The organism is Polaromonas sp., assembly GCF_016185115.1.
Classification (GTDB): Bacteria; Pseudomonadota; Gammaproteobacteria; order Burkholderiales; family Burkholderiaceae_C; genus Polaromonas.
This window is the reverse complement of record NZ_JACPOF010000024.1, coordinates 111,730-168,412: the sequence shown is the minus strand read 5'-3', so window position 1 is coordinate 168,412 and position 56,683 is coordinate 111,730. Positions and strand designations below refer to the sequence as shown.

Genomic DNA, 56,683 nt, shown 5'->3' with positions numbered 1-56,683 from the left:
GCAGACCAGCACGGGCGTGACAGGAACGGGCACGACAGGGGCGCTGAACGACACCAACGCCGCCAACAACACGGGCACGTTCAGCGTGCTGGGCACGGCCGCCGACATGAGCGCCAGCTTTGCCGGGTTCCCGGCAAGTGCGGCACCTGGTACAACCGTCAGCGGTACGGTCAGTTTTGTAAATACCAGCACTACGGGTACGGCCACGACTGCGGTGTTTACCCTCGCACTCAAACCGGGCCTGGGAGTGGGCAACGTCACTGTTACCAGTGCTCTGCTTGGCAACGGCGTGTACAACAACGCGACCGGTGTGGTGACATTCCCAACTTCGCCGACGGTGGTCAACGTCACGCCGAGCGGCACGGTCAGCGCCTCGATCAGCTTCCTGCAGACCAGTACGGGCGTCACAGGTACGGGTACCTCGAACGCCGTGAATGACACCAACCCTGCCAACAACACAGGTACCTTCAATGTGCCCGCAGTCAACGCTGACGTGGGCACGACCCTGACGATGCCTGCCAGTGCGACACCGGGTGGTACCGTGACAGCTACCGTGACTTTCTTCAATCTGGGGCCGTCAACCGCCAATGATGTGACACGCACGGTTGTGCTGAGCGGCGGCACGCTGACGGCGGTGACTGGCGGTACTATCGTTGCGGGTAGCGTGACGGCGACCTTCGCGGTGGCCACGCTGGCATCGGGCAGCAGCGCCAGCTTCACATTTACCTATGTTGTCCCGGCTTCAGGCACCGTCAGGGGCACAAGCACCATCACCACCACGACGGCAGACATCAATCTGGCGAACAACGTCAAAACGGCCACCACGGTGGTGTCGGGTACAGGGGTCGATCTCTCCGTAACCCTTACTTTGTCACCAGCCTTGCTGGTGCCGCCGACCAGTACGACTGTGGGGGGCATCACAAGCACTGTTGCAGGGACCAACCGGGTGATCGTGACGGTGACGAATGTGGGCTCACTGGCCAGTGGAGGCTCCCTGACGGTCAATTTGCCGTCAGGATTTGGGAGCTCTACTGCAACTACCGTTACTTTCACCGTGGGGCAGCTATCTCCAGGTGAGTCCCGCGTATTCACTACAACCTACTCTTTACCGGGTTCCGTAACAACTACCCAGACGTTTACAGCCACTGTGGCAGCGTCTGGCGGTGCCGACATCAACCCGGCCAATGACAAGAGCGTCCTGGCTGCTGGCGTTGGCGCCAACCTCAAGGGCCTTGCGTGGATAGACAGTATTCGGGATGGTTCCAACTTCCGTACCTACCAGGTTGGCGAGACCCTGCTGCCCAATGTGTTGGTCAAACTGACGAATTCGTCTTCCGTGGTTGTGGGCACCGCATTCACGAATTCGCAAGGGCAGTATCAGATTACGGGCATACAGCCGGGATCGGGTTACAGCCTCCAGTTCTTCAACTGTTCGGTGACGACCGATACCAGTACCTGTAATGCCATCGGTACCACGCCTGTCAACCAGGGTGCCGTGACTTCCAATGGCAATCAGAATAACGCCAGCACTGTGGTGGAGACCGGTGTCAGCGGCGGCACCTACGGTCTGAGCATCTCGGGTGTCAGCCTTTATGCCGGCGACAACACCGTTAACCAGAATTTGCCGATTGACCCGAGCGGTGTGGTGTACCGCACAGATACGCGTGAGCCGCTGAACGGTGCAATCCTGACGCTCTATGGGCCGTACGGCACCAATGGCCAGATGGTTGCTGTCCCAGGTAAAAACCTGGTCAGCGGCATCAACACTTGCGCCACGGGTGGTGCCGTGGGGGACATTCCTGCCTGCCCGAGCGGACAGCCGGGTGGTTATGAATACCTGCTCAAGAACGCAGCAGATGGATCTTCTCCGTTCATTGCCGGCAACTATGTGATTCAGGTAACGCCGCCTGCCGGCTTCTCGGCAAGCTCGATAACGCCGGGTATTTTCCCGCAGTCGCCAGTGCCGGCAGGCGCCGACATCTTTGTTCAGAGCCAGTCAGGCCCCCCCAAGGTTGGGCAGGCCACCACGTACTACCTGTCGTTCAACCTTTCGGCGACCTCGGCCAACATTTACTTCAACCATATTCCACTGGACCCCGGTGCGAAACCCGCCCTTGGTGCCTTGCTTATCAGCAAGACAGGTAACAAGACTTCGGCAGAGTTGGGTGATTCTGTCCAGTACACCATCCGGGTGCGCAATACCACGCTGGTGCCCATCACCGGTGTGAAAGTCGCAGATTCCCTGCCGGCTGGATTCCGCTACATTCTCGGCACCTCCCGACTGGGTACGACGACGCTGACTGACCCTGCCGGTGGTGTTGGGCGCGACCTGAGTTTCGCTATTGGCACCATCAACGGCCAGGAGACCGCCGAGTTGACATACTTCGTCCGCCTCGGCGTGGGTTCCCAGCAGGGTGATGGCATTAACAGCGCGAAAGCTACCGGAAATGGTGTGGGCCCGAATGGGGCATTTGTGGCCGAATCAAATATCGCCAGATTCAAGGTCAATGTTCTGGGTGGCGTGTTCACCAATGATGGATGTATCGCTGGCAAGGTCTATGTCGATTGCGACGGCAATGGCATACAGAACAACACCGGTGGCAGCCGTGAGGTCGGTATACCCGGGGTGCGGCTGGTCATGCTCGATGGCAGCTTCTTCATCACGGATTCGGAAGGTAAATACAGCGTTTGCGGCGTCAAGCCACAAACCCATGTTGTGAAAGTTGACCGGACCACGCTGCCCAAGGGTTCGCGCATGGTTCCATCCAGCAACCGCAATGCCGGTGTGGGTGACAGCCTCTTTGTTGACCTCAAAGGCGGTGAGCTTGCACGCGCTGACTTCATCGAGGGTTCCTGCAGCCCTGAAGTCCTTGACCAGGTGAAGGCGCGTCGTGCCCAGGGAGGCGTTACTGCCCCTGAAACAGAAAAAGGGCTGCCACTGCAAACCCGGAATCGCCCGGGTGAAGTACAGCGAGAAGTCCCTCCCTCGAATCCGGGGGTTGTGCAATGAAGAAGATGAAGCAGCCCTGCTTTTCCGATGGAGTGATGCTGCGCCGTACGCCGGTCGCCATCGCGGTCATGCTCGCGCAGGGTCTGGCATTGGCCCAGCCTGCAGCCAATACGACAAGTGCAGATGTTCCCGAGTCAAAAAGTCTGTTTGAAACAGGAGGTCAGGAGGGCATAGGTCCACGCCCCTTTACATCGTTCCTTGAGCGCCTCAGTTCGCCCGTCACCAGAATCAGCCTGAAGGTGGACGGGGATAACCTGACTGCCGACGGCGTAACGGGTACAGATGTCCAGTTGCGTCTTTTTGGCAAGGATGACCAGCGCATCACGGCAGATGTCGAAGTCACGATTGAGGTCGACGGTGGCGCGCGCGTTTTGATGCCTGGCCGCAGAACTTCGGAGTCGGGTGCGGACCGCGGCGATATCGACAGAATTACCCCCGGCGTCCAGTATGTGGTCAAGAACGGCACCTTGCAGTTCAAGCTGATCGCGCCTTTCAAGCCCGATCCTGTGACCTTGAAGGTGTCCATCAAGGGTGTCGCGGAAAAGATCGTCGTCCGTTATGTACCCGACCTGAGGGACTTCGTGGCTGTTGGCCTCCTCGAAGGTCGTCTGCGGTCGGACAAGTTTGATCCGAAGCAGATCACTCCGGTTCGGGAAAATGACGGTTTCGACAATGAGCTCAAGGGCTTCACCAAGGATTTCAATGGTGGCAAAACCAAGCTGGGTGCACGCGCGGCTGTCTACCTCAAGGGGAAGGTCAAGGGCGAATACCTTTTAACACTTGCATACGATTCCGACAAAGACACCCGGATCAAGCTGTTCCAGGACATTGATCCGAACGCCTTCTATCCGGTCTATGGCGACTCAAGCATTCGCGGTGTTGACGCCCAGAGCTCGGGCAAGCTTTACGTCCGGATTGACAACAAGCTCAACTACCTTTTGCTGGGCGATTACACGACTGGCGATACCAATCCTGCGCGTACGCTGAGCCAGTACAACCGCTCGCTGCCTGGCATACGGGGCCATTACGAAGAAGGTCGTGTTACGGCCAATGGCTTTGTGGCTCAGCAGGCACTGACGCAGGTGGTGGATGAATTCCCTGCGCGCGGCGTATCGGGACCCTACTCGGTATCCAACCCTAACGGCGTCAGCGGGTCTGAGAAGATCGAAATACTGACCCGTGACCGTTACCGTACCACCAACATCATCAAGGTCACGCCTGTAGCCCGCAACACTGATTACGAATTCGAGCCCTTCTCTGGCCAGATCGTTTTTCGTGCCCCGGTACCGAGTTTTGACGACCAGCTCAATCCTGTGTCCATCCGCATCACATATGAGGTGAATACCGGGGGGCCGAAGTTTCTCGTTTATGGCGGGGATGTCCGCCTGAAATTGACCGACAACCTGAGTGTGGGCGTTGCCGGTGCGCGGGATGAAAATCCCGGTGCGCCTTTTGAAGTGACAGGTGCCAACCTCACCCTCAAGTTGAGCAAGAACACCGAGATACTCGCCGAAGTAGCACGCACAAACAGCACAGTCAATACCAACGCGAGCGGGTACAACACAAATGTCAGTTCCAACTTTGCCGGCAAGGTTGGCGAGGTGCAGGGCAGTGCCGCCCGTGTGGAAATTCGTCATGCAGACGACGACCTGCGTTACAAGGCCTACGGTGTGCGCTCCAGCACGGATTTCAACAACGCATCTTCGGGCCTCACAGGCGGCAGGACCGAATATGGCGCGTCGGGTGCATATCGCGTTACGCCGGCCTTGAGTATCACGGGCGAGTACCTGACGTCAAAAGACAGCCTATCCGGGAGTCTGAACGAGCAGGGCTCCGCAGCCATTGACCTCAAGATATCCAGCCGCCTGACCATTGGTGGCGGTGTACGTCGGGTCGAGCAGAACTCCATCAGCCTGGCTCAGACGACAGCCACCAACTGCAGCAACATCACAACCGGAACTACAACAGCTGCAGGTGCGATTTCGGGCTACAACACCGGCTACGGCATCAGCCAGGTGGGCAACCAGTCCATCGACCCGGCCACCGGGTTGCCCATACTTTGCAATGTGGGCATCAACAATGTCCCGGGCGCACCGACCAGTCTTGAGCGCACTTCCCTGTTTGCCCGCGCCGCCTACAAGGTGACTGATTCCCTGACACTGGATGGCGAGCTGCAAAATGTCACCGGCAGTGATCCCACCAATCTATACCGCCTGGGCGCACGTTGGGCCGTCACTGATCGGTTGAATGTATCTGCTGAAACCCAGCGTGAATTCAGTGGCAATGGCTCGGGCCTGTATCGCCTGGGCGCCGACTGGCGTGTTGCGGACAAGACCCGTCTCTACAGCCGTTATGAGCGCGCCACGCAGTACAGCGGTGCCTACGGCCTGGGCGTTGGACCTGTCTCTGACGCTTTCTCCGTGGGTATCGACACCCAGTACATGCAGGATGGAGCGCTTTACAGCGAATATCGCCTGCGTGATGGCGGTTCTGGCAAGGAAGTTCAGCGTGCGCTGGGTCTGCGTAACGGCTGGCGCCTGGCGGAGGGTGTTCGCATGACCACCAATCTGGAGCGTCTCGCCGCTACCAGCGGCAATGCATCTTCAGCGGCGGTGGGTCTTGAATATACGGCCAGCCCGATATGGAAATCTTCCGGCCGGGTTGAGTGGCGCGAAGATGCCAACAACACCAATTTTTTGGTGACGGCGGGCACTGCACGCAAGCTCGACAGCGACTGGACCTTGCTGGCGCGTGAATACGCAAGCATCGTCAACCCGCGTACTGCGCTGGGTGCCAAAACCTTGCAAAGTCGCTTCCAGGTCGGGTTTGCCTATCGCCCCGTGGATAACAACAAGTTTGATGCACTGGGCCTTTACGAGCGCAAGGATGAGCGCAACAGCAGCCCGGGCGCGACGCAGATCAACAGCACGACCGATGTCATAAGCTTCCGGGGCAACTACCACCCCAGCCGCGCCTGGTGGATCTCCGGCCGCTATGCCTATAAAAACGTCAACGAGTTGCTGCTCGGTACCATCAATGACAGCTACCGGGCCCAGTTGCTCGGCGGCCGCGTGACCTACGACGTCACCAACAAGTGGTCGCTTGGTGCGATTTTCTCCAGGCTGCAAGGCACCGGCGGTGACGTGCAGTACGCCTACGGTCTTGAAGTGGGCTATGTCGTGATGGATAACCTTTACGCGACCCTGGGCTACAACTGGCGTGGTTTTGCATCTTCTGGCACCGCAGCGGGCCTGACCGGCAACGACTACACCAACCGCGGTTGGGTACTCGGCCTGCGCTACAAGTTTGACGAAGACCTGTTCAAAAAGAACGACGCATCGTCCAACAAGACGATTGACCCTAACGTGATGAAACCCTAACCGTGTTGAGGATGGCCATGAACTATTCAATCGCCCCTCGCAGTCCTGCAACGCTGTTGCTCGTTGCTGCTGCGGTATTGGCTGGCTGCTCATCGGGCGGCAGCAAAAACGAAGCGCCTGCAGCGTATGCGCAAGCCACCGGGCTGACGCCCCAGCAGCTTCGCATCACCGATGAGCGCATCATCCAGGACAGGCAAACACTTGAAGGTGTTCAGCAACGCCTGCGCAAGCTCAATGAAGCTGGCATACCGCAGAACAGTTACTCACTGGCAAAAGCCCAGTGCTGGCTGGATACGGCCAGAAGCCAGTACCACGAAAATGATCGGTCGGGATATATTGAAGAGTCGATGACCGAAGCGGTGAAGATTGCCCAGGCTCTCGAGGCCGACAAAACAGCCCGCGCCGGTCTCGATACACCCCTGGTCGCACGCAGCTCCAAGCTGCGCGACGATCTGTGGGCCCAGCTCAGTAACTACAAGAACCAGCCGGCATCCATGGCCTGCAATGCCCGAACGGTTGCATGTGCCGAGGTCCGTCTGGTGCGTGCTGGCCATGCAGATGAACAGACCGGCTGGCGTCAAGCAACTCCGCACATCCAGATGGTCGAAGACGCATTGCGCCGGGCGAAAATCGAAGCGGACAGTTGCGTCCAGCCACGGGCTGGTGTTTTGACGGCGAGGGATGCAACGCCTGCCGCCGGGGTGGCTGCAGTTGCACCAATCAGCCGCGAAACCTATGTGTTGCTCACAGACACCCTGTTCAAGTTCGACAAATCAGGCGCCGAAGACATGATTCCCGGCGGCATGCAGCGCCTCAATGATGTTGCCCAGCGCCTCAAGGCCTACAAGTCCATACAGACGCTCACGGTGTTGGGTTATACCGACCGTCTGGGTTCGGACGACTACAACGACAAGCTTTCGGAAGCCCGAGCCAAAACCGTGCAGGCCTACCTTGAGTCGCTCGGCGTCAAGTCAGCTGCGGCAGTCGCACAGGGCAAAGGCAAGCGCGATGCTGTCAGCAAGGACTGCAGCGCCAGCCTTGGCCGCGAACAGCTGATCCAGTGCCTGCAGCCTGATCGCCGCGTGACGATTGAAGCGACGGGCACCGCCAAATAGCCATACCTTGGCAACGCAGCAAAAAAAGGCAGCCATAGCTGCCTTTTTTGGTTTCTGCTGCAACTGCGCGCAGCCGGAAGAAAGCCTAGTCAGGCAAGACTGCTGTCACTTCGATCTCGATCTTTGCGCGCTCTTCAACCAGTGCGGCTACTTCGACACATGTCATGGCGGGGAAGTTTTTACCCATGACCTCGCGATATACGACGCCCAGTTCTTTAAGCCTCTCCACATATTCAACACGGTCGACGACATACCAGGTCATGCGGGCCATGTGCTCGGGTCCCGCGCCACCGGCTTTCAGAACGGCAACGATGTTCAGCAAGGCCTGCCGCGTCTGTGCAATAAAGTCATCGGTTTCAAATTTCTGGTCTGCGTTCCAGCCGATTTGGCCGCCCACAAAAATAAGCGTACCACGCGCCATCACGCCATTGGCATAGCCCCTGGGTTCGGCCCAGCCTGGAGGTTGCAGTTTTTTCATGTTGTTGTGTCTCTTCTGGATGTCATGGAGTTGTTTGCAGATAGGGCAGCATGGCAGCCCTGAGCTCATCAGGAATGCGCACCGGCTTCCCATCGGGCAGCACTGAATACACGAGCACCGAGTTCGACTTGAGTTTCAGTGCGCCCGCTGCGTCACGTGGCTGGCCGCCCGAATGGATTTCGTAGTCCATGCCCAGGCTTGAATTTCCGAGTTTTGAAATCGACACGCTGATGGTGATTTCATCGCCATAGCGGCACATGCCAAGAAAGCTGGTTTTGATATCCACGATGGGTGTACCAAAGCCACCTTTGATCATCTCGTGCTGCGGAAATCCAATATGCGCGAGAAAGTCTTCCTTTGCCTCATGGAGCAGGTAGAAAAATTGCGGAAAAAAAACAATGCCCGCGGGGTCGCAATGATGAAAGCGGATCTGCCGCGCTATGGTGAATATCATGGCGTACGCAGCTTGAATCGCTGCAGCTTTCCGGTTTCGGTACGCGGCAGTTTATCGACAAATTCGATCTGGCGCGGATACTTGAATGGGGCCAATGATGACTTCACGTGGTCCTGCAATGCCTTGACTGTTTCTGCGCCGTCCTTCTGTCCGGGTTTCAGCACGATGAAGGCCTTGACGATCATGCCGCGCTCATCGTCAGGCAAGCCGACCACACCGCACTCAGCCACTGCAGGGTGCTTGAGCAGGGCATCTTCCACCTCGGGGCCACCAACGTTGTAGCCGGCGGTGATGATCATGTCATCAGCCCTCGCCTGATAGAAGAAGTAGCCGTCGTCATCCTGCATGAAAGCATCGCCCGGGTAATTCCATCCGTCCTTCACATAGTTGCCCTGGCGCTCATCGTCCAGGTAGCGGCAACCGGTAGGGCCCTTGACAGCCAGTTTGCCCACCGTGCCGCGCGGAACTTCATGGCCTTGGTCGTCAACCACCTTGGCCATATAGCCTGGCACCACCTTGCCGATAGCGCCACGCCGAACGCCATCCGGGCTGGCCGGGTCGGTGGAGATGAAGATATGAAACATCTCTGTGGCGCCAATGCCATCGGTCATTTCCATGCCGGTCGCGTCCTTCCAGAGTTGGCGCGTGGCATCGGGCAGCGCTTCACCGGCGCTGACGCAGGTACGCAATGTGGGTGTGCCAAGCTGCTTGGCAAATGCAGCCATCTGCCGGTAGAACGTGGGTGCGGTGTAGCAGATGGTGGCGCCCACCTGGTTGATGAGCTTGACCATGGCTTCCGGCGTGTAAGCTATGGAGGGGTAATACACCGAGGCGCCGGCCCACATCGGGAACAGCAACAGGCCGCCCAGGCCAAAGGTGAAAGCCAGCGGCGGTGAGCCCATCACGATGTCGTTGGGCGCGGCGCGCAGGATGTGGTGCGGCCACGACTCACAGGCTGCCAGCACATCGCGGTGTGTGTGCACCACTGCCTTGGGTTTGCCGGTGGTACCCGATGTGAAAGCCATCATGGCCACATCGTCAGCTGAGGTAAGGCAGGGCGTGAAATTACCGGTTTTCGCGGTCGCAAGGCCTTCGAGTGACTCCGCTTGTTGCGGCGCATTGAATGCCACAACGGTTTTGAGTGTTTCACCCTGCGTCTGCGCTGCCTGCAGTTCATCAAGCAGCGAGGCATCGCAAAGCGCAAACGACACCTGCGATTTCTCAATCACTTCGCCAAGTTCCTTGGCACGCAGCAGTGGCATGGTGGCCACAGCCACCAGACCCGCCTTGACGACCCCCAGCCAGGCCAGCGCCATCGCAATCGAGTTGCCGCCCCTGAGCAGTACACGGTTGCCGGGCACCAATGCATGGTTTTCCGTCAGCACCTGCGCGATACGCGCCACCTGCTGCGCCGCTTCACCATAACTCAGCGTCAATTTGTCGGAGCGCAGAAAAGCCTTGCTGGACAGCTTGCGCGAAGCAGCCTTGTCAAACAGAACATCAACCAGGTTGGCCTGTGCGGGTATCTGCAGCTCCGGCAGGCTGTAAAGCATCTCGGCGCATTGCGCGGCGGGGGGCAGCCTGTCATGCACGAAGTGGTCTGGCTGCGCCGATGGGCAGGCGGCGGAAGTTCGGGTCATGATTGCAACACGGCCTTTCCAATAATCAGTTGCTGGACTTCGGTCGCGCCCTCGTAAATACGCAGCGACCGGATGTCGCGGTACAGGCTCTCAACCTTGGTGCCGACCTTGACGCCCAGGCCGCCATGCATCTGCAGCGCCATGTCAATCACGCGTTGTGCGTTTTCGGTGGCGGTCATTTTGGCCATTGCCGCTTCGGCCGTCACACGTGTGTTGGCGCCCGTGCGTTCGCCCTCGTCACGAAACCAGGCAGCGCGGTAGGTGAGTAACGCGGCTGAATCGACCAGCGCGGCCATCTCACCGATCTTTGCCTGCGTGAGCTGAAAGTCAGCCAGCGTCTGGCCAAACATCTTTCGCTGTTTTGAATGGCTGACAGCTTCGGCCAGTGCGCGGCGGGCCATGCCCAGAGCCGCACCTGCCACAGAGGCACGAAAAATATCCAGGGTCTGCATCGCCAGCTTGAACCCGCCATGCAATGCGCCCAATTGCGTGGCTGCATCCAGTTTGCAGTTGGCAAATTTGAGCGTGGCGAGCGGGTGCGGTGCCATGACAGCAATGTGCTCGCTGGTGTCCAGGCCTTGCGCGTTCGCATCCACTATAAAAGCTGTGATGCCGCGCGTTCCAGCTGCGTGGTCGGTTTTTACGAAGGTCACATAAAAGTCTGCGATGCCGCCGTTGCTGATCCAGGTCTTGCTGCCGTTGATGGTCCATTCATCGCCGACCTTGACGGCGCTGGTAGACATGGCGCCCGCGTCCGAGCCTGCGTCGGGCTCACTCAGTGCAAAGGCTGCAATTTTCTTTCCGCTCGCCACCAGAGGCAGGTAGGCAGCCTGCTGCGCGGGCGTACCGGCCAGCGTGATGGCCCCACTGCCCAGACCCTGCATCGCAAATGCAAAGTCGGCCAATGGCGAATGGAAGGCGAGTGTTTCCCGCAGTATGACTAGCGCTCTTGAGTCGAGCTTTGGCAATGCGCCCCCAAGTTTGCCGTCTGAACCGGCTGGCACACAGTAACGCAACCAGTTGCTGGCGCCCAGCAATTGCACCCACTCCTTGCAGGCCAGGCGGTCATCGCTTTCGTCAATATGCTGCTGCGGTATCCACGCGGCCAACCGCTGGCCGATGCCGCGATGCACATCGTCAAAGAAGGGCAGCGATAGATGTGAGGTAGAGGGCACCATGTCGTCAATCGCCCATGAAAACAGGTTTTTGTTTCGCGGCAAAAGCTTCGTAGGCGCGGGTGAAGTCTTTGGTCTGCATGCAGATGGCCTGTGCCTGGGCTTCGGCTTCAATAGCCTGGTCCAGCGTCATGGCCCATTCCTGGTGAAGCATGGTCTTGGTCATGCCATGCGCAAAGGTCGGGCCACTGGCCAGGTCGGCGGCCAGCTTCTGTGCTGCACCCAGGACGTCATCAGGCTCGTGCAGCGAATTGAAGAACCCCCATTGCAGGCCTTCCTGCGCATTCATGGCGCGGCCGGTGAACAGCAGCTCGGACGCGCGACCCTGGCCGATCAGGCGCGGCAGCAGTGCGCAGGCGCCCATGTCGGCACCGGCCAGCCCGACGCGTGTGAATAAGAACGCGGTCTTGGCCTGCGCAGTACCCAGGCGCATGTCTGCAGCCAGCGCCATCATGGCGCCCGCACCGGCGCAGATGCCGTCTATGGCGGCAATGATGGGTTGCGGGCACAGGCGCATGGTCTTGACCAGATCGCCTGTCATGCGCGTGAACTCCAGCATCTCGGGCATGCTCATTTTGGTGAGCGGGCCAATGATTTCGTGCACATCGCCGCCAGAGCAGAAGTTGCCGCCTGCGCCGGTGATGACAACCGCTTTCACGTCGGTGGCGGTGTTCAGTGCGCGGAACAGGTCGCGCAGCTCGGCGTAGGAGTCAAAGGTCAGCGGGTTCTTGCGGTCAGGCCGGTTCAGTGTGAGGGTGGCCACGCCTGCATCAAACGCATAGGCGAAGTGTTTTGCCTGGTAGCCCGCAAACGCATCGAACTGGGCGTGCATGGGGTTGTTGGGGCCTATGTAATGCTTCATATGGTTTCCAGTTTGTCCAGTTGCTGTGCGTTGTGGTGCTGCTTGACCTTGCCCAGCAATTTGTGCAGTGACTCCACCTCGCGCGCAGAGAGTGATTCGAAAGCGGCGACTATCCAGGCTTCATGCTGGCGCGCCATCTCGCCGAACACCTTGCGGCCGCGTGCGGTCAGGCGCACGCGGTAGGCGGGGCGGTCGCCTTCAACACCCGCCCGCTCGACGACACCTTCAGCCACCAGCTGGTCGGTGATGCCGGTCACGTTGCCGCCCGTCACCATCATGCGGCGCGAGAGCTCGTTCATCTTCAGGCCTTCGGGGTTACGCTCAAGCTGCGCCATCAGGTCAAAGCGCGGCAGCGTGGTGTCGAACTGTTCGCGCAGCTGGCTGCGCACCTGCTTTTCAACCAGCTGCGTGCATGTCAGCATGCGCAGCCAGAGCCGCAATGCCTCGGGGTGTTCGCTGTGGCCTCGTGCTTCCATGTCCATGGTGTGCTCCTTGTTGCCTGAATCTGTGAGTGTTATTTGATGGCTGCGGGCACCTGCGCGGTTGATGCCGCAAGCTCCTGCTGTTTTGCAATCTCGCGGTACATCTGGTCTCGTCCGCTGAGGTAGGGTTTGGGCCAGGCCACGTGACGGCTCTGCAGTTTGGCGGCCTCGTGCAAGGTCCATGCCGGGTCGGCGAGATGAGGCCTGGCGATGGCGCACAGGTCGGCACGGCCTGCCGCGATGATGCTGTTGACGTGGTCGACCTCCGAAATCGCACCGACGGCGATGGTCTGTATGCCGGCCTCGTTACGTATGCGGTCCGCAAAAGGCGTCTGGTACATGCGGCCGTACACCGGTTTGGCGTCACGAGTCGTCTGGCCCGAGGAAACGTCGATAAAGTCCGCCCCGGCCTGCTTGAACATTTTGGCCATGGCGACCGCGTCGTCTGCCGTGTTGCCGCCGGGCGCCCAGTCGTGTGCCGAAATGCGCACGCTCATGGGCAGGTGTGCGGGCCACACGGCGCGCATGGCTTCAAAAACTTCGAGTGGATAGCGGCAACGGTTTTCAAGGCTGCCGCCATACTCGTCGGTGCGCAGGTTGGTCAGAGGCGTGATGAAGCTCGACAGCAGGTAGCCATGTGCGCAGTGCAGTTCGACCCAGTCGAAACCGGCTTCTGCGGCATAACGCGTGGACTGCACGAACTGTGCCTTGACCGTGTCCATGTCCTCACGCGTCATGGCCTTGGGCATATGGTTGGTCGGGCCATACGCTACCCCACTGGCAGCCATCAGCGGCCAGTTGCCCGACAGCAGCGGCTCGTCGGAATCTTCCCAACCCACCTGTGTCGAGCCTTTCGGTCCGCTGTGCCCGATCTGCAGGGCGATCTTCGCGCCTTCGCCTGACGCGTGCACAAAGGTGACGATGCGTTTGAAAGCCAGCATCTGTGTTTCATTCCACAGGCCAGGGCAGCCCGGCGTGATGCGGCCTTCGGGGTTGGGCGAGGTCATCTCGACGAAGACCATGGCCGCACCACCGAGTGCGCGCGCGCCCAGGTGCACCAGATGAAAGTCCTGGGGGATACCGTCAATGGCGCTGTAGGTGGCCATCGGTGAAACGACAATGCGATTCTTGAGCTGTACGTCCCTGACCTTTAAGGGCAAAAGCATGGGCGGTGGCGCCGGCTTGCCATTCGACTTCGCCAGCCACTGCTCATAACCCTGCAGCCATGACGCATCGCGCACGCCCAAATTCTGGTGGCTGATTCGCTGCGAGCGTGTCATCAGTGAATAGAAGAACTGCTCGGCATCCATGCCGCTGTAGCGGCCCACGTTCTCGAACCATTCGGTGGAGTTGCGGGCGGCATTCTGTATCTTCAGCACCTCGACCGAACGCACCGCTTCATAAGCCTGCAGCGCTTCATCGGTACCTGTGCCATCGGCAAAGCAGCGTGACAGTTCAATCGCGTCTTCAAGCGCCAGCTTGGTGCCGCTGCCAATCGAGAAGTGCGCGGTGTGCGCAGCATCGCCCATCAACACGATAGGCACATTTTTGCCTGCAACGGTTTCATGGTGCACCCAGCGCTCGCACACCACGCGCGGAAAGCGTATCCAGATCGCCGATCCGCGCACGTGCGTCGCGTTGTTCATCAGCGCATTGCCGTCCAGGTATTTGGCGAACAGGCGTTCGCAGAAGGCGATGCCTTCTTCCTGGCTCATCTGGTCCAGGCCATGGGCCTTCCAGACTGCTTCGGGTGTCTCGACGATGAAGGTGGAGGTCCTGTCGTCGAACTTGTAGGCGTGCGCGGCAAACCAGCCGTGTTCGGTTTTCTCAAAGGCGAATGTGAAGGCGTCAAAAGTCTTGTGGGTGCCCAGCCAGACGAAGCGGCAGGCACGCAACTCGACGTCGGGCTTGAAGGTGGCGGCATAGCGGTTGCGGATGCGGCTGTTGAGGCCGTCGCTGGCGATCACCAGGTCGGCGTCGTATTGGGCTGTAATGGCCTGGTCGTCCTGCACGTCGGTTTCAAAGACCAGGTCTACGCCAAGTTCAATGCAGCGCTCCTGCAGGATGTTGAGCAGGCGCTTGCGGCCTATGCCGCAGAAACCGTGGCCGCCAGAGCGTACGCTGCGGCCCTTGAAAAACACCTCGACATCGTCCCAGTGGTTGAAGGCGTCGCCAATGAGTTTTGCACTCACCGGGTCGGCAACCTGCAGGTTGCCCAGCGTCTGGTCCGACAGCACCACACCCCAGCCGAAGGTGTCGAAAGGGCGGTTGCGCTCGACCACCGTGACGATGTTGGCCGGGTTTTGCAGCTTCATGAGCAGGGCGAAATACAGACCTGCGGGACCACCGCCCAGACAAAGGATGCGCATGCTTGTGGCTTTCTGGTTTCTGTCTAAATTGAATACTGCCTTAATTGTTTAGGTTTAAAGTATTTTCGTCAAGCGGACTTTTGCCCGGAGCCTGAAAAGGCCCCGGAAGGTGAATAGTCCGGATGATTGCTGGCGGCAGCGCCGCGGTCAGGGTGCCTGAAAGCCGCCAGCGCGGTAAGTGAGCACCAACGTGTCGCGGTAGCCGTCGGGTGAACCTTCATCAGCAGGGAGGATGGGCGTGGTTTCGTGGATCACGCGGGCATCGTCCAGCAGCAGGGCGGTGAGGGGTTCCTGCATCAAAAAACGGACGCCGTGCGGGCCGTTGGCATCAAACACCCGCGTTTCGCCACCCTTCACGCCATGACGCGACACCAGCAGCACAACGACAAAATTCACTCCGTCGCGGTGCGCGCCTTCAGGCGTCGGCCGGCCCACGCCGCCAACCGTGTCGATGCGGAACTGGTGCGCTTCGACGTACCACTCTGGCACAGCCTGAACACCTGCGAACAACCCGCCAAAGGCGCTGATGAGTTGGGTCCATGCTGGTGCTGCAGCCACGCTGGGTTCGACCGGGTCGAACCAGCGCTCAAAGCCGCCGTGCAGGGCGTTGTAGTCGGTCGGCTGCCAGTGGGCGCGGTGCGGCGTCTGCACCAGCGCGCCTGTGGCCATGTCCTGCACATAACAGGCGTGGCGGCGTTTGCGGTAGTGGCCGCCGTCTTTCAGGTGGGCATCCGGCGGCAGGTTGTTCCAGGTCTGTGCCAGCGCGGCCCAGTCCTGCGTCCAGGCTGGGGTGGGAAGTTGCAGGGTGCTGAGCAATTCGCCCGGCGTCAGGAGGCTGAGCCCGTCCTGGCTCAGGCCTTGTCCGGCGGGCTTGGGGACGGTGGCGATATTGAACATGGCCTTATTTTGCTTGACCGCCCGCTTGGCCGCCCGCTTGGCCAGCCCCGTGCACTGTGCGACCCAGCAGGTCGGGAAGTCCTTTGCTATGTTTTTAATAGCTCCTCACGCACGTATTTATTGGTCTGGAGGCCTAAAACATGCCTTTTTTGGGCTATTTTGGGGCCTTTCAGGACGATTTTTGACCGCTTCAAGCCTACGAGGGCTCAGTTTTTAACGTACACGGCAAAAATTTAACGTGTACGTTAAAAATTAGCTCTTGGTGGCGTTTTTCAGGCCGCAGATATTTCAGTAGCCGCTACCGGGTGCCTTCCCTTCGGCACCTTTGAATTTCGCCAGCAATGCGCCCGCGGCCGCGTTCAGCAGCGGAATGTCCACACCGACCGCCACAAACACAGCGCCTGCGTCCAGCCACTTGCGCGCCTGTGCTTCGGTGACCGACAGAATGCCAGGTGCCTTGCCGGCGGCAAGAATGCGCTTCATGCCGTATTCGATCTGCGCCTGCACGTCGGGATGGCCGGCGTTGCCAGGGTGGCCCATCGACGCAGCAAGGTCGGCCGGGCCGATGAAAACACCATCCACGCCGGGTGTGGCGGCAATCGCGTCGATGTTGGCCATGGCTTCCATGGTCTCGACCTGCACCAGCAGGCAAACCTCATCGTTCGCCTCGTGCAGGTAGTTCGGGTACCTCGACCAGCGCGCCGCCCTCGCCATCGAGCCGCCCATGCCGCGTATGCCCACCGGTGGATAACGCATGGCCAGCGCCATCTCCGCCGCCTGTGCCGCCGTGTTGACCATGGGGATGAGGATGGTCTGGGCGCCTATATCCAGGCACTGCTTGATGAGGGCCGTGTCGCCGTGCGGAATGCGCACGACGGCGTTGGATACCGCAGGCGTCACCGGAAAGGCACCGACTGAGCTGGCAATGCCCTGCAACTGGCCAAGGATGGAGTGCAGGTCGTTCGGCGCATGCTCGCCGTCAATCAGCAGCCAGTCGAAACCGACACCCGCCAGGATCTCGGCGATGTAGGGCTCACCGGTGCCCAGCCAGAGCCCGATTTGCGGGCGCTTTTGCAGCAGCGCCTGTTTGAAGAAGTTTGTGGGTGTTTTCATGGGCTCATTTTGCCAAGGGCGATGACGTTAGACGAAACGGAAGGCGATCGCGCCCAGCGGTCCGTAGTCGGCATGAAAGGTGTCGCCAGCCACGGCAGGCGTGGGCCGCGTGAACGATCCGCCCAGCACCGTTTCGCCTGCCTCCAGGCATTCACCCCATGCGGCCAGTTTGTTGGCCAGCCAGGCCACGCCGTTCGCCGGGTGGTTGAGCACGGCAGCCGCTACGCCCGATTCTTCAATCACGCCGTTTTTGTAGAGCAGGGCGCTGACCCAGCGCAGGTCGACCGCGTCGGGTTTGACCGGCCTGCCGCCGGTGATGATGCCGGCGTTGGCCGCGTTGTCCGAGATGGTGTCGAAAACCTTGCGCATGGCTTTGGTGTGGCGGTCAAACTGCTCAATGCGGGCGTCGATGATCTCGATGGCAGGCACCACGTAGTCGGTCGCTTTCAGCACGTCGACGATGGTGACATTCGGGCCTTCAAGCCGTTTACCCAGCACAAAGGCCAGTTCGACCTCCACCCGCGGCGCGATGAAACGGTTCATGGGAATATCGCTGCCCTCGGCAAAGAACATGTCGTCCAGCAGCGTGCCGTAGTCGGGCTCGGTGATGTTGCTCGACAGCTGCATGGCGCGTGAGGTCAGGCCTATCTTGTGGCCGCGCACGGTGCGGCCTTGGTCCAGCTTCATCTTCACCCAGGCGCGGGAGACGGCATAACCATCTTCAATCGTCATCTCCGGAAAGCGTTTGGAGAAGTGTTCGACCTGGACCCGCGTCTTTTCTGACTGGTGCAGCTCGTCGGCAAGCCGATCAATGCGTTGCTGGTCAAACATGGGCGTGCAGGCCTTGTGTGAAACTGAGGGTCTGTTCAATGAATTCCTTGCGGCGTTCAATCTGCACCCAGTGGCCGCAGTTGGCAAAGACGTGCAGGTCGGCGTTCGGGCAGGCGTGCGCGATGCGTATGCCGCACTCCAGTGGCACACGTTCGTCGTGCCTGCCGTGCAGGGCGAGTATGGGCGTCTGGATGGTGCGCAGGTCTTCTTCAGGAATGCCCTTGACCTCCCGTGTCTGGCCGCCCGGTGCGGGCTCGGGGAATAACTTGCGGTAGGCCTCCATGCCACCGGCAAGCTGCGTCGTCTCATGGCGCAGGCGCACCATCTCGTCCGTGACGAAGGACGGGTCGTGGGGAAAGCTGCGCAGCAGCTCGGCCATGTTTTCGAGCGAGGGCTCGTAATACCAGGATCGCGCCATGGCAGATCGTTGCGTGAAGCTTCCCGCAGGCGTGCCCATGAGCACCATGCGGTCCACCCGGTGCGCATTGCGTATCGCCAGAGCAAGCGAGAGTGCACCGCCAAAGGAATTGCCGACCAGTACAGCTCTTTCAATGTTCAGCGCATCCATAAAGCCCAGCAGGTGCTGCACCCAGAGCTTGATGCTGTACTTTGTACCCTCTGGCCGCTCGGTGAAACCGAAGCCGATGATGTCCGGCACCAGCACACGAAAGTGTCTGGCAAAGTCGTCCATCACGCCGTGCCAGTTTTCCCAGCCCGTGACACCCGCGCCTGAGCCGTGCAGCAGGATCATGGGATGGCCCTGGCCGACCTCGTGGTAGTTGGTGCGTACGCCAGCGGCGACGATGGTTTTGCCGATGGCAGGGTGATTGATGTTTGTCGTCATGCAGACTCCGCAGATGGTTTCAGACAGAGCGCGAACCGGTGCCGCCGTCGCTCATGAAAATTTCGCCCGTCACGGCGCGGGCGTTGGCGCTGCTGGCCAGCAGCACATACAGGCCGGTGTGGTCTTCCGGCTGCTGCGCAAACCCGAGCGGTACCGCTGCAGCCATCTTTTCGTTAAACGCCTGCGGGTTTGCATTGATGCTGCGCCCCGTCTGACCCAGCGCATCGGTGCCGCTCAGGCCCGTCAGCGTGCCGCCGGGCCCCACGCCGTTCACGCGGATGTCGGGTGCGAGTTCGAGCGCCAGTTGCTTGATCATGCCGACCACCGCATGTTTGCCCATGGTGTAGAGAATGCCGCCGCCGCCAGAATTGAAGCTGGCGACGGAGGCCGTGAAGATGATGCTGCCCCGGCTGGCGATGAGCGCCTCGCGCCCGGCCATCGCTGCGTAGAGGTAACCGCGCAGGTTGATGGCGAAGAGCTCGTCCATGGTGGCGGCCATGGACTCGCCGGTGTAGCTGCGCAGCGGACGCCGGAAATCGAACACACCGGCGTTGCCCACCACGGTGTCGAGTCTTCCGAAACGTGACAGTGCCAGTTTTACTGCTTCTTCATGGCTCCCATATTGACGTACATCGCCTGTCACGGTGGCGATGCGATCGCCATAAATGGCCGCCAGTGTTTGAAGCCCATCCGCATCGCGGTCCAGTGCGACAACGCCCGCCGCACCTTCCTTTAAGTAACGCTCGACCACCGCGCGGCCTATGCCGTCGGCCGCGCCTGTGACAAAGGCCACCTGCCCTTCAAGCCAGCCGCTCATGACTGCACCCGTTTAAAGAAAGACATTGAGGTTCTTCGCCAGCAGTACGGTTTGTGTGGTGACGATCTCGCGTGAGGCAATGCGCAGCACACCATCATTCCCGCGCCGCAGTATGTCCGTGCGCCGCCCGGTCAGCCAGAACTCTTCAGCCTCACCACGGCCACGGCAATTGATAAAGGTTGAATACACCCTGAACTCATCTGGTTTGTCAGTCAGCTCGACTTCGATGTTGGAGATCACATGGACCGCACGTGTGGGTGGGTCTTCAGCCCAGGCCGTCGGGTCCATGAAGCGCGTCACGCGCCTGCGCATGTTGAGCATGTCGTCATCAAAAAATGCCATGCGTTTGGGGTCCAGGCGCGGGGTCTTGTCCTTGCGGTGCCTGGCCTGTATGCCCGGCATCCAGTAATGGATGTCATCAGTCATCATGCCCAGCCACTCTTCATAGCGCTCTTCGTCAAGAATGCGCGCCTCGCGGTAGAGGAACTGGCTGATTTCAAACACCAGTTCCATGGGCGCCAGCGGGTAATGCGGCGGCACTAATGGTTTTTTGAGTACGGGCGTCTCGCCCATCACAAACTTCATGATGCACCTGCCCCTTCATCGCACATCAGCTCCAGCCACTTGCCGTAGAAGGCCAGCTGGTTGGAATCGTTGTACTTGCGAATGTGCACATTGCCCTTGAGTTCGTCGTGCTCGACCTTGCTGTCCATGCCCAGCCCGTAATGCAGTTTCTGCTGGCGCGTGACCACGCCGAGATTGGTGGCCGTGGCGTTCTCCCAGTTGTCGCCATCGTCCATCTCCAGCACGCCCGAGGGCGAGAAGCTTCGCATCACGCCCTTCATGTACATGTCCTTCAGCGCTTCGGGCGCTGACTTGTTGACCAGCACCCAGGTGTGCAGCTCTATCTGCGACGGGCCCTTGGGGTGCCAGGTGCGGAAGGTGTTTTGCCCGGGCAGGAAGGACGTGTGCGGAAACAGGTTGGCGGAGCTGATGGAGCCGATCATGCGTGAGCGCAGCTTGCCCAGGCGCGCCGCAAACTTCGCCTCGTTTTCTTTCAGGTAGTCGAGGATGTCCTGCTCGCCCAGCACCATGGCGTTGCCGATAAAGTCCAGGCCGAACTGCCAGCCGTGGCCGTTGACGTTGGCCTGGTAGACCTTGGACTGGTCGTATTTGTTGTCGACACCGCGGCCAAACAGTGCGACCGCGCCGGAGTTGTGCGTCCATGCGGCGTGGTAGGAGTCCCCCGCGAAATTCTCCGACGGGTACTTCCAGTTGCACTGCATGCGTGATTTGATGTTTCCGGGCAGGAACTCGGTGCCACCGGGGTCGTTGTCCAGCAGGATGTCGAGGTACCAGCGGTAGTCGCCCAGAAACTGCTCCAGACTTTCGGCCTCTTCGTTGAAGGTGGCAAACACCAGGCCCTTGTAGCTCTCAACCCGCGCATTGCGTATGCCGAGCTGTGCCTTGTCGAAGTCCCTGCAGGTGCTCTTGTAGAGTTCTTCCTGCGGCAGGCCGACGAGGGAACCGGCGCTGTCGAATGTCCAGCCGTGGTAATTGCAGGTAAAGCGCCTTTTGTTACCCGCTTCGGCCATGCAGATCTTGTTGCCACGATGCGTGCATGAGTTGAGGAAGACCCGAACCTTGCCCTGCTGGTCACGCGTAACAATCACGCCGTCTTCACCCATGAAGGTGGTCAGGAAGTCGCCATAGTTGGCAACCTGGCTTTCGTGGGCGACAAACAGCCAGGTGCGGGCGAAGATGCGTTCAAGCTCCAGGCGGTAGATTTCTTCGTCCCAGTACAGGCGGCGGTCAATGCTGCCATTCTCAAAATCAACCAGCTTGCGCAGACTGTCGGCAGTGATAGTTGCGTGCTGTGCAGGCTTGAGTCGAACAGGGGTGATGGGGATGGTCGTGGGCATGGCTTGGTTTCTGTTGGGTTCAGGCGGGGACGGGTTCATGGGCCCGGGTGCCCACTTCGGCAAAACCCAGGCCGGTCACCCATTGCGGACCGTGTTCATAAGCGATGACATGGCCGGGCTGGTCGCCCAGCGCGCCCATCATGCAAAGAAAGTTGCGGATTTCCCAGGCGCCGTTGCCGCCCTGCTCAAACACTTCGGCGTCGCTCAGTTTCAGCATGGCTTCGGCGTCACCGCGGGTCACGCAGTCGAGCACCCAGCGGTCAAAGACTTCATTGACCTTGCCCATCTCGGGCAGGCCTACCCAGTGGCTGATGCCGCCAGAGCCTATGACCACCACACGCTCATCTTCGGGCCAGGCTTCGACGGCCGAGCGAATCATCCTGCCCAGCTCATGGGCGCGCCGCATGGGCAGAAGAGGCTCGACCCCGCTCGCAAGATAGACCGGCACGACTCCCGTGACGCTGGCGTTGGGCAGTGCACAAAGCCGCGCCGGCACGCCTATGGAATGGTCGACCCGCAAGGTCTTGGCGACAGACCAGTCAAAACCATGCGTGCGCCCGTACTGCGCAATGTGCAGCGCGAGGGCAGTGTTGTTTGGAATATTGCCCTGCGAAATATCGGGAAAGCGTTCATACGGCCCGCTGACGTCGCCAATGCCGATCAGGTAGCTCGGCAGGCAACCCGGCCCGAACAGCACATAGTGGTCGGCACCGATCACGATCACCGATGTAGCGCCCAGCTCGCCAATGCGCGTGCCTATGTGGTCATAGGCAGCACGCACGCGTTTCTGCGCATCGTTCCATTTTTCTTTCGGCATGTAGAACACGCCGGGTTCGTGCGGCATGGTGAAGCCGCCAACAATGCTTGCCATGTTTATCCTTGTGCCGGGGGAGTGCCGCGGCTGCGTTCGAGATAGGCCGCACGTGTCTTCACGGGGGCATTCATCATCCAGAAGCCGTAGGTCAGAAGCGGGCTGACGCCGGCCCTGAGCAAAGCCGCCATGTCGAAGCCGCTGATCATGGCCGCCTCTTGCGCATCAACCCCGTAACGTTTGAGGAAGGCGGCCGCGTCTTCGCCAAAAGCGGTGCGTGCCTCGCGCTTGACGCCCAGGTCATACAGGACGGATTCCATCGCATGAGTGCTCATGGTGCTTCCCCAGTCCTGCTCAGTCTTCTTCGATGTTGGCAGCGCGCAGAACCTTGCCCCAGCGTTCGTAGTCACGCTTCATGTAGTCGTTGAATTCAGAAATGCTGAGTTTGCGTGTGGTGGCGCCATCTGCGGCCAGGCGGTCCTGCATGGCCTTATCTTCCAGCGCCTTGGCCAGTGCTGCGGCGAGGGCGTTGACAGCTTCCTGGGGTGTGCCTTTGGGTGCAGCCAGGCCGAACCATGAGGTGGCCAGCACTTCAGGCATGCCCTGTTCGGTGAAAGAGGGAATGTCAGGGGCGGCCGGCGTACGCCCTGTGGTCGTGACGGCATAACCGCGCAGTCTTTCGGCTTTCAGGTGGGAGAGCGTGCCCGGTATGCTGGCGAAATAAATCGGCACCTGGCCACCCAGAAGGTCCACCAGCGCAGGGGCTTCGCCGCGGTAATGCACGGGGCGGAACTTCGCGTTGATGGCATTGAAGAACATCACCGCACTCAGGTGCGACTGGCTACCTTTACCCGCTGTGGCAATCGGGGTTTCCTTGTCCTTGAGCGAGCGCACCAGCTCCTGCAGGTTTTTGGCCGGCGCGTTGAACGGCGCCACCAGGACGACGGGGGATTCGCTGATGAGGCCGATATGCACAAAGTCTTCAGGCTTGTAGGGCAGCTTCTTGTTGTACTGGGGATTGATGCTGAAGCCGCTGGCTGTCGAGAGCAGCAGCGTGTAGCCGTCAGGCGCAGCCTTGGCGACCGCATCGCCGCCTATGATGGTGCCTGCACCGCCGCGGTTGTCGACGATAACTTCCTGTCCCAGCACGGCCGACATGTTGCGGGCGGCCAGGCGTGCCAGCACATCCGTACCACCGCCGGCGGGGAAGGGAACGATCAGCCGTATCGGCTTTTCAGGGTACTTGGCCCATGCGCCTGAGGGCAGCAAAGCCGCCGCCGCAAGACCCATGGCGGCGAGGCAGTTCAAAAGCTTGAGTTTCATTGTTGTCTCCTGGAGGGTTTTCAGATCATCCTGCTGCGGCCGGCCCAATAGGGGTCGCGCAGCTTGCGCTTCATCAGTTTTCCGGAATCGTCACGCGGCAGTTCGTCAAGAAAAACATAGTCCTTGGGCACCTTCAGGCCGGCCAGCTTGCCGCGCAGAAAGGTGCTGATGTCAATCTGCGAGGGCTGTTTTCCGGCAGACGGCTTGACGAACGCCAGCAGCTTTTCGCCAAACTCTTCATCAGGGATGCCGATCACCGCGCAATCGGCCACGCCGGGGTGTTCGATCAGTGCGCACTCGATCTCGGCCGGGTAGATATTCACACCACCTGAAATGACAATGTCCTTCTTGCGGTCGACAAGGAAGAGATAACCATCTTCATCAAGGTAGCCCACATCACCATTGGTGACCATGCCGTCGCGGTCTATTTCCAGACGCTGTTCTTCCGCGTTGTGATACGTGAAGTTGGGCACGCCCTGCAGCCCCACGTAGATTTCACCGACCTGGTTGGGCCCGAGAACCTCGCCGTCTTCAGAGTAGATGCGTATGCTGCGCCCGGGCCAGGCCTTGCCCAGCGTGCCGGGCCGCTCCAGCCACTCCTGCGTTGATGAGCGTGTGACCATGCCGGTTTCCGTCGCGCCGTAGTACTCATGAATGACGGGACCCCACCAGTCAATAAAGGCCTTCTTGGTTTCCGTGGAGCAGGCTGCAGCGCCGTGAACAACGAACTGCAGGGAGCTGAGGTCGTAGCGCTTTTTGACTTCGTCGGGCAGGCGCAGCAGGCGCACCATCATGGTCGGCACCAGGTGCAGGTGGGTAATGCGGTCACGCGCGATGATGGCCAGCAATTGTTCAGCGTCGAAGCGCGGCATAAGGGTGATGCTGCCGCCCGAGTTGACGACCTGACGTGTGTAGGTGTTGGGTGCGCTGTGGTACATGGGCCCGGCCATCACGGTGCGGACACCCGGTTTGAGGTCAAACCACTGCTGCGACACCAGTGCGTTTTTACGCATTTCTTCCGCAGGCAGGGGCAGCTTTCTGACCCCTTTGGGACGGCCTGTGGTACCGCTTGTGTAGAGGATGCTGTTCCTGCTGCCGACCTTGCTGCGGTCGAGCAGCGGTTCGGAAGTTTCTGCGGCCTGCTCAAGGTCCATGACACCAGGCGGTACCTCGCACTGGTCGGCGGCAATGTTGTAGGGCCCGCTGATTTCTTCAGGCGTGCGTGCGACAACCCGGAGGATGCTGTCTGGGATGGATGACGCGATGGGCCGGTAGAGGTCTGCGTGCGACACCAGCATGACGGCTGCGGAATCGCGAAGTATGTAGTCGATCTCGGGTCCCGTGAGGTGCCAGTTCAGCGGTACCGCGTAGGCACCCAGGATGGAAATGGCAATCGTGCATTCGAGAAAAGCCAGGTCGTTTCGCATCAGGATGGCGACGGCCTGGTCCTCTTTCACGCCTTGCGCCCTGAAAAAAGTGGCCAGACATGAGCCTTTGTGCCAGAGCGCTTCAAGGCTGACGCGGCGCCCATTGATGGCGGCGTAGCTGTCTGCAGCAAAGGATGAATCGGAGGCGCTGTTCATTGTTGACGGTGCTTTTGTCGTGTGCCATACTGGGCGGTATGGAGCATAATTTATTCGCCTGCATGCCATGAGTCAATCCCCGTACAAACCCTTAAGCGCTTCGTCGGCCATGACAACAGAGCCATTTACGGCGCTGCGCCTTCCCGTGATCGGCTCACCCATGTTCATCGCCTCGTCGAAAGAACTGGTGGCCCAGCAATGCCTGGCGGGCATCTTGGGCGCGTTTCCTGCGCTCAATGCAAGGCCTGAAAGCGAACTGGCTTCGTGGCTTGACTACCTGAACCGCGAGATCGCGGCATGGAATGCACAACCGCAGCAGCCCCGGCGTGCCGCGCCCTATGCCGTGAACCTGATCGTGCATCCCAGCAACCAGCGGCTGGCGCATGATCTTGATGTGGTGTGTGAGTACAAGGTGCCGGTGGTGATCACCAGCCTGAATGCGCCGGGGCAGGTCGCCGAACGTATTCATGCATATGGCGGGATCGTGCTGCACGACGTATCAACCATGCGTCATGCGCGTAAAGCGATTGATGCGGGCGTTGACGGACTGGTGCTGGTGTGTGCCGGTGCGGGAGGCCACACCGGAACCCTCAACCCCTTTGCATTCACCGATGAGGTCAGGCGGATTTTTGACGGCCTGGTCGCCGTGTCAGGCTGTATCTCGCATGGCAGGCAGGTGCGTGCCGTACAGGCCATGGGCGGGGATCTTGCCTATGTGGGCACGCGTTTCGTCGCGTCGACCGAGGCGCAGGCCGATTCGCGTTACCAGCAGATGATTGTGGACGGTGCTGCGGCGGACATCGTGTGCACCAGCGCGGTGACCGGGCTGCCGGCCAACTACCTGCGTGCGAGTTTCGCTGCGCTGGGCGTTGACGTTGATGCCCTGCCTGCGCGCGAGACCTCGTCTTTCGGTTTCGGAAAACGGGGCGATGGGACGGAGGCCAAAGCTTGGCGCGATGTGTGGAGCGCGGGCCAGGGCATCGGCGGCATCGATTCGGTCTTGCCTGCAGCAGAAATCGTGAATCGTCTTGCAGCCGAATATGCTGCAGCGTGCAGGCCTGCTTGAAGCTCAGGCCGTTTTTTGCAGATGGTCCGCGAAAAAAATCTGGTCCAGCGCAGCCTGACGCATGGCGAGCTTCTGTTTTTCCGGATACGCAAAAATCAGTCTCAGGCCCGCTGAGAAACAGTAATGCATGCAGGCCAGCAGTTCAGCATCGACCTTTGAGCCGATTTCTTCATAGAGGGTGGTCAGGTAGTTCAGGCGCTGGCGGTCTACATCGGCGACGACCTTGCGTACATTCGGGTTGACGCGGGCCCAGTTGCGCACCGCCAGCTCAACCGCACCGCCGAACTCGTCAATTGGCGAGTTGGTACCTATGAAGGCAATCAGGCGAATTTTTTCCTGGGGCGACACACCTGCACGTTCAACGATGTCGATCACACGCAGGGTGGCGTGCTGCTTCCACTCGTCAATCAGTTTCATCAGCAGGTCTTCGCGGGAGGTGAAGTGCCAGTAGAAACTGCCTTTGGTCACACCCAGTTCCCTGGCCAGCGGGGGTATCAGCACCATGTCAACGCCTGACTGGGCGAGGATCTTCATGCCGGCGCGCACCCAGTCTGAAGGCTGAAGGTCTGGCCTGGCTTCCTTGACTGTCGAGATCGGGGCAGTTGCAGGCTTTCTGGCGCGAGGCTGACGGACGGCTTTGGCGCTTGCCACAGGTGTTTCTGATTTTTTGGCGCTGATGTTGCTTTTCATGGCGTCTGGGCGATTTACACAAGCTGTTGTTCTGGCTTCATGGCTTCATTTACCCGCTGTTGCTCCCGGGGTGAATGGCCGCAACCTATTGTGCAACAGCCTGGCCCGCGTCCAGGCCTTGATCGCGCTGGCGTTGAGCCATGTCAATATTGGAAGGATGCCTACAGGAAACCCCGAAACGCGGTCCCATAATGGTTTTCCTATTAATCTTGAGGTGCTGCAATGCTCTACAAATTCAAGTCAAAAAATGCTGGCGATGTGATCATGCTCGAAGCCAATGGCCGCAAGGTGCTGGAAGTCATAGGCAAGGATGCTGGCCCCAAAGGCATCATCCTTCCCGAACAGATGCCTGCAGCAATTGCGGCGCTTGAGGCCGCCATTGCCCATGAGGAGTCTGGTGACAAGGACGAAGGCGCGGTACCTGGCGACGGCCTTGGTCTGCGCCAGCGGGCCATGCCGTTCATCGATATGCTCCAGCGCAATTACGAGGCCGGCGATGAGGTGGTCTGGGGCGTTTGACGGATTTCCCGCTCGCAAAAAAAAGCCCTGCATGTCAGGGCTTTTTTCGTGATGGCGCTGATGCGGTTGTCAGTCCACCTTGGCGCCGGATGCTTTCACCACAGGCTGCCATTTCTTCAGCTCTGAATCAATCAGCTGGGCAAACTGGGCAGGTGTGTTGCCGCTGGGAATGGCACCCTGGGCCAGCAGCTTTTCTTTCATCGCCGGTGTGGCCAGTGATTTTGCAACTTCCTGCTGTATGCGGTTGGTGATGTCGGGGGGAAGTCCCGCAGGGCCGAGCAGGCCGAACCACGACGTTGCATCAAAGCCCTTGAGCTGGCCAGCCTGTTCCACCGTGGGGACATCCGGCAGTGCCGCAGAAGGCTGGGCGCTGGTCACGGCCAGCGCCTTGAGCTTGCCCGCCTTGATGAGCTGCATGGACGATGGCAGGTTGTCAAACATCACATCCATGTCGCCGCCCACAAGGCTGAGCAGTGCAGGGCCGGAGCCGCTGAACGGGAAGTGCGTCATGTAGGTGCCGCTCATGCTCTTGAACAATTCACCCGCCAGATGTATGGAGGTGCCGTTGCCGCTTGACGCCATGTTCAGCTTGCCCGGGTTGGCTTTCGCATATTTGATGAAATCGGCCACGGTGTTGATGCCAGCGGCCTTTGCCTTGTCGGCCGGCACCACCATGACATTGGGTACGCCGGCCACGAGGGTGATGGGCGTGAAATCCTTTTGCGGGTCGAACGGCATCTTTGCATAGAGCCACTTGTTGATGCTTTGTGTGCCCACGGTACCCATCAGCAGCGTGTAGCCGTCGGGTGCCGCTTTGGCGACGGCGTCCGCGCCTATGTTGCCGCCTGCACCCCCGCGATTTTCGACCACAAAGGGATGGGGGAAGGCCTTGCTCAGTTCAGCTGCGGTGGCGCGTGCCAGGATGTCTGTGGTGCCGCCAGGCGCAAACGGCACGATGATCTTGACGGGTCTGCTCGGCCAGGTGCCCTGTGCGGCTGCTGGCATGACGGCGCAGGCCGCTGCGGTAAAGGCCAGCGCAGCAAGCGCTGTGCGGCGGTTGGGGGTGCGGGGTGTTTTCAAGCCGGTCTCCGTTGTGTATTAATGTTGTTGAGGGCAAAGATAACCGTGTGGCCGTAGCGCTTCAAGAGGGTAAATCCCCGGAATATCCACGTGCATTAAAAAAGCCGCCTGGCTCTGGGCTCAGGCGGCTTGCAACATGGTGCTGCAGATTCGTCGTCAATCAGTCTGCGTACTTGCCCGCTGCATCAATCACGGGTTTGAGCTTGTTGATTTCTGCAGACACAAAAGCCTTGTGCGCGGCTGGCTCAACGCGGCGGTCGGTCACGACAACGGCGCCCAGGGCATCTTCCTTCTTCAGGAAGTCGGCGTCTTTCAGCGCAGCCTTCAGGCCCGCATTGAGCTGTGCCAGTACCGCTGGTGGCGTGCCCTTCGGGGCATACAGGCCGTGCCAGATGGTCAGGTCAAAACCCTTGAGGCCCATTTCCTGCAGCGTGGGGTAGTCTTTCAACAGCTTGTTGCCGGACAGCGGCTTGGTGGTGGTCACGGCGTAGGCCTTGACACGGCCGGACTCGATCTGGCCCGTGGTGTTGGTGGTCTGGTCACACATCATGTCAACCTGCCCGCCGACCAGCGCATTCATCGCCGGTGCGGTGCCGCTGAAAGGGATGGTGGTCATCGCTTCCTTGGCATTGATGGCCGCCTGCCACATCAGGCCGCACAGGTGGGATGCTGAACCCAGACCTGCATGCGCAATGTTGAGTTTGCCGGAATTGGCCTTGATGTAGTTCTCAAGATCGCGGTAGTTGTTGGCCGGCAGTTGAGGCTTGCCGATGATGGTCATGGGCACTTCATTGATCATGCCGAGGAATTCAAAATCGTCCAGCACCTTGTAAGGCAGCTTGCGATACAGGCCTGGCGCTGCCGCCATGCCGATGTGGTGCAACAAAAGTGTGTGGCCGTCTGGTGCAGCGCGTGCAACTTTTGCGGCGCCAATCGTGCCGCCGGCACCGTTGACGTTTTCAACGACAAAGTTGGAACCAGGAATCGCCTTGCGCATGGCTTCTGCAAGGTCGCGCGCAACGCGGTCGGTCGGGCCGCCTGCGGCGAAAGGTACGACAAAGGTGACGGGCTTGGTGCCGGGGAAGGTTTGCGCATTGGCAAGAATGGCAGTTGCTGCAACTGCAAGAACGAGTAGTCGTTTCATGATTCGTCTCCTGATTAAAACAGCACAAAGTTTAAGTTCCGTATGCCTGTCGCACATCGCGGGAACTACGTAAGGGAAAGTGTGAGGCACCGCGCTTCCCGCTTACGGATTTCTTACTCGCCTCCGGCCTGCATCTTCACCAGGAGGGCCGCGGAACTGGCTTTGCCAGGCCGCAGGCACTGTCCCCTGCAAGGGGAGGGGACGCTACACGCAGTGAGCGTCGGCAGGGGTGTTTCTTGGTGCCTGAACGCGTAGATGCCTCGACTGGATACCTGCAAGCAGGGGCCGCGATCCGGCTTTGCCGGGCGCAAGGCGCCGTCCCCTGCAAGGGGAGGGGACGCTACACGCAGTGAGCGTCAGCAGGGGTGTTCCTATTTATAACTGCGCGCATCCTCAATGACCTTGCCGTCATTGGGGAGACTGCCCGGCGCCAGCATTTCGACTGTGCCGCGCAATTTGGTGACGTCCCTGATGGCGTCACTGATGCGCTGGTCGAGGCCTGCGATGGCTGAGGCTGATTCGACCCTGAAGGTCATGCTGTCATTGGCCATCTCGCCGCTCACCACCAGGCGCGCCTTGAGCACTTCCGGAAAGCGCCGGGCAATATCCGCAACCTGGCCCGGGTGCACAAACATGCCGCGCACCTTCACGGTCTGGTCGGCGCGGCCCATCCAGCCCTTGATGCGGGCATTGGTGCGTCCCGTAGGGCACTGGCCGGTCAGTATGGCTGACAGATCGCCGGTCCCGAAACGTATTAGCGGGTAGTCGGGGTTCAGGGTGGTGACCACCAGTTCGCCGACCTCGCCTTCAGGCACCGGGTCGCCCGTACCCGGCCGTACGATCTCGACAATCACGCCTTCGTCCAGCACCAGGCCTTCGCGCGCTTCGGTTTCATACGCAATCAGGCCCAGATCGGCTGACGCATAACACTGGTAACCCGCAATGCCACGTTCGGCCAGCCAGTCGCGCAGGCTGGGCGGGAAGGCCTCACCGGAGACCAGCGCACGCGTCACCGTGGGCAGCGGGATTTTCATCTCTGCCGCTTTTTCAACAATGATTTTCAGGAAGCTGGGCGTTCCGATATAGCCCGCAGGCCTGAGCTCCGCCATGGCTTGCACCTGCTGCTCGGTCTGGCCGGTACCGCCTGGGAAGACCGTGCAGCCCAGCGCATGTGCGCCGGACTCCATCATGGCGCCGGCAGGCACAAAGTGGTAACTGAAGCTGTTGTGTATCAGCTGGCCGGGCCGAAAGCCCGCTGCATATATGGCACGTGCCATGCGCCAGTAATCCTGGCGTGTGCTGTCGGGTTCGTAAATGGTGCCGGGGCTGGCAAACACGCGTGGCATGCCCGCGCCGTAAGTCAGCGCACTGAAACCGCCGAACACATCGCCACCGGACTGGCGGGCAGCCTGCTGGCTCTCGAGCAATTCATGTTTGCGCGTGACGGGCAGTTTTGCAAGCGCTGCACGTGATGTCACGGTCTGGGCGCTGATGCCTTCAAGAATGCCTGCGAACGCCGGCGCATGAGCCTGCGCATGCGCCACCTGCCCGGGCAGCGCAGCCATCAGTGCAGCTTCGCGCTGGGTGACGCTACGCGTTTCAAGCGCATCGTAATAGGAACTCATGCGTGGCCCCGGTTTGTATTTTTTGTGTCTGGGTTGAATGCGGGCACTGCAGGCAAGCAGGGGCCGCGGAACCGGCTTTGCCGGGCCGCAGGCGCAGCAGCCCCCTCGGGGGGCAGCGCAGTACACGAAGTGACAAGCGTGGGGGCCATTTCAGGCAAGCCAGCGTTTGCGGCGCTTGTAGCTTTTGACATCCTTGAAGCTCTTGCGCTCGCCGCCGCCCACGCCGAGGTAAAACTCTTTCACGTCCTCGTTGCTGGCCAGGTCGCTCGCGGCGCCGTCCATCACCACGCGACCACTCTCCATGATGTAGCCGTAGTCCGAATATTTCAGCGCCATGTTGGTGTTCTGCTCGGCCAGCAGGAAGGTGACCTTCTCCTTCTGGTTCAGGTCCTTCACGATATTGAACACCTCTTCGACGATCTGCGGCGCCAGGCCCATCGATGGTTCATCAAGCAGCACCATGCTGGGACTGGCCATCAGCGCCCGGCCAATCGCGCACATCTGCGGCTCGCCGCCTGAGGTATAGGCCGCCTGCGAGGTGCGGCGGGTTTTAAGACGCGGAAAGTAGGCGTAAACCTTCTCAAGATTGGCGGCGATTTCCGCCTTGTTCTTGCGGGTGTACGAGCCAGTCAGCAGGTTCTCTTCAATTGTCAGGTGGGCAAAGCAATGCCGGCCTTCCATGACCTGCACCACGCCGCGTTGCACCAGGTCGGCGGGCGAGAGGTTTTCAATGCGTTCACCGCGCAGCTCTATTGAGCCCTTGGTAACTGCACCGCGCTCGCCTTGCAGCAGGTTGGAAATCGCACGCAGCGTGGTCGTCTTGCCAGCGCCGTTGCCGCCGAGGATGGCGACGATCTTGCCTTGCGGCACCTGCAGCGAGACGCCCTTGAGCACCAGAATCACGTGGTTGTAAATGACCTCGATGCCGTTGACGTTGAGAACGATGTTGGGTGTGTCCATATTTTTCCTGACCAATCTTGAGGGCTGCGGTTACGGTAATCAGCCCTCAAGGCTGGCGGCTCGTGAGAGCCAGCCCCTTCCGCCTGGCGGGAGGGGTTGGGGAGGGTGCCGTCAGTACCTGGCAAAGCCAGTCTGAGCGGCTACGCCGCTCAAGACTGGCAGTCCGCCGAGGTACGGCGCGTCATCTTCTTGTCGGCCAGGTACTTGTCGGCGCCGGCCTTGATCATGGGCTTGATGATCTGCTCGTCAGCCGCGATGAAGCCGGACGAGAACTCCCACTTGCTGCCGTTCCAGGTCTGAACGCGCGCAGCGGTCGAACCCATGTGGTCGGAGCACGAAGTTGACAGCGGCTGCATCACATTGGTAAAGCCGAGTGCGTCCAGGCGCTTCTGGTCGAGTGCCAGGTTTTCCATGCCCCAGCGAACCTGCTCGCCGGTCATGACCTTGCCTTTGCCAAAACGCTCCTGTGCACGGCGTACGGCTTCAATGCTCAGCATCTGGATGATCACGCCGCGCGTGTACAGCACCGAGCCGACTTCGTCTTTCGGACCTGTGCCCTGGCCCTTGTCGTGCACCATCTTCAGGATGTCCTGGATCACCTTGGGCTGTGTGCCCGAAGTGTTCAGCGTCAGCGCGTTGTAACCCTTGGCGCCTTCGCCCACGTCTTTCACGTCAGGCTCTGCACCGGCCCACCACACGCCATACATCTTGTCGCGCGGATAACCCGTGGCCTGCGCTTCTTTCAGTGCGGTGGAGTTCATGACGCCCCAGCCCCACAGCAGCACATAGTCTGGACGTGACTGGCGAACCTGCAGCCATGCAGATTTCTGTTCAACGCCGGGTGCGGTCACGGGGATCAGCTGCAGGTCAAAACCCTGCATCCTGGCGCGTTCCTGCAGCAGGGGAATCGGCTCCTTGCCGAACGGCGAGTCGTGATAGACCAGGGCAATCTTCTTGCCCTTGAGCTTGTCCATGCCGCCTTCTTTTTTGCCGATGTGCTGGATCAGGATGTCGGCTGCGGTCCAGTAACTGCCCATGAGCGGAAAGTTCCACTTGAAGGCCTGTCCGTCCTGTGCAACAGACAACCCGTAGCCCAGTGTGATCAGCGGCACCTTGTCGGTCGTGACTTTTTCAGTCAGGGCAAAGGTGATGCCGGTGGCCTGCGGGTCAAAAATCGCAACGCCAGGGCGGCCCTTCAGGCGCTCGTAGCATTCCACGCCGCGGTCAGTGGCATAACCGGTTTCGCATTCTTCATATGTGAGCTTCACGCCGTTGATGCCGCCATCGCGCGCATTGATGAGCTTGAGGTAGTCCTGCTTGCCGTTGGCCCAGGGCACACCGTTGGGCGCGTAAGGCCCGGTGCGATAGGACAGCAGCGGGAAGAACTGTTCCTTCGCCTGCGCAAATGCGCTGGTCGTCACAAGGGACGAAGCGCCAGCGGCTATTGCAGCCACTGCCAGAATCAAACTGCGAATCTTCATTGTTGTCTCCTGAAAATTTAAAAATCACACACCTGAAAACCAAAATCCAAACGGACACCTGAGTAAACGGACAAATACCCTGTTACGCATTGGTAGTTGCGAGCATTTCCCCGTTTTAGTGGGGGAATGGCCATAGCCTTAGTTTTTGTTTTGCAACTGCCCACAACTTGGCCAGGCCGTGCGGTTCCACAATCAGGAACCAGACGATCAGGCCGCCAAAAATCATGAGTTCTGCGTGCGACACGCCGGCCGTGCTCATCTCGTAGCCGAACAGGCTGGTGATGGCGGGTAGCGCACGGCTCAGCACGATGGGCAGTATGGTGACAAAGGCAGCGCCGAGAAAACCGCCCAGGATGGAACCCAGGCCGCCGATGATGACCATGAAGAGCAGGCGGAAAGAGAAGTCGACAGAAAAAGCTGCCGGCTCCCATGCACCGAGGTGAACAAAGCCCCAAAGCGCGCCGGCCACACCAATGATGAATGAGCTGACGGCAAATGCGCTGAGCTTGGCGTACATGGGGCGTATGCCGATCACGGCTGCGGCGACGTCCATGTCGCGTATGGCCATCCACTCCCGTCCTATGGCACCGCGCACCAGGTTTTTGGCCAGCAGCGCAATCACGACGAGTATGCCGAGGCACAGCAGGTATTTGCTCACGGCGCTGTCTATGGGCATGCCGAAGACCTGTAGCTGCGTGACAGAGATCGAGCCCGACGGTGAGTCGTTGGTCAGCCACTTGATGCGCAAAAACATCCAGTCGCTGAAGAACTGCGCAGCCAGCGTGGCTACGGCCAGGTACAGGCCCTTGACGCGCAAGCTGGGCAGCCCGAACAGAATGCCGAACACCGTGGCACACAGCCCGCCCAGTATCAGCGTGGGTATCAGCGGCATGCCCGGAATGCGCACAAAGAAGTTGTATGCGCCGTAGGCACCCACGGCCATGAAAGCGCCCGAGCCCAGTGAGATCTGGCCGCAGTAACCGACGAGGATATTGACGCCCAGGGCGGCCAGCGAAATGATCAGGAAAGGAATCAGGATGGCGCGGAAAAGGTAGTCGCTTGCCAGCATGGGCACGGCGACAAACGCAAACAGCAGGAACAGGCCCACGACTACGCGGTCCTGGAGGATGGGGAAGATCTGCTGGTCTGCCCGGTAGGTGGTTTTGAATTGACCGTTTTCTCTGTAAAGCATGGTGTTCTATTTCTGTTCAGACACGGTCGATTATTTTTTCGCCGAAGAGGCCCTGTGGACGGAACAGCAGGAAGCCCAGGGCGAGCACATAGGCAAACCAGATTTCAATGCCGCCGCCAACGAAGGGGCCGAGGTAAACCTCTGAAAGCTTTTCTCCGACGCCTATGATCAGCCCGCCGATGATGGCGCCCGGCACCGATGTCAGTCCGCCCAGGATCACGACGGGCAGCGCGCGCAGCGCCACAGTGGTGAGCGAAAACTGCACCCCCAGCTTGCTGCCCCAGATCATCCCGGCCACCAGCGCCACGACACCCGCCACGCACCAGACGATGACCCAGATGCGGCCCAGTGGAATGCCTATGGATTGCGCGGCCTGGTGATCGTCGGCCACGGCACGCAGGGCGCGGCCGGTGGATGTTTTCTGGAAGAAGACGCTCAGCAGGGCGACCAGGCCTGCAGCAATCGCCGCTGCAATCAGGTCTTCCTTGTTGATGAGAATGCCGCCCTGGAACATCTTGTCAAGAATGAAGATGGGCTCTTTCGGCATGCCGATGTCAATCTTGTAAATACTGCTGCCGAACAGTGTCTGGCCCAGGCCTTCAAGAAAGTAGGCAATGCCCAGTGTGGCCATGAGCAGCGTCGCGCCTTCCTGGTTGACCAGGTGGCTGAGCACCAGCCGCTCGATCAGCCATGCCACTGCAAACATGATGATGCCGGCGATGACAAACGCGCAGACATTGGCAAACAGCAGGTTGTTGATGCCCGTCCACTGCGGAATCCATTCCGAAAAACGCGCCATCGCCAGTGCGGCAAACAGCACCATCGCGCCCTGCGCAAAATTGAAGACGCCGGAGGCCTTGAAGATCAGCACAAAGCCGAGCGCCACCAGCGAATAAAGCATGCCAGCCATCAGGCCGCCAAAAAGTGTTTCAAGAAAGAATGCCATCTTTTGTTCCGCCTTTAGTGGCTCGTGCCCAGATAGGCCTTGATCACGTCTTCGTTGTTGCGCACTTCGTCGGGCGTGCCGTCGCCGATTTTTTTGCCGTAGTCCAGCACGACGACACGGTCAGAGATGTCCATCACCACACCCATGTCGTGCTCGATCAGCACCACCGTGGTGCCGAACTCGTCGTTCACGTCGAGCACAAAACGGCACATGTCCTGTTTTTCTTCGACGTTCATGCCGGCCATGGGTTCGTCGAGCAGCAACACCTGCGGCTCCATCGCCAGGGCGCGGCCCAGATCGACGCGCTTTTGCAGGCCGTAGGGGAGTTGCCCGACGGGGGTCTTGCGATAGGCCTGGATCTCCAGAAAGTCGATGATTTTCTCGACGGCTTCGCGGTGGCGTATTTCTTCGCGTTCGGCAGGGCCGATGCGCAGCGCCTGCATGAAGAGGTTGCTTTTGATCTTCAGGTTGCGGCCCGACATGATGTTGTCGAGCACGCTCATGCCCTTGAAGAGAGCCAGGTTCTGGAAGGTGCGGGCCACGCCCATCACCGCCACCTGGTGGCTGTTCATGTGCTTGAAGGTCTGGCCGCGGAATGTGATGGAGCCCTGCTGCGGTGAGTACACGCCGTTGATGCAGTTGAGCATGGAGCTTTTGCCCGCGCCGTTGGGGCCAATGATGGCGCGTATCTCGTGCTCTTTCACATTGAACGAGATGTCCGACAGCGCCTTGACGCCGCCAAAGCTCAAACTGATGTTGTTCACGTCAAGAATGACGTCCCCGATTTTCTTGGTCATGCTGCCGCCTTCACAGGTGCAAAGGTTTTTGCATCGTCAATCTTCAGTGTGGCGCTGACGCTGCCGCTCCGGCCGTCCTCGAACTTCACCACGGTTTCAATGAACTGTTCAGTCTTGCCGCCATAGAGCGCATCGACCAGCGGCTGGTATTTGTCGCCGATAAAACCGCGCCTGACCTTGTTCGTGCGGGTCAGCTCGCCATCGTCGGCGTCCAGTTCCTTGTGCAGCACGAGGAAGCGGCTGACCTGCGAACCCGCGAGCAGCAGGTCCACGCTCAGGTCGGCATTGACCTTCTCGACGCACTCCTTGATGAGCTGGTAGACCTCGGGCTTTTGCGCCAGGTCTGTGTAGCCGGCATAGGGCAGGTTGCGCCGCTCGGCCCAATTGCCCACTGCTTCAAAGTCAATGTTGATAAAGACGCAGACCTTCTCGCGGCCATCGCCGTAGGCCACGACTTCCTTGATGTAGGGGAAGAACTTGAGCTTGTTCTCCACATACTTGGGCGCAAACATGGCGCCGTCGTTGCTGCCGCCCCTGATGCGGCCCACGTCTTTCACGCGGTCTATGATTTTCAGGTGACCAGAGGCGTCGATGAAGCCCGCATCGCTGGTGTGGTACCAGCCGTCTGCCGTCAGCACCTCTGCAGTGGCGGTGGGGTTTTTGTAGTATTCCTTGAGCAGGCCGGCTGACTTGACCATGATCTCGCCGTTGTCGGCCACGCGGATCTGCACACCCGAGATCGGCACGCCCACCGTGTCGGCACGCGCTTCGTTGTCGGGCTGCAGGCAGACGAACACGGCGGTCTCGGTCGAGCCGTAGAGCTGCTTCATGTTGATGCCGATGGAACGGTAGAAGGTAAAGAGGTCGGGCCCGATGGCTTCGCCTGCGGTGTACACCACACGCACGCGCGAAAAGCCCAGCGTGTTGCGTAGCGGACCGTAGACCATGACATTGCCCAGCGCATACAGCAGCCGGTCAAGGCCACCAACAGCTTTGCCGTCCATCAGCGCGGGGCCGACGCGTTTGGCCACACCCATGAAATAGTCGAACATGCCGCGCTTGATGTGGCCCGCGTCTTCCATGCGGATCATCACCGTCGTCAGCAGGCCTTCAAAAATGCGGGGCGGCGCAAAGTAATAGGTGGGGCCGACTTCTTTCAGGTCGATCATCACCGTCGCAGCGCTTTCGGGGCAGTTGACGACATAACCGCAGGCCAGCCACTGCGCGTAGCTGAAGATGTTCTGTCCGACCCAGGCCGGCGGCAGGTAGGCCAGCACTTCCTCGTCGGACGTGAGCTTGTCGAAATCAGCGCCGGCCTTCGCCCTGTCCAGCATGGTGTTGTGGGTGTGCACCACACCCTTGGGATTGCCCGTGGTGCCGGATGTAAAAAACATCGCGGCCACGTCATCGGGGCGGGTCTCGTCAACACGGGCCCTGAACCAGCCGGGCTGCGCGGCCGCAAAAGCCTTGCCAGCATCCATCATCTGGTCGAGCGAGACGAGGCCGGGTTCGCTGTAGTTGCGCAGGCCGCGCGGGTCGTCAAACACGATGCTGGCGAGGTCCGGACAGCGGTCACGAATTTCGAGCAGCTTGTCGACCTGCTCCTGGTCTTCCACCACGGCAAAACGCACATCGGCATTGGTGATCGGGAAGACGCATTCGGCCGCAACGGCGTCCTGGTAGAGCGGGACCGGTATGGCGCCCAGGGATTGCGCGGCCAGCATGGTGGCGTAAAGACGGGGGCGGTTGCTGCCGACAATGACCATGTGCTCGCCACGCTGCAGGCCGGCCTGGTGCATGCCGCAGGCGATCTGTTCCACCATGGCGGCCATGGCTGACCAGCTGTGGGCCTGCCAGATGCCGTATTCCTTCTCGCGCACGGCGGGCGCATCCGGGCGCTCCGCGGCGTGTTTCAGCAGCAATCGGGGAAACGTGGTCTGCATCTGTCCTTGTCTCGCTTTCGTTATGTCAACTTCCAGCTTGCTGCCCTGTCTGTCAGACCTCTGGTGCATGCTGGAGTTGTCTCCATGCCCTGCATCGTAGGCGTCCATTTGACGTCATGTTGTCGTTCCGACGACAATTTGAGGGTGATTACTCCCCCGGACTTTCCCTTAGCCCCTCTTTTTGCTGCTTCAGTGCAGTCTGGCCATGCCTCCTGATCGCCCAGTGCAGATACGTCCCCGTGCGATCACCGATGCTGATCTCGCGGGCATCCCATGGCTGCCGCTGCTGCTGCCCGCCGAGCGCGAACGCGCCGTGGCCGAACTGCATGTCGGCGATGCCCAGCCCGGTGACTATGTCTGCCGCCTCGGCAAACCCGTGACCTACTGGTTCGGGGTGGTGCAGGGCCTGCTCAAGATGAGTAGCGACAACGCCCAGGGCATGACCATGACGTTCACCGGGGTGCCACCCGGCGGCTGGTTTGGCGAGGGCACGGCCCTCAAGCGCGAGCCCTACCGTTACAACATCCAGGCGCTGCGCAAAAGCGTGGTGGCGGGTTTGCCGGTCGACACTTTCCACTGGATGCTGGACCATTCCATAGGCTTTAACCGCTTTGTGATGAACCAGCTCAATGAAAGGCTGGGCCAGTTCATCGCCGCGCGCGAGATTGACCGCATGAACAACCCCGACGTGCGTGTGGCCCGTTCGCTGGCCGCCCTGTTCAACCCCGTTCTTTACCCCGGCGTTGGCGAGGTGCTGCGCATCACCCAGCAGGAGCTGGCCTACCTGATAGGCCTGTCACGCCAGCGGGTCAATGAAGCCCTGACGAGGCTGGAGGCGCAGGGCAGCATACGCGTGGAGTACGGCGGCCTGCGCGTGCTGGACCTGCAGGGGCTGCGCTCGCAAACAAACTGATTTTTAACGTACACGGCAAAAATTTAACGTGTACGGCAAAAAACAGGTCCCCACAGCATTGGTCAGCCTCAGGAGTGGCCCAGTGCTTAAAAAATAGGCAAAAATGGCCTGTTTTGGATCGAAAATATGGCTGTGGCCCTTTAAATACGAGCGTAAACAGCTATGAAATAAATAGCAAATTCCGTCAGCACGCCCGGAACCAGGACGTTCATGGCTTCAGGTGCTGATCGCCGTCGTGAACACCAGCCGGTTGCCAAACGGGTCTTTGACAGTCACCTCGCGCGTGTCCCAGGGTGTGGCTTCAATGCCTGGCCTGGCGTACTTGTAGTTGGCGGCAGTCAACTCGCGGTGAAAGGCGTCAATGTCGTCCACCTCAATGCGCATCGCGGACCCGGGGCTGGCGTCGCCGTGGTGTTCCGACAGATGCAGGATGCAGTCGCCGCGCGAGACCTGCATATAGAGCGGCAGGCCGGGCTCGAAGCGGTGTTCAAAGTCGAGCTTGAAACCGAGAAAACCGATGTAAAACTCTTTGGCCTTGGCTTCGTCGAAGCTGCGCAGGATGGGGGTGGTTTTTCCGAATGTCATAGATTGTTTAAGTTTTGATCTATTTCTGAATGGCATTGCTTTCAGGAGGCGGATGTGCGCTGAAATATTGAAGCAAATGGAGATAACGAAAAGCTAGCTTCGTGTTCTGAGCTCTTTGATGTTCCTCAAACTGTTTGGATGCGAATTTTTGAGCCTTTTCATATAAGTCCGCATGCGCACCATGGCTCACTGCGTTAAAAAAGCTCTGTCCCAAGTAGTGCAAAAAGGCATGTCCATCTGCATCCACCAAAATCATCTCTTTGCAATGGGTTGCGAGGGTTCGATCCAGTTGAGAAAACGCATCACTCTTCTGATTCTGGCAATGAAGATCGAGGAATTTAAGCATCTCTGGGCCAATGACGATGCGTGGATATCCTGCGACATAGTTCTCCAGCTCGTATGCCCGAGCTACCGCAGCGCCGTAGATCTCGCCAGGATGCAATTCAACTCCCCAGGCAATTTCAATTGCACCGCGGATAGGTTGTTTTGATGCCAGCCCCATAAAACATAAGCTGCCAGCCAAAGTGAATAGTCCATAGACGTTGTTCAAATGACATTTGATTTCCTCGTCTCCCAGGCATGCAAATGAAACCAAGCCGTCAGACCAACGCTGCGTCGTCACCTTGGTCTTCTGCATTTCATCCCAAATACTTTGATCCTCAATAGAGAGGCTCGCGCGAAGTTTCGACTTGGGATTTGGGGCGCTGGCCCTAAGCATCGTTTCCGCTCTCTCTTGAAGAGATGCGATTGAGCCAATGCTATTTCTAAGTGTTGCGTGAAGCTTTTTCTTTTCCTCTTCGGAATTGCTGGGTGGCAGCAATGATTGGCCGCGCAAAGCAGCTCTCTGGCCTAGTAGGTCCACAAAGCTCACGCAATAGTTTCCAACGTTTAAAGAAGGCTTTTCGGTTGGTGGTGTGGTAGCCATAAATATTGAAGGTGATTGAGCTTGAACAGAGTTTTGTCAGACGTGAAATGGCTCTAGTCTGGCAGATTTACCGCAGATGAAGTTTCTACGAGTAGTTCTTGCAGTCGAATCTTTTAACGCGCCCTTTTTACGCTTTTTTTATACGGCGCTGCTCGCTTTCATCCCCGTTTTTACACACCGGATCCGAAACTTCCTTTCATCAATTCAGATGGAAAGAAGTTCATGGATATCGCATTCATATTTGGAGTCGCCGCCCTCTGGGGCGTGATGGTGCTGCTGGTCTGGGGCTTCCAGAAGCTTGAAAAGCCCGAAGGAGGCCGCTCATGATCAGCCTTGACATCCTGTACGGCTTCGGCGGCGTCTGCGCCGTCCTGCTGCTGGCCTACCTGGTCTACGCGCTGATCTGCGCCGAGGAGTTTTGATGACCGGTAATGCCTGGGGCTTGCTGGCCCTTTTCCTTGGTGTTTTGTTGCTGGTGTCCTGGCCGCTCGGCATCTGGCTCACGCGCATCGCCTCGGGCAATCTGCCCGGCTGGATGCACAGGCTCGAAGCGCCGCTCTACAAACTGGCCGGCACATCGGCCGGCAAGTCCATGAACTGGGCGCAGTACGCGCTGGCGCTTCTGGCCTTCAACCTGCTGGGCGTTGCCGTCGTCTACCTGATGCAGCGTGTGCAGGTCTGGCTGCCGCTCAACCCGGCCCGCATGGCCAACATTACGCCTGACTCGGCTTTCAACACCGCCATCAGCTTTGCGTCCAACACCAACTGGCAGGGTTATGCCGGTGAATCAACCATGAGCTACCTCACTCAGATGCTGGCGTTGACCGGGCAAAACTTCTTCTCGGCGGCCACCGGCATCGCCGTGGTGTTTGCGCTGTTCCGCGGCTTTGCGGCCAAATCGACAGGCGTGATCGGCAACTTCTGGGTGGACATCACCCGCATCACGGCCTGGCTGCTCTTGCCGCTGTCTTTGGTGTTTGCCATCTTCCTGGTCGGCCAGGGCGTGATCCAGAACTTTGACAGCTACAAGGACGTGACGACGCTGGAGGTCAACAACTACCAGGTCGCCAAAAACGGCCCCGACAGCCAGCCGCTGAAAGACGCCACGGGCAATGCGGTGATGGAAGACGCGAAGACCGACAAACAGACGCTGGCCATGGGCCCGGTTGCCTCGCAGGAGGCCATCAAGATGCTGGGCACCAACGGCGGCGGTTTCTTCAATGCCAACTCGGCCCACCCGTATGAGAACCCGACTGCGCTCAGCAACTTTGTGCAGATGCTGTCCATCTTTCTGATTCCTGCCGCGCTGTGCTTTGCGTTCGGCCGCAGCGTGGGCGACCAGCGTCAGGGCTGGGCCGTGCTGGCCGCCATGACCGTGATGTTTGTGATTGCCGTGGCTGTCATCACGCCGGCCGAGCAGGCTGGCAATCCGCTGATTACATCGGTGGGTGTAGATCGGGCCAGCAGCGCACTGCAGGCCGGCGGCAACATGGAAGGCAAGGAAGTTCGTTTCGGCATCAATGCCTCCAGCCTGTTTGCCGTGATCACAACGGCTGCCTCATGCGGCGCTGTCAACCTGATGCACGATTCCCTGACGCCAATAGGTGGGCTGGTGCCGCTGGTGATGATGCAGCTCGGCGAAGTCGTCTTCGGCGGTGTCGGCACCGGCCTTTACGGCATGCTGATCTTTGCCATTTTGGCGGTGTTCATCTCGGGGCTGATGATAGGCCGCACGCCTGAATACCTGGGTAAGAAGATCGAGTCGCACGAGATGAAGCTGACCTCGATCGCCATTCTGGTCACGCCCATCCTGGTGCTGGCAGGCACAGCCATTGCCGTGCTGGCCACTGCGGGCAAGGCCGGCATTGCCAACCCCGGCGCGCACGGCTTTTCTGAAATCCTCTACGCGCTGAGTTCTGCCGGCAACAACAACGGCAGCGCCTTTGCAGGCCTCTCGGCCAACACACCCTTCTACAACACCCTGCTGGGCATGGTGATGTGGCTGGGCCGCTTCGGCGTCATCGTGCCTGTGCTGGCGATTGCAGGTGCGCTGGCTGCCAAGAAGCGCTTGCCTGTCACCGGCGGCACCATGCCGACGCACGGCCCGCTGTTTGTCACCCTGCTGATCGGCACGGTGCTGCTGGTCGGCCTGCTGAACTATGTTCCTGCGCTGGCCCTGGGCCCGGTGGTCGAGCACCTGATGCTGTGGCCCATGAAATAAAGCAGCGAGAAAAACCATGACCAACAAAAAACCATTCGTACTTCTTGACCCGGCCCTGCTAAAGCCGGCCATCGCCGCCTCGTTTACCAAACTCAGCCCCCGTGTGCAGTGGCGCAACCCGGTGATGTTTGTGGTGTTCATCGGCAGCATCCTGACCACGCTGCTCGGGCTGCAGGCCTTGCAGGCCCCAGGCGGCAAGGGCGCAGATTCGGCGGGCTTTATCTTTGCCGTCGCCATCTGGCTCTGGTTCACAGTGCTGTTTGCCAACTTTGCAGAAGCGCTGGCCGAAGGCCGCAGCAAGGCGCAGGCTGCCTCACTGCGTGGCCTGAAGAAAAGCACTTGGGCCAAAAAGCTGAAAGAGCCAAAACACGGTGCTACCTTTTTGCCTGAACAGGCAGAAAACCTGAGGAAGGGCGATGTAGTTCAGGTCGATGCGGGCGAGATGATCCCCCTCGACGGCGAAGTCATCGAAGGCGTGGCCTCGGTTGACGAGAGTGCCATCACCGGCGAATCTGCGCCTGTGGTCCGCGAGTCTGGTGGGGACTTCGCCTCTGTGACCGGCGGCACACGCGTGCTGTCCGACTGGCTGGTGGTGCGCATCAGCGTCAACCCTGGCGAGTCTTTTCTCGACCGCATGATCAGCATGGTCGAAGGCGCCAAACGCCAGAAGACCCCGAATGAAATCGCGCTGACGATTTTGCTGGTGGCGCTGACCATCGTCTTCCTGGTGGTCACGGTGACATTGCTGCCGTTCTCCATCTTCAGCGTCGAGGCTGCAGGCGCGGGCACAGTGGTCAGCATCACCGCGCTGGTGGCCTTGCTGGTGTGCCTGATCCCCACCACCATTGGCGGCCTGCTGTCTGCCGTCGGCGTGGCGGGCATGAGCCGCATGATGCAGGCCAATGTGATCGCCACTTCGGGTCGCGCCGTTGAAGCGGCGGGTGACGTCGATGTGCTGCTGCTCGACAAGACCGGCACCATCACGCACGGCAACCGCCAGGCCTCAAGCTTTGTGCCGGCACCCGGTGTGACTGAAGCGACGCTCGCCACCTCAGCAATGCAGGCCTCCATGGCCGATGAAACACCTGAAGGCCGCAGCATTGTCACGCTGGCGCAAAAGACCAATGCGATTCAGGCTTTGGTCGGCGCTACGACTGAGGTTCCGTTCACCGCTCAAACAAGAATGAGCGGTGTCGACGTCAAACTGAACGACGGCAGCACACGCCAGTTGCGCAAGGGCGCTGTCGATGCCGTGCGCAAACATGTCGAGGCACTGGGCGGCAGCGTGCCTGCCGAGGTGCTGCGCGCGTCCGATGAAGTCTCGCGCCGCGGCAGCACGCCGCTGGCCGTGAGCGATGGCAAGCAGGTGCTGGGCGTGGTCGAGCTGAAAGACATTGTCAAGGCCGGCATCAAGGAGCGCTTTGGCGAACTGCGCCGCATGGGCATCAAGACCGTGATGATCACGGGCGACAACAAACTCACTGCGGCTGCGATTGCCGCCGAGGCCGGTGTTGATGACTTCCTGGCCGAGGCCACGCCCGAAGACAAGCTCAAGCTGATACGCCAGTACCAGGCCGAAGGCCGGCTGGTGGCCATGACGGGCGACGGCACCAACGACGCGCCGGCGCTGGCGCAGGCCGATGTGGCGGTCGCCATGAACAGCGGCACGCAGGCTGCGAAGGAGGCCGGCAATATGGTGGACCTTGATTCCAATCCGACCAAGCTGCTGGAGATCGTCGAGACCGGCAAGGCGCTGCTGATGACACGCGGCTCGCTCACGACGTTTTCGATTGCGAATGACGTAGCCAAGTACTTCGCCATCATCCCGGCGATTTTTGTGACGACCTACCCGCAGCTGGGTGCGCTCAATGTGATGCAGCTGGGCAGCCCGTCGTCGGCGATTTTGTCGGCTGTGATCTTCAACGCGCTGATCATCATGTTTCTGATTCCGCTGGCGCTCAAAGGGGTCAAGTACCGCGCCGTTGGTGCCGCGGCTCAGCTGCGCCGCAACCTGGCTGTCTATGGCCTGGGCGGCCTCATCGTGCCCTTTATCGGCATCAAGGTGATTGACCTGTTCCTGGTCGCCGTGAACCTTTCATGAACTCACAAGGACTCAACATGACGAAAATAATTCGCCCAGCACTGGTCCTCTTCACAGTGCTCACACTCGTGACCGGCGTGGCCTACCCGCTGGTGGTGACAGGCGCAGCGCAAACGCTGTTCCCCTCCCAGGCAGCAGGCAGTCTCGTCGTCAAGGATGGTAAAGCGGTTGGCTCTGCGCTGATCGGGCAGAACTTCAGCGACCCCAAACACTTCTGGGGCCGCCCATCGGCCACAGGCCCCATGCCCTACAACGCAGGTGCATCCAGCGGCTCGAATCAGGGGCCGCTGAACCCTGCGCTGGCCGATGCAGTCAAGGGCCGCGTGGAAGCCCTGCGTGCGGCTGACCCCGGCAACACAGCGCCAGTACCTGTGGACTTGGTGACGGCCTCTGCCAGCGGTCTTGATCCGCACATCAGCCCCGCTGCAGCCCGCTACCAGGTGGCGCGCGTCGCCAGGGCGCGCGGTGTGGCTGCAGAAAAAGTCCAGACGCTGGTCGAGCAGCAGACCGATACGCCGCTGCTCGCCTTTATGGGTGAGCCACAGGTCAACGTGCTCAAACTGAATCTTGCGCTTGAGGCGATACGCTGAACCGAAACAGGATTTAATAAGGCTTGATGGCAACGTTTACCGACTCCCGCCCCGACCCCGACCAGCTGCTGGAGCAGCTCAGGGGTGAGGATGCGCGCGGCCGCCGTGGCCGATTGCGCATCTACTTTGGCGCCAGCGCCGGTGTGGGCAAGACTTACGCCATGCTCAGTGCAGCGCAGCGCGAGCGCAAGGCCGGGCGCGAGGTGCTGATCGGCGTGGTTGAAACACATGGCCGCGCCGAAACGCAAGAGTTGCTTGCGGGGCTTGAGCAGTTGCCCCTGCGCGAGCTGCCCTATCGAAACAATGTGCTGAAAGAATTCGACCTTGATGCGGCGCTGGCACGCAAACCGGCCGTGCTGCTGGTTGATGAACTGGCACACAGCAACGCGCCCGGCTCTCGCCATTCCAAGCGCTGGCAGGACGTGCAGGAGCTGCTTGAGGCGGGCATTGATGTGTGGTCGGCGCTCAACGTGCAGCACCTTGAGAGCCTCAACGGCACCGTAGGCGCCATCACCGGCATACGTGTGCATGAGACGGTGCCCGACACGGTGCTTGATGACGCAGACGAGATCATCCTCGTTGATGTCACGCCCGATGAACTGATGGCACGCCTCAAGGCCGGCAAGGTCTACCTGCCCCAGCAGGCTGAGCGCGCGGCGCAAAACTTTTTCCGCAAGGGCAACCTGATTGCGCTGCGCGAGATTGCACTGCGCCGCACGGCCGAGCATGTTGAAGACGATGTGCGTAGCTACCGGGTGGAGCAGTCGATTGCGCCGGTCTGGAACACAGAGGGCGCGCTGCTGGCCTGCATAGGTCCGCGTGCCGGAGCAGAGCAGACGGTGCGTGTAGCGGCAAGGCTGGCGGGCCAGCTCAATGTGCGCTGGCATGTGGCCTATGTAGAGACGCCGCAGCTGCAGCGGCTGAAGGCCGGTGAGCGTGACCGCATCCTGGCGGTGATCAAGCTCGCCGAAGAACTGGGCGCAGGTACCGCGGTGCTCACGGGTGCCGATGCTGCCCAGGCGCTGGTGTCGCAGGCGCAGACGCTGAACTGCGCCACGCTGGTGGTGGGCAGACCGGCACTGACAGGCTGGCAATCATGGGGCAGGCGCAGCATGACACGGAAACTCGCGCTGCTGGCCCCGACGCTGGACATTGTCGAGGTCGGCCGCGCAGACAGCGCGCGGCGCCTGGCCGGTGCAGTACGGCGTACGCCTGAAGATACGCCCAATGCGGCCTGGCACGACAGCGTGCCGCGTTATGCCTGGGCTGCGGCCAGCAGCGTGGCCATCACCCTGCTGGCCACGCCGCTGCTGCACCTGTTTGACCTGGCCAACATCGTCATGCTGTTTTTGCTGGGTACTGTGCTGGTGGCGCTGAAGTTCGGGCGCGGCCCGGCGGCGCTGGCCGCTTTTCTGAACGTTGCTGCCTTCGATTATTTTTTTGTCGCGCCGCGCCTGTCGTTCGCCGTCAGCGATGTGCAGTACCTGGTGACATTCGCCGTCATGCTCGTGGTCGGCCTGCTGACCGGGCAGCTTACGGCCGGCCTGCGCTTCGAGGCGCGCATCTCCAGCAGCCGCGAGCGGCGTGCGCAGTCGCTGTTTGAACTCACGCGTGACTTGTCTGCGGCGCTCATGAGCATACAGGTCTGCGAACTGGGCGAGGCCGCCGTGCAGCGCAACTTTGGCGGGCAGGCGCTGGTGCTGGTCACTGATGCCAACGACCAGCTGACCTTTCCCGCCAGCCTGCCGGACGACTTTGACACCAGCGTGGCCGATTGGGCTTTTCGCAATGAGCAGGCTGCCGGCCTCGCAACGAGCACGCTGTCGGCCCAGCCCTGGCATTACATCCCTTTGCGGGCGCCTATGCGGGTGCGCGGCGTGCTGGCCCTCAGGCCGTCGCAGCCGCGCTGGCTGCTGATACCCGAGCAGTTGCAGCAGCTCGACACGCTGGCCAGGCAGATCGCCATTGCGCTGGAGCGTGTGCACTATGTCGAGATCGCACAACAGGCCGTGGTGCAGATGGAGTCAGAGCGCCTGCGCAACACCTTGCTGGCTGCCATTTCACATGACGTGCGCACGCCGCTGACGGCGCTGATAGGGCTGGCTGAATCACTCCAGCGCGCTGCACCACCGCTGGATGCGGCGCAGGCAGGCATAGCGCAGTCCATCACGCAGCAGGCACGCCAGCTCAGCGCACTGGTCACCAACCTGCTCGACATGGCGCGCCTGCAGCAGGGCGGCGTCAACCTGCGAAAAGAATGGCAATCGGCCCAGGAAGTGGTGGGCTCGGCGATTCGCGCAGCGCGGCATGCGCTGGCCGGGCTGGAGGTGCGTACTGATGTCCCGGCAGACCTGCCGCTGGTGGAGTTTGATGCTGTGCTGATGGAGCGTGTGCTCGTCAACCTGCTTGAGAACGCCGCCAAATACGGCGTCCCGCCTGTGGAAGTCAGTGCGCGCGTCACCGCCGATGCACTGGTGCTGACGGTGCGCGACCACGGCCCCGGCCTGCCGCAAAAACTGGCAGGGCATGAAGAAGCGCTCTTCGACAAGTTCACGCGCGGCGAGGCTGAATCCGCGACGCCCGGCGTCGGCCTGGGGCTGGCCATCTGCAAGGCCGTGGTTGATGCACACGGCGGCAGTATTCATGCCACCAATGCGGAGGGTGGCGGGGCCGCGTTCAGCGTCACGCTGCCAAGGCGTGAACCGCCTGTGCTTGAACAAACATAAACTCCCCTCATGTCTACTCCCGTCGTTGTCGTTATAGAAGACGAGCCGCAGATCCGCCGCTTTGTACGCAGCGCGCTGGAGGCCGAGGGCTGGCAGGTGCATGAAGCCGACACCGCAAAAAAGGGGCTGACAGAAGCCGGTACACGAAAGCCTGACCTGCTGGTGCTGGACCTCGGCCTGCCCGATGGCGACGGCCTGGATGTGATTCGCGATGTGCGCGGCTGGTCTGCCGTGCCCATCATCGTGCTGTCCGCGCGCAGCGATGAGGCCGACAAGATTGCTGCGCTGGATGCAGGTGCAGACGATTACCTGACCAAACCTTTTGGTGTGGGCGAATTGCTGGCCCGGGTGCGCGCCAACCTGCGCCGCCCCCGCGCTGCAGCAGTTGATGGCGCGGCGGCCGAAGAAGCCGACCCCGTGTTTCGTTTCGGTGAGGTCGAGGTGGATCGCCAGGCGCGCATCGTCAGGCGTGCGGGAGCCGAGGTGCACCTGACGCCGATTGAATACCGCCTGCTCAGCGTGCTCATGGCCAATGCCGGCCGTGTGCTGACGCACCGCCAGCTGCTGCGCGAGGTCTGGGGGCCGTCGCATGCCGACCAGAGCCATTACCTGCGCATCTACATGGGCCATTTGCGGCAAAAGCTGGAGGCTGACCCGGCCCAGCCCGTGCACCTGCTGACCGAAACAGCGGTAGGTTACCGGCTTTTAATTACCTGAAAGTGCTGCGCCAGGCTGCACCAAAACGGCGAAATGTCCGTTTCGGGTGCATGTTTGACCAGCCTTCAGCCCCTGTTTTTTGGCGCCGGATCAGGCATATCCAGCCCAAAAATTGCGCGCAAATTCGTCTTGCTGCTGATTTTCCGGTCCAGGTCCAGGCTTTCTTCCAGGTCGTCCAGGTGCCTGCGCATCAGGTCGGCCGCCCTTTTGGGCTGGTGAGCGCGCAGGTGTTCAATCAGCTTGTTGTGGTCATCGTGCCAGCAACCCATTTCGCTGGGGTTTTCATAGAGGCTGGTCACAAGGGAGGTACGCGCCACCAGTTGCCTGACCTGGTCGGCCAGGATGGCGTTGTCGGCAATTTCCGAGAGCAGCAGATGAAACTGCCCTGACAGTTTGATCGCCTCACGCATGCGGCCGGCGCGGCGGTGCGCCTCTTCTTCGGCGATGTTTTTAGCCAGCACCTTGAAGTCGGCGCCCGATGCCCGCGCCGCAGCCAGCTCGACGATGCCGGCCTCTATGGTCTTGCGTGCCGCAAAGATCGCCCGTGCTTCCTTTGCGTCGGGGCTGGCAACAAAAGCGCCGCGATTGGGCACCAGCCGCACCATGCTCTCAAAAGCCAGCCGTGCAAACACCCGTTCCATTTCGCGCCTGGAGAGCTTGAAAGCCTCGCACATCGCGAGTTCGTTGAGTCGTGTGCCGGGCAGCAGGCGCTGGTCCACGATGGCGTCCATCACGCTGCGGTACACATCCTCGACAGACAGGTCGATGGCGGCAGATTTCGCGGCTTTGGCTTCTGATGCTTTGGTCATGGCGGAGTGGCTTGTGTGGCGTTCAGGATTGCGCGCAATTTTAAGCATGATTTGTGCAAAATAAAAATACAAAATAGCAAACAAGGCTGGCACGCGGTTTGCATTGATAGTCATGCAATTTTGCACATCACGACAAGAGATCTTTTATGGCCAACACTATTTACCCAGTTCAGACAGGACTTGAGCGCAGGGCTCTTGTCGTGGCATTGACGGCGCTCGGCTGCATCGGCCTGATGGCTAGCGCTGCCGCACAAACCCCCACGACTGAAGTCAAGGTGTCCCTCAACGCACCTTTCGACGGCAGCAACGCCGCCTTCTTCCTGGCGCAGGAAAAAGGCTACTTCGCAGCAGAAGGCATCACCGTCAACATGGACCCGTCGGGCGGCTCCGGCGAGGCCGTCACCCGCATCGGCAGCGGGGCGTATGACTTCGGTTTTGCCGACGTCAATGTGCTGCTGGAATTCAACGCCAAGAACCCCGGCAGCGCCGGCAAGGCGGTGTACATGCTTTATTACCGCTCGCCGCTGTCAATTGCCAGCTTTGCAAAAGCCAACATCAACAAGCCGGCTGACCTGGCCGGCAAAAAGATGGGCGGCTCGCTTAGCGATGGTGCCTACAAACTTTTCCCGGTCTACGCAGGGATGACGGGCGTGAAGCCTGACAGTGTGAAATGGGAGTATGGCGACCTGCGCCTGCGCGAAGCTATGCTGCTCAAGGGCGATGTCGAAGCCATTCTTGGTTTTGACTCGACCATGTACTTCAGCCTGGTACGGCAGGGCATCAAGCCGGCAGACATCAAGTTTCTTTATTACTCCGATGCGGGCATGGACCTGTATGGCAACAGCATCATCGCCTCCAAAAAGATGCTGGAAACCAAACCTGCCATCGTCAAGGGTTTTGTAGCCGCAGCTGCCAAGGGCTGGCGCGACGCCGTGGCCAACCCGGCTGCCGCGATTGCCGCGCTTAAAAAGCAGGCGCCGCTGGCCGATGAAAAACTGGAGATGGAAAAACTCCAGTGGCTGATCAAGAACCAGATCACTACGCCAGAGTCAACGGCTGACGGCATGGGCGGCGTTCGCGCTGCGCGGCTTGACAAATCAGTTGCCGTCCTGTCCAGGGCATTTGACCTGCCGGGCAAACCCACATCGGCAGACGTATTCACCAACGCGTTTTTACCGCCGCTGGCCAGCCGCAAGCTGCCTTGAGCCATTCAGGACTCAAGCAACCGCAGCCCTGAATCGACAGAAGAAGAAAGCCGATCATGAAGATGAGTACACGCACGCTTGAAAACGCGATGCCCTGGTTTTTTGTGATCGGCCTTCTCGTCATCTGGCAGTTTGCCTGTGTCGCGTTTGACATCAAACCCTTTTTGCTGCCCAGCCCCTATGCGATTGCGCAGTCCATGGTGCAGTGGACCTCGCCCATTCTTGAAAACGCTGGCTTCACGCTGCTCTCAACGCTGGCAGGTTTTGTGCTCGCCGTGGTGCTGGGTGTGGCGCTGGGCATCGCCATCGGTTCGTCGCGCCTGATCTACCGCGGGCTGTACCCGGTGCTGGTGGCTTTCAACAGTGTTCCCAAGGTGGCGGTTGTGCCGGTGTTTGTGATCTGGTTCGGCGCAGGCACGGTGCCCGCCATCCTGACGGCCTTCATGGTGTCCTTCTTCCCGATTGCGGTGAACATCGCGACGGGTCTGGCGACGGTGGAGCCCGAACTGCTCGACGTGCTGCGCGCCCTGGGTGCCAGCCGCCGCGACATCCTGGTCAAGGTCGGCTTTCCGCGCGCCATGCCCTACTTTTTTGCATCACTCAAGGTCGCCGTCACGCTGGCCTTTGTGGGTGCCATCATTTCAGAGACGGTGGCTTCCAAGCGAGGCATCGGCTACCTGATGATGGCTGCAACTTCCAACTTTGACACGCCGCTGGTGTTTGCCGGCCTCATCGTCACCTCCGTCATGGGTGTGGCCATGTATGCCATCTTTGCCGTGATTGAAAAACGCACGACTTTCTGGTCGCAGCGTGACGACGGCATGCTGTCATGACTGAATTTGATCTTGTTATCAGGGGCGGCACGGTCGCCACCGCTTCAGACACCTTTCGCAGCGATGTAGGCATCACCGGCGGCAGGATTGTTGCGCTCGGCAGTTCCCTTACCAGCGCCAAACAGACGATTGATGCCTCCGGCAAGCTGGTGCTGCCAGGCGGCATTGATGCCCATTGCCATCTCGATCAGCCGCGTGCCCAGGGCCTGGCCTCTGGCGGTGCCATCATGGCCGACAACTTCGAGTCAGGCAGCCTGTCGGCCGTGTTCGGCGGCACCACCACCATCATTCCATTCGCGGTGCAGCACCGCGGCCAGTCAGTGCGCGCGGCGGTAGAGGACTATCACCGGCGCGCCGGCGGCAAGGCCTATATCGACTACGGCTTTCACCTCATCGTCTCCGACCCGACGCAGCCGGTGCTGAAAGACGAATTGCCCTCGCTGATCGCCGAAGGTTATGCATCGGTCAAGGTCTACATGACCTACGAGGCCATGAAACTGTCGGACCGGCAGATTCTGGATGTGCTTGACGTCAACCAGCGCGCCGGCGCGCTGACCATGATTCACGCCGAGAACTATGAGTGCATTGCCTGGCTGACTGAAAAGCTGGAGGCCGAGGGCAAGACCGAACCGCGTTACCACGAAGACTCGCGCCCCATGGCGGTCGAGCGCGAAGCCACACACCGCGCCATCACACTGTCTGAAGTGGCCGAAGCCAACCTGCTGATCGTGCATGTGTCAGGCAAGGACGCGATGGAAGAAATCCGCCGGGCCCGTGCCCGAGGCGTGAAGATCTTTGCAGAAACCTGCCCGCAATACCTTTTTCTGTCGACCCGTGATCTGGCCCTGCCGGATTTTCTGGGTGCCAAGTGCATGTGCAGCCCGCCGCCGCGTGACCCGGCCAACCAGGCCCATGTCTGGCAGGGCATTGAAGACGGCCTGTTCGATATTTTTTCATCCGACCACGCGCCCTACCGTTTCGACGAGGGCGGCAAGCTCATGTATGGGCCGAAGATATCCTTCAGCAAGGTGGCCAACGGCATACCGGGGCTGGAGACGCGTTCGGCCCTTCTGTTCTCTGAGGGTGTGATGACGGGCCGGCTTGACCTCAACCGGTTTGTGGCGCTCAATTCAACCAATGCCGCCAAGCTCTATGGCCTGCACCCGCAAAAGGGCACGATTGCGGTGGGCGCGGATGCCGACATCGCCATCTGGGACCCCGAGCGCAAGGTCACCATTACCAACGACATGCTGCACCACAACGTGGACTACACGCCCTATGAGGGTCGCACACTCACCGGCTGGCCGGTCACGGTGCTGTCGCGCGGGCAGGTGGTTTGCCATGAGGGCGAACTGCTCGGCAAGCCGGGGCAGGGTCAATTTCTCAAGCGTTTCAGGGCAAAAAAAGGAGACAGGGCATGGACCTAGGCATCACAGGCAAACGCGCACTCGTACTCGGTGGCAACCGCGGCATAGGCCAGGGCATTGCGCAGGCGCTGGTGCGTGAAGGCGTGAACGTCGCCATCACCGGCCGCGATGCGGAACGCATGAAGGCGGCTGTGGCTGAACTGAAAGCCTGTAACCCGGGTGCACAGGTAGAGGCCTTTGCGCTCGACCTCGCGGACGTGGCAGGGCTTCCGGCCTTCGCATCAAGGGTGACCGACAGCTTTGGCTCCATAGACATTCTTGTCAACAACACCGGCGGGCCGGGTTATGGCGGCGCAAGCGAACGCGGCATAACCGAATGGACATCGAGCTTCAACGAGATGGTGCTCTCCGTCATCACGCTGACAGACGCCTTGCTGCCCGGCATGCGCAAACGCCAGTGGGGTCGCATCATGACAGTGGTCTCCTCAGGTGTGGTGCAGCCTATTCCCATACTGGGTGTGTCCAACACCCTGCGCAATGCGCTGGTGACCTGGTCCAAAACGCTGTCGATGGAAGTTGCCAGGGACGGCGTGACCGTCAATGTGCTGGTGCCCGGCCGCATAGACACCGAGCGTGTGCGCATGACAGACGAAGCCGTGGCAAAGAAAGACAACATCACGATGGAAGAAGCCAAGCGCCGCTCGACGGCCATGATTCCCATGGGCCGCTACGGCGCGCCGGCAGAGTTTGGTGCGCTGGCTGCTTTTATCGCCAGCGTGCCTGCGAGCTACATGACTGGCAGCATGCTGCGCTGCGATGGCGGCAATATCCGCTCGGTCTGATTTTTCGGATGACTTCTTCAGCACTTGAGCTCAGGCACGTCATACGGCGCGGTGACTACACCGGGCTGACGACTGGGCGTGCGCCCGGTCATGTCCAGGCCAACCTGGTTGTGTTGCCGCAGCGGCATGTGGATGACTTCATTGCGTTCTGCAATCTCAACGCCTTTGCCTGCCCGGTGCTGGGCGTGGGCACAGTTGGCAGTCCGAATATTCCGGCACTGGGGACAGATCTGGATGTGCGCACCGATCTTCCCGGCTATCACATACACAGGCCAGGCCTGGCGCCTGAAGAAGTCACTGACATTTCTGACGTCTGGCGCGATGACCTGGTGGTCGTGGCCATTGGTTGCTGGTTCTCGATGGAAGATGCCTTGCTGAAAGCCGGTGTGCGCCTGCGTCATGTAGAACTGGGCATACAGGGCCCGTTGTTCACGACGAAGGTGGAGATGCGTGGCCGAGGTGTTTTCGGCGGGCCGCTGGTGGTGTCGATGCGGCCATTTGCCAAAGAGTCCGTACCCACGGTTCGGGAGGTCACGCGCCGTTTCTCCCGCGTGCATGGCGGGCCCATTCACATGGGAGATCCGGCCACGCTGGGCATCAGCAATATTGCCGCACCTGACTTTGGCGAAGTACTGAACCCACTGCCCGGCGAAATCCCCATGTATTGGGGCTGCGGCCTGACGGCGACGGTGGCCCTGCAGAAGTCAGGCATTGATTTTTTCATCACCCACGCGCCCGGCAAGATGCTGGTCACCGACCGCCTGAACGACTCACTTGAAACCGAACCGGAAAGCACATTCGCATGAACCCCACTTTCAGCCAGCTCAGACTCTCGCACGCCGGCGCGCTGCAACTGCTCAATGCCGCGATTGAAAAGGCCGTGGCCATGAAGCAGCCGCAGTGCATCGCGATCGTTGATGAGGGCTGCAACCTGCTCGCCTTTGTGCGCATGGATGGCGCCAGGGTGCTGTCTGAAAAATCGGCGATCCACAAGGCCATGACGGCTGCATCGAGCCGTGTCCCGACCGGCAACACCGAAGAAGGACTGGCTGCCAAACTCGCTGCCGCCACCGGCGGACTCAGCACCAACCTCAAGGGCGGCCTGCCCATCATCGTGGAGGGCCAGGTGATTGGCGGCATTGGCGTCGGCTCGGGCACTGGCGACCAGGACCGCGAGGTCGGCAACCATGCGCTGGCAGCTTTTGCTGGTGCGCAGACTTTCAAATTCGACTGAATCAGGTTCGATGCATCATGAACACAAACACCGACTCATTCATTGACTTTCGTGATGTCTGGCTGGCCTACAACGAAGAGTTGCTGGCGCAGCAGAAGTTTGCCGTCGAGGCGATTGACCTCAAGGTGCGGCAGGGCGAATTCATCGCCATCGTCGGGCCATCGGGCTGCGGCAAATCCACCTTCATGAAGCTGGCTACCGGCCTGCGCATGCCCTCCAAAGGCAACATCATCATTGACGGCAAACATGTGACCGGCCCGCTCAAGGTGTCGGGCATGGCCTTCCAGGCGCCGTCATTGCTGCCCTGGCGCACGACGATGGAAAACGTTCTGCTGCCGCTTGAGATCGTCGAGCCATTCCGCAGCAGCTTTCGTGACAAGCGGCCTGAATACGAAGAACGCGCGCGCAAGCTGCTGCAAAAAGTGGGGCTGGGTGGTTATGAAGACAAATTCCCCTGGCAGCTGTCGGGCGGCATGCAGCAGCGCGCCAGCATCTGCCGCGCACTGATTCACGAGCCCAAGCTCCTGTTGCTTGATGAGCCTTTCGGCGCGCTCGATGCCTTTACGCGTGAGGAGCTCTGGTGCATATTGCGTGACCTCTGGACCGAGCAGCGCTTCAACGTCATCCTGGTGACGCACGATTTGCGCGAGTCGGTGTTTCTGGCCGACACGGTTTATGTCATGAGCAAAAGCCCGGGCCGGTTTGTCGCCAAACGCGAGATAGACCTGCCTCGCCCGCGTGACCTTGAGATCACCTACACAAAAGAATTCAGCGACATCGTGCATGACCTGCGCGGCCATATCGGCGCGAGCCGGCAGGCGGCGGCTGTTCCTGCCTGATTGACAGTCAAGGCGCTGGAAAGGGCGGCGACTTAAAATCAGCCGCTCATGGCTGATTCCTCTCCCCCCAAACCGCCCGCCCCAAAACCCCCGGCCGTCCGCATTCGTGCAGCCGCTGCAGCGCCTGCAGGTACGCTCGGCGCATCGACAGGCACCACTGTTCGCCTGAACAAACGCATGGCCGAGCTCGGCCTGTGTTCGCGGCGCGAGGCTGACGACTGGATCAT

The 56,683-nt window shown here is 60.2% G+C and carries 50 protein-coding genes and 1 pseudogene (1 of these 51 cut by a window edge); 20 read left to right on the top strand and 31 right to left on the bottom strand.

Features of this window, described 5'->3' with window-relative positions; all coding sequences use genetic code 11:
• From HYX42_RS18775 to HYX42_RS18765, 3 genes and pseudogenes are all read left to right on the top strand, one after another.
• Positions 1-3,010, top strand: a pseudogene (locus HYX42_RS18775) (hypothetical protein); the annotation flags it as partial.
• Positions 3,007-6,390, top strand: a complete 3,384-nt coding sequence (locus tag HYX42_RS18770) for a hypothetical protein (RefSeq protein WP_293405972.1) — start codon at positions 3,007-3,009, stop codon at positions 6,388-6,390. The pseudogene HYX42_RS18775 and the gene HYX42_RS18770, both read left to right, overlap by 4 nt.
• 17 nt (positions 6,391-6,407) lie before the next feature.
• Positions 6,408-7,505: an OmpA family protein gene (locus HYX42_RS18765; RefSeq protein WP_293405970.1), complete on the top strand. Its 1,098-nt coding sequence runs from the start codon at positions 6,408-6,410 to the stop codon at positions 7,503-7,505.
• Between the two features lie 85 nt (positions 7,506-7,590).
• On the opposite strand, the gene HYX42_RS18760 is transcribed toward HYX42_RS18765, so the two are convergent.
• From HYX42_RS18760 to HYX42_RS18675, 18 genes are all read right to left on the bottom strand, one after another.
• Positions 7,591-7,983, bottom strand: a complete 393-nt coding sequence (locus HYX42_RS18760; protein WP_293405968.1) for a RidA family protein — start codon at positions 7,981-7,983, stop codon at positions 7,591-7,593.
• Between the two features lie 22 nt (positions 7,984-8,005).
• Complete coding sequence (locus tag HYX42_RS18755; protein ID WP_293405966.1) at positions 8,006-8,437, bottom strand: thioesterase family protein; 432 nt, start codon at positions 8,435-8,437, stop codon at positions 8,006-8,008.
• Positions 8,434-10,077: an AMP-binding protein gene (locus HYX42_RS18750; protein WP_293405964.1), complete on the bottom strand. Its 1,644-nt coding sequence runs from the start codon at positions 10,075-10,077 to the stop codon at positions 8,434-8,436. The genes HYX42_RS18755 and HYX42_RS18750 overlap by 4 nt, the downstream gene beginning before the upstream one ends.
• Positions 10,074-11,255: an acyl-CoA dehydrogenase family protein gene (locus tag HYX42_RS18745; RefSeq protein WP_293405992.1), complete on the bottom strand. Its 1,182-nt coding sequence runs from the start codon at positions 11,253-11,255 to the stop codon at positions 10,074-10,076. Before HYX42_RS18745 ends, HYX42_RS18750 begins: the two co-directional genes overlap by 4 nt.
• A gap of 4 nt (positions 11,256-11,259) precedes the next feature.
• Positions 11,260-12,114, bottom strand: a complete 855-nt coding sequence (locus tag HYX42_RS18740) for an enoyl-CoA hydratase family protein (RefSeq protein WP_293405962.1) — start codon at positions 12,112-12,114, stop codon at positions 11,260-11,262.
• On the bottom strand, positions 12,111-12,596 hold the full coding sequence (locus tag HYX42_RS18735; RefSeq protein WP_293405960.1) for a MarR family transcriptional regulator: 486 nt from the start codon (positions 12,594-12,596) through the stop codon (positions 12,111-12,113). The genes HYX42_RS18740 and HYX42_RS18735 overlap by 4 nt, the downstream gene beginning before the upstream one ends.
• A gap of 32 nt (positions 12,597-12,628) precedes the next feature.
• The gene (locus HYX42_RS18730) at positions 12,629-14,965 is read right to left on the bottom strand and encodes a bifunctional salicylyl-CoA 5-hydroxylase/oxidoreductase (RefSeq protein WP_293405958.1); all 2,337 of its coding nucleotides are present in this window, start codon (positions 14,963-14,965) and stop codon (positions 12,629-12,631) included.
• Between the two features lie 147 nt (positions 14,966-15,112).
• Positions 15,113-15,862, bottom strand: a complete 750-nt coding sequence (locus HYX42_RS18725) for a 2OG-Fe dioxygenase family protein (RefSeq protein ID WP_293405956.1) — start codon at positions 15,860-15,862, stop codon at positions 15,113-15,115.
• A 288-nt stretch (positions 15,863-16,150) separates the two neighbouring features.
• A complete protein-coding gene (locus HYX42_RS18720) occupies positions 16,151-16,975 on the bottom strand; it encodes an HpcH/HpaI aldolase/citrate lyase family protein (protein ID WP_293405954.1) in 825 nt (274 codons plus the stop codon).
• A 27-nt stretch (positions 16,976-17,002) separates the two neighbouring features.
• The gene (gene hpaH, locus HYX42_RS18715) at positions 17,003-17,806 is read right to left on the bottom strand and encodes a 2-oxo-hept-4-ene-1,7-dioate hydratase (protein WP_293405952.1); all 804 of its coding nucleotides are present in this window, start codon (positions 17,804-17,806) and stop codon (positions 17,003-17,005) included.
• Positions 17,799-18,650, bottom strand: a complete 852-nt coding sequence (locus HYX42_RS18710; protein WP_293405950.1) for an alpha/beta hydrolase — start codon at positions 18,648-18,650, stop codon at positions 17,799-17,801. Before HYX42_RS18710 ends, hpaH begins: the two co-directional genes overlap by 8 nt.
• A gap of 19 nt (positions 18,651-18,669) precedes the next feature.
• Entirely contained in the window at positions 18,670-19,467 is a 798-nt protein-coding gene (locus HYX42_RS18705; RefSeq protein WP_293405948.1) for an SDR family NAD(P)-dependent oxidoreductase, read from the bottom strand.
• A gap of 12 nt (positions 19,468-19,479) precedes the next feature.
• Positions 19,480-20,052 (bottom strand): 3-phenylpropionate/cinnamic acid dioxygenase subunit beta, encoded by a 573-nt coding sequence (locus HYX42_RS18700; RefSeq protein WP_293405946.1) that lies wholly within the window; start codon positions 20,050-20,052, stop codon positions 19,480-19,482.
• Complete coding sequence (locus tag HYX42_RS18695) at positions 20,049-21,389, bottom strand: aromatic ring-hydroxylating dioxygenase subunit alpha (protein ID WP_293405944.1); 1,341 nt, start codon at positions 21,387-21,389, stop codon at positions 20,049-20,051. The genes HYX42_RS18700 and HYX42_RS18695 overlap by 4 nt, the downstream gene beginning before the upstream one ends.
• A 19-nt stretch (positions 21,390-21,408) precedes the next feature.
• A complete protein-coding gene (locus HYX42_RS18690; protein WP_293405941.1) occupies positions 21,409-22,260 on the bottom strand; it encodes a hypothetical protein in 852 nt (283 codons plus the stop codon).
• Positions 22,261-22,262: 2 nt separating this feature from the next.
• On the bottom strand, positions 22,263-22,535 hold the full coding sequence (locus tag HYX42_RS18685; RefSeq protein WP_293405939.1) for a hypothetical protein: 273 nt from the start codon (positions 22,533-22,535) through the stop codon (positions 22,263-22,265).
• A 19-nt stretch (positions 22,536-22,554) separates the two neighbouring features.
• Positions 22,555-23,523, bottom strand: coding sequence for a tripartite tricarboxylate transporter substrate binding protein (locus HYX42_RS18680; RefSeq protein WP_293405936.1), 969 nt, complete (start codon positions 23,521-23,523; stop codon positions 22,555-22,557).
• Positions 23,524-23,543: 20 nt separating this feature from the next.
• Entirely contained in the window at positions 23,544-25,106 is a 1,563-nt protein-coding gene (locus HYX42_RS18675) for an AMP-binding protein (RefSeq protein ID WP_293405934.1), read from the bottom strand.
• A 109-nt stretch (positions 25,107-25,215) separates the two neighbouring features.
• On the opposite strand from HYX42_RS18675, the gene HYX42_RS18670 reads away from it, so the two are divergent.
• Entirely contained in the window at positions 25,216-26,172 is a 957-nt protein-coding gene (locus tag HYX42_RS18670) for a nitronate monooxygenase family protein (RefSeq protein WP_293405932.1), read from the top strand.
• 3 nt (positions 26,173-26,175) lie between these two features.
• On the opposite strand, the gene HYX42_RS18665 is transcribed toward HYX42_RS18670, so the two are convergent.
• Positions 26,176-26,862 carry a TetR/AcrR family transcriptional regulator gene (locus HYX42_RS18665; RefSeq protein WP_293405930.1) on the bottom strand — a complete coding sequence of 229 codons (687 nt, stop codon included), beginning with the start codon at positions 26,860-26,862 and terminating at the stop codon, positions 26,176-26,178.
• A gap of 222 nt (positions 26,863-27,084) precedes the next feature.
• Between HYX42_RS18665 and HYX42_RS18660 the strand changes: the two genes are divergently transcribed.
• Positions 27,085-27,381: a DUF1840 domain-containing protein gene (locus tag HYX42_RS18660; protein ID WP_293405928.1), complete on the top strand. Its 297-nt coding sequence runs from the start codon at positions 27,085-27,087 to the stop codon at positions 27,379-27,381.
• 69 nt (positions 27,382-27,450) lie between these two features.
• Here the strand turns inward: HYX42_RS18660 and HYX42_RS18655 are convergent, their stop codons facing one another.
• From HYX42_RS18655 to HYX42_RS18615, 9 genes are all read right to left on the bottom strand, one after another.
• On the bottom strand, positions 27,451-28,386 hold the full coding sequence (locus HYX42_RS18655; protein ID WP_293405990.1) for a tripartite tricarboxylate transporter substrate binding protein: 936 nt from the start codon (positions 28,384-28,386) through the stop codon (positions 27,451-27,453).
• 235 nt (positions 28,387-28,621) lie between these two features.
• A complete protein-coding gene (locus tag HYX42_RS18650) occupies positions 28,622-29,605 on the bottom strand; it encodes a tripartite tricarboxylate transporter substrate-binding protein (protein ID WP_293405926.1) in 984 nt (327 codons plus the stop codon).
• 371 nt (positions 29,606-29,976) lie between these two features.
• Positions 29,977-31,230, bottom strand: a complete 1,254-nt coding sequence (locus HYX42_RS18645) for an AMP-binding protein (protein WP_293405924.1) — start codon at positions 31,228-31,230, stop codon at positions 29,977-29,979.
• A 150-nt stretch (positions 31,231-31,380) separates the two neighbouring features.
• Positions 31,381-32,190, bottom strand: coding sequence for an ABC transporter ATP-binding protein (locus HYX42_RS18640; RefSeq protein WP_293405922.1), 810 nt, complete (start codon positions 32,188-32,190; stop codon positions 31,381-31,383).
• A 149-nt stretch (positions 32,191-32,339) separates the two neighbouring features.
• Positions 32,340-33,671: an ABC transporter substrate-binding protein gene (locus HYX42_RS18635; protein ID WP_293405920.1), complete on the bottom strand. Its 1,332-nt coding sequence runs from the start codon at positions 33,669-33,671 to the stop codon at positions 32,340-32,342.
• A 115-nt stretch (positions 33,672-33,786) separates the two neighbouring features.
• Positions 33,787-34,863 (bottom strand): branched-chain amino acid ABC transporter permease, encoded by a 1,077-nt coding sequence (locus HYX42_RS18630; protein ID WP_293405918.1) that lies wholly within the window; start codon positions 34,861-34,863, stop codon positions 33,787-33,789.
• A 16-nt stretch (positions 34,864-34,879) separates the two neighbouring features.
• Positions 34,880-35,809: a branched-chain amino acid ABC transporter permease gene (locus HYX42_RS18625; protein ID WP_293405916.1), complete on the bottom strand. Its 930-nt coding sequence runs from the start codon at positions 35,807-35,809 to the stop codon at positions 34,880-34,882.
• Between the two features lie 14 nt (positions 35,810-35,823).
• A complete protein-coding gene (locus HYX42_RS18620) occupies positions 35,824-36,606 on the bottom strand; it encodes an ABC transporter ATP-binding protein (RefSeq protein WP_293405914.1) in 783 nt (260 codons plus the stop codon).
• The gene (locus HYX42_RS18615) at positions 36,603-38,549 is read right to left on the bottom strand and encodes an AMP-binding protein (protein WP_293405989.1); all 1,947 of its coding nucleotides are present in this window, start codon (positions 38,547-38,549) and stop codon (positions 36,603-36,605) included. Before HYX42_RS18615 ends, HYX42_RS18620 begins: the two co-directional genes overlap by 4 nt.
• 205 nt (positions 38,550-38,754) lie before the next feature.
• On the opposite strand from HYX42_RS18615, the gene HYX42_RS18610 reads away from it, so the two are divergent.
• Entirely contained in the window at positions 38,755-39,462 is a 708-nt protein-coding gene (locus HYX42_RS18610) for a Crp/Fnr family transcriptional regulator (RefSeq protein ID WP_293405912.1), read from the top strand.
• 216 nt (positions 39,463-39,678) lie between these two features.
• Here HYX42_RS18610 and HYX42_RS18605 read toward each other — a convergent pair whose 3' ends face one another.
• Together HYX42_RS18605 and HYX42_RS18600 are read right to left on the bottom strand one after the other, a co-directional pair.
• Positions 39,679-40,047 (bottom strand): glyoxalase superfamily protein, encoded by a 369-nt coding sequence (locus HYX42_RS18605; protein WP_293405910.1) that lies wholly within the window; start codon positions 40,045-40,047, stop codon positions 39,679-39,681.
• Between the two features lie 19 nt (positions 40,048-40,066).
• Positions 40,067-40,972: a hypothetical protein gene (locus HYX42_RS18600; RefSeq protein ID WP_293405908.1), complete on the bottom strand. Its 906-nt coding sequence runs from the start codon at positions 40,970-40,972 to the stop codon at positions 40,067-40,069.
• A 323-nt stretch (positions 40,973-41,295) separates the two neighbouring features.
• Between HYX42_RS18600 and kdpF the strand changes: the two genes are divergently transcribed.
• From kdpF to kdpE, 6 genes are read left to right on the top strand one after another with little or no spacing between them, the layout of a single operon-like run.
• Positions 41,296-41,394: a K(+)-transporting ATPase subunit F gene (gene kdpF / locus HYX42_RS18595; RefSeq protein WP_293405906.1), complete on the top strand. Its 99-nt coding sequence runs from the start codon at positions 41,296-41,298 to the stop codon at positions 41,392-41,394.
• The gene (kdpA, locus tag HYX42_RS18590; RefSeq protein ID WP_293405904.1) at positions 41,394-43,193 is read left to right on the top strand and encodes a potassium-transporting ATPase subunit KdpA; all 1,800 of its coding nucleotides are present in this window, start codon (positions 41,394-41,396) and stop codon (positions 43,191-43,193) included. The genes kdpF and kdpA overlap by 1 nt, the downstream gene beginning before the upstream one ends.
• Positions 43,194-43,209: 16 nt before the next feature.
• Positions 43,210-45,294, top strand: a complete 2,085-nt coding sequence (gene kdpB, locus HYX42_RS18585) for a potassium-transporting ATPase subunit KdpB (RefSeq protein WP_293405902.1) — start codon at positions 43,210-43,212, stop codon at positions 45,292-45,294.
• A 17-nt stretch (positions 45,295-45,311) separates the two neighbouring features.
• Entirely contained in the window at positions 45,312-45,884 is a 573-nt protein-coding gene (gene kdpC / locus HYX42_RS18580; protein WP_293405900.1) for a potassium-transporting ATPase subunit KdpC, read from the top strand.
• 26 nt (positions 45,885-45,910) lie between these two features.
• Positions 45,911-48,610, top strand: coding sequence for a DUF4118 domain-containing protein (locus tag HYX42_RS18575; protein WP_293405898.1), 2,700 nt, complete (start codon positions 45,911-45,913; stop codon positions 48,608-48,610).
• Positions 48,611-48,619: 9 nt separating this feature from the next.
• On the top strand, positions 48,620-49,327 hold the full coding sequence (gene kdpE, locus HYX42_RS18570; RefSeq protein WP_293405896.1) for a two-component system response regulator KdpE: 708 nt from the start codon (positions 48,620-48,622) through the stop codon (positions 49,325-49,327).
• 65 nt (positions 49,328-49,392) lie between these two features.
• On the opposite strand, the gene HYX42_RS18565 is transcribed toward kdpE, so the two are convergent.
• Positions 49,393-50,136: a GntR family transcriptional regulator gene (locus HYX42_RS18565; protein ID WP_293405894.1), complete on the bottom strand. Its 744-nt coding sequence runs from the start codon at positions 50,134-50,136 to the stop codon at positions 49,393-49,395.
• 146 nt (positions 50,137-50,282) lie between these two features.
• Between HYX42_RS18565 and HYX42_RS18560 the strand changes: the two genes are divergently transcribed.
• From HYX42_RS18560 to HYX42_RS18525, 8 genes are all read left to right on the top strand, one after another.
• A complete protein-coding gene (locus tag HYX42_RS18560; RefSeq protein ID WP_293405892.1) occupies positions 50,283-51,341 on the top strand; it encodes an ABC transporter substrate-binding protein in 1,059 nt (352 codons plus the stop codon).
• A 62-nt stretch (positions 51,342-51,403) separates the two neighbouring features.
• Positions 51,404-52,174 carry an ABC transporter permease gene (locus tag HYX42_RS18555; protein WP_293405987.1) on the top strand — a complete coding sequence of 257 codons (771 nt, stop codon included), beginning with the start codon at positions 51,404-51,406 and terminating at the stop codon, positions 52,172-52,174.
• On the top strand, positions 52,171-53,601 hold the full coding sequence (hydA, locus tag HYX42_RS18550) for a dihydropyrimidinase (protein ID WP_293405890.1): 1,431 nt from the start codon (positions 52,171-52,173) through the stop codon (positions 53,599-53,601). Before HYX42_RS18555 ends, hydA begins: the two co-directional genes overlap by 4 nt.
• Positions 53,592-54,383 (top strand): SDR family oxidoreductase, encoded by a 792-nt coding sequence (locus tag HYX42_RS18545; protein WP_293405874.1) that lies wholly within the window; start codon positions 53,592-53,594, stop codon positions 54,381-54,383. The genes hydA and HYX42_RS18545 overlap by 10 nt, the downstream gene beginning before the upstream one ends.
• Positions 54,384-54,391: 8 nt before the next feature.
• Positions 54,392-55,189 (top strand): DUF1445 domain-containing protein, encoded by a 798-nt coding sequence (locus HYX42_RS18540; RefSeq protein WP_293405872.1) that lies wholly within the window; start codon positions 54,392-54,394, stop codon positions 55,187-55,189.
• Positions 55,186-55,617 (top strand): heme-binding protein, encoded by a 432-nt coding sequence (locus HYX42_RS18535; protein ID WP_293405870.1) that lies wholly within the window; start codon positions 55,186-55,188, stop codon positions 55,615-55,617. The genes HYX42_RS18540 and HYX42_RS18535 overlap by 4 nt, the downstream gene beginning before the upstream one ends.
• A 17-nt stretch (positions 55,618-55,634) precedes the next feature.
• Positions 55,635-56,456 (top strand): ABC transporter ATP-binding protein, encoded by an 822-nt coding sequence (locus tag HYX42_RS18530; RefSeq protein WP_293405868.1) that lies wholly within the window; start codon positions 55,635-55,637, stop codon positions 56,454-56,456.
• Between the two features lie 48 nt (positions 56,457-56,504).
• Positions 56,505-56,683, top strand: partial view of a pseudouridine synthase gene (locus HYX42_RS18525; protein ID WP_293405866.1) — the 5' portion only. 685 nt of this gene lie beyond the right edge of the window; only the first 179 of its 864 coding nucleotides appear in the window; the start codon lies at positions 56,505-56,507; its stop codon lies off the right edge, out of view.

Excerpts from the sequence above, each read along its gene's own strand:
- HYX42_RS18770 (WP_293405972.1), top strand. The coding sequence starts at position 3,007 with ATGAAGAAGATGAAGCAGCCCTGCTTTTCCGATGGAGTGATGCTGCGC.
- HYX42_RS18765 (WP_293405970.1), top strand. The coding sequence starts at position 6,408 with ATGAACTATTCAATCGCCCCTCGCAGTCCTGCAACGCTGTTGCTCGTT.
- HYX42_RS18760 (WP_293405968.1), bottom strand. The coding sequence starts at position 7,983 with ATGAAAAAACTGCAACCTCCAGGCTGGGCCGAACCCAGGGGCTATGCC.
- HYX42_RS18755 (WP_293405966.1), bottom strand. The coding sequence starts at position 8,437 with ATGATATTCACCATAGCGCGGCAGATCCGCTTTCATCATTGCGACCCC.
- HYX42_RS18750 (WP_293405964.1), bottom strand. The coding sequence starts at position 10,077 with ATGACCCGAACTTCCGCCGCCTGCCCATCGGCGCAGCCAGACCACTTC.
- HYX42_RS18745 (WP_293405992.1), bottom strand. The coding sequence starts at position 11,255 with ATGGTGCCCTCTACCTCACATCTATCGCTGCCCTTCTTTGACGATGTG.
- HYX42_RS18740 (WP_293405962.1), bottom strand. The coding sequence starts at position 12,114 with ATGAAGCATTACATAGGCCCCAACAACCCCATGCACGCCCAGTTCGAT.
- HYX42_RS18735 (WP_293405960.1), bottom strand. The coding sequence starts at position 12,596 with ATGGACATGGAAGCACGAGGCCACAGCGAACACCCCGAGGCATTGCGG.
- HYX42_RS18730 (WP_293405958.1), bottom strand. The coding sequence starts at position 14,965 with ATGCGCATCCTTTGTCTGGGCGGTGGTCCCGCAGGTCTGTATTTCGCC.
- HYX42_RS18725 (WP_293405956.1), bottom strand. The coding sequence starts at position 15,862 with ATGTTCAATATCGCCACCGTCCCCAAGCCCGCCGGACAAGGCCTGAGC.
- HYX42_RS18720 (WP_293405954.1), bottom strand. The coding sequence starts at position 16,975 with ATGAAAACACCCACAAACTTCTTCAAACAGGCGCTGCTGCAAAAGCGC.
- hpaH (WP_293405952.1), bottom strand. The coding sequence starts at position 17,806 with ATGTTTGACCAGCAACGCATTGATCGGCTTGCCGACGAGCTGCACCAG.
- HYX42_RS18710 (WP_293405950.1), bottom strand. The coding sequence starts at position 18,650 with ATGACGACAAACATCAATCACCCTGCCATCGGCAAAACCATCGTCGCC.
- HYX42_RS18705 (WP_293405948.1), bottom strand. The coding sequence starts at position 19,467 with ATGAGCGGCTGGCTTGAAGGGCAGGTGGCCTTTGTCACAGGCGCGGCC.
- HYX42_RS18700 (WP_293405946.1), bottom strand. The coding sequence starts at position 20,052 with ATGAAGTTTGTGATGGGCGAGACGCCCGTACTCAAAAAACCATTAGTG.
- HYX42_RS18695 (WP_293405944.1), bottom strand. The coding sequence starts at position 21,389 with ATGCCCACGACCATCCCCATCACCCCTGTTCGACTCAAGCCTGCACAG.
- HYX42_RS18690 (WP_293405941.1), bottom strand. The coding sequence starts at position 22,260 with ATGGCAAGCATTGTTGGCGGCTTCACCATGCCGCACGAACCCGGCGTG.
- HYX42_RS18685 (WP_293405939.1), bottom strand. The coding sequence starts at position 22,535 with ATGAGCACTCATGCGATGGAATCCGTCCTGTATGACCTGGGCGTCAAG.
- HYX42_RS18680 (WP_293405936.1), bottom strand. The coding sequence starts at position 23,523 with ATGAAACTCAAGCTTTTGAACTGCCTCGCCGCCATGGGTCTTGCGGCG.
- HYX42_RS18675 (WP_293405934.1), bottom strand. The coding sequence starts at position 25,106 with ATGAACAGCGCCTCCGATTCATCCTTTGCTGCAGACAGCTACGCCGCC.
- HYX42_RS18670 (WP_293405932.1), top strand. The coding sequence starts at position 25,216 with ATGACAACAGAGCCATTTACGGCGCTGCGCCTTCCCGTGATCGGCTCA.
- HYX42_RS18665 (WP_293405930.1), bottom strand. The coding sequence starts at position 26,862 with ATGAAAAGCAACATCAGCGCCAAAAAATCAGAAACACCTGTGGCAAGC.
- HYX42_RS18660 (WP_293405928.1), top strand. The coding sequence starts at position 27,085 with ATGCTCTACAAATTCAAGTCAAAAAATGCTGGCGATGTGATCATGCTC.
- HYX42_RS18655 (WP_293405990.1), bottom strand. The coding sequence starts at position 28,386 with ATGCCAGCAGCCGCACAGGGCACCTGGCCGAGCAGACCCGTCAAGATC.
- HYX42_RS18650 (WP_293405926.1), bottom strand. The coding sequence starts at position 29,605 with ATGAAACGACTACTCGTTCTTGCAGTTGCAGCAACTGCCATTCTTGCC.
- HYX42_RS18645 (WP_293405924.1), bottom strand. The coding sequence starts at position 31,230 with ATGAGTTCCTATTACGATGCGCTTGAAACGCGTAGCGTCACCCAGCGC.
- HYX42_RS18640 (WP_293405922.1), bottom strand. The coding sequence starts at position 32,190 with ATGGACACACCCAACATCGTTCTCAACGTCAACGGCATCGAGGTCATT.
- HYX42_RS18635 (WP_293405920.1), bottom strand. The coding sequence starts at position 33,671 with ATGAAGATTCGCAGTTTGATTCTGGCAGTGGCTGCAATAGCCGCTGGC.
- HYX42_RS18630 (WP_293405918.1), bottom strand. The coding sequence starts at position 34,863 with ATGCTTTACAGAGAAAACGGTCAATTCAAAACCACCTACCGGGCAGAC.
- HYX42_RS18625 (WP_293405916.1), bottom strand. The coding sequence starts at position 35,809 with ATGGCATTCTTTCTTGAAACACTTTTTGGCGGCCTGATGGCTGGCATG.
- HYX42_RS18620 (WP_293405914.1), bottom strand. The coding sequence starts at position 36,606 with ATGACCAAGAAAATCGGGGACGTCATTCTTGACGTGAACAACATCAGT.
- HYX42_RS18615 (WP_293405989.1), bottom strand. The coding sequence starts at position 38,549 with ATGCAGACCACGTTTCCCCGATTGCTGCTGAAACACGCCGCGGAGCGC.
- HYX42_RS18610 (WP_293405912.1), top strand. The coding sequence starts at position 38,755 with ATGCCTCCTGATCGCCCAGTGCAGATACGTCCCCGTGCGATCACCGAT.
- HYX42_RS18605 (WP_293405910.1), bottom strand. The coding sequence starts at position 40,047 with ATGACATTCGGAAAAACCACCCCCATCCTGCGCAGCTTCGACGAAGCC.
- HYX42_RS18600 (WP_293405908.1), bottom strand. The coding sequence starts at position 40,972 with ATGGCTACCACACCACCAACCGAAAAGCCTTCTTTAAACGTTGGAAAC.
- kdpF (WP_293405906.1), top strand. The coding sequence starts at position 41,296 with ATGATCAGCCTTGACATCCTGTACGGCTTCGGCGGCGTCTGCGCCGTC.
- kdpA (WP_293405904.1), top strand. The coding sequence starts at position 41,394 with ATGACCGGTAATGCCTGGGGCTTGCTGGCCCTTTTCCTTGGTGTTTTG.
- kdpB (WP_293405902.1), top strand. The coding sequence starts at position 43,210 with ATGACCAACAAAAAACCATTCGTACTTCTTGACCCGGCCCTGCTAAAG.
- kdpC (WP_293405900.1), top strand. The coding sequence starts at position 45,312 with ATGACGAAAATAATTCGCCCAGCACTGGTCCTCTTCACAGTGCTCACA.
- HYX42_RS18575 (WP_293405898.1), top strand. The coding sequence starts at position 45,911 with ATGGCAACGTTTACCGACTCCCGCCCCGACCCCGACCAGCTGCTGGAG.
- kdpE (WP_293405896.1), top strand. The coding sequence starts at position 48,620 with ATGTCTACTCCCGTCGTTGTCGTTATAGAAGACGAGCCGCAGATCCGC.
- HYX42_RS18565 (WP_293405894.1), bottom strand. The coding sequence starts at position 50,136 with ATGACCAAAGCATCAGAAGCCAAAGCCGCGAAATCTGCCGCCATCGAC.
- HYX42_RS18560 (WP_293405892.1), top strand. The coding sequence starts at position 50,283 with ATGGCCAACACTATTTACCCAGTTCAGACAGGACTTGAGCGCAGGGCT.
- HYX42_RS18555 (WP_293405987.1), top strand. The coding sequence starts at position 51,404 with ATGAGTACACGCACGCTTGAAAACGCGATGCCCTGGTTTTTTGTGATC.
- hydA (WP_293405890.1), top strand. The coding sequence starts at position 52,171 with ATGACTGAATTTGATCTTGTTATCAGGGGCGGCACGGTCGCCACCGCT.
- HYX42_RS18545 (WP_293405874.1), top strand. The coding sequence starts at position 53,592 with ATGGACCTAGGCATCACAGGCAAACGCGCACTCGTACTCGGTGGCAAC.
- HYX42_RS18540 (WP_293405872.1), top strand. The coding sequence starts at position 54,392 with ATGACTTCTTCAGCACTTGAGCTCAGGCACGTCATACGGCGCGGTGAC.
- HYX42_RS18535 (WP_293405870.1), top strand. The coding sequence starts at position 55,186 with ATGAACCCCACTTTCAGCCAGCTCAGACTCTCGCACGCCGGCGCGCTG.
- HYX42_RS18530 (WP_293405868.1), top strand. The coding sequence starts at position 55,635 with ATGAACACAAACACCGACTCATTCATTGACTTTCGTGATGTCTGGCTG.